The sequence below is a fragment of the Bradyrhizobium sp. genome, assembly GCF_030654605.1.
GTDB lineage: Bacteria > Pseudomonadota > Alphaproteobacteria > Rhizobiales > Xanthobacteraceae > Bradyrhizobium.
In genome coordinates this window covers 1-56,196 of sequence record NZ_JAURXB010000273.1, presented here as the reverse complement: position 1 = coordinate 56,196, position 56,196 = coordinate 1, and the positions used below count along the sequence as shown (strand labels likewise).

Here is a 56,196-nt window from a genome sequence, read left to right as displayed (position 1 = left end):
GTGCTGAATTTCATCGACGGCCTCTACAAGCTGGCAAGGCTGGACTGGCATTTGGCCTACCAGATCGCCATGACGCTTCTTTACGTTGCGCTGTCGGTCCGGCTGATCCAGTTGATCCTCGCGTTCCGCACCGAATAGCCTTGGAAATAGGCATGGGAATAGCCTTGGGAACAATCTTGGGAACAGTCTTGGGCCTGCTTGATCCGGCAGGCCGAAGGCCGCGTCATTTCGGTTTACTGCACCGCGAACTGGGCCAGCACGTCCTTGCACGCCGGCGAAATCGAACCCGCCCGCGTCGCCAGACATTGCATGATCCGGCCGCCGCCGGGCGCTACGCCGCCGCACAGCGTGCGAACGTCGCCGCTGCATGCCGACCTCAGGACGAACAATTCTTCGCGCGGCCGCATCGGCCGCAACACGATGACCGCGGGCGCGGCGGCGGGGGCTGCTGCAGCCGTGCCACCGGCGGCAGGCGCCGTACCGCCGGCTGCAGGTGCTGCACCGCTGGGGGCGTTGACGGCTTGCGCGCAGGGCGCCGAAACCTTCGCCTTGTTTTTTTCCAGGCATTGCAGTGCCGGAGCGCCTCCGGTCGGCACACCGGCGCAGACCTTCTGATAGTCGGAGCGGCAGGCACTGCGGATCGCGGTAACCTGTGCATCGGTCGGCTTGTTGGCGGTCGTGCTTGCCGCTGCTTTCGGGGCCGCCGGCGCCGCGGTTGCGGGCTTCGCAGTTGCCGCAGCGGGCGCGGCAGCCGGAGCAGATCCGGCCTTCGGTGCGGCTGATGGCGCCGTCTCCGCCTTGGGTGCCGCCGCGGGTTCAACCGCGCGCACCGCGCTCTGGCAGCCGGATGAGAGGCTCGACATGTTTTTCTGCAGGCACTGCAGCGAGGCCTCGCCGCCCGGCGGCACGCTGGCGCAATGGGCCTGATAGTCGGCACGGCATGCGGACCGGATGGCGTTGCGCTGGGCGTCGGTGGGCGCTTGCGAATGGGCCGGTGTCGCCACCATGAATATGGCGGTTACGAGCAGCGCCGCATGTTTTAACGTGTTGATCATTTTAGGAAATCCCTATGCGTTGTCGGGCCAGCCGCCGCTGCAATGAAAGTGAGATTCGGAATGGATCGAACGAAGAAATTCGGAGGCCCGCATCATTTTCGGTTTCGGGTTCCACTGCAAGAGGATTGTTGCTATTCATGAGTGACGAAATTTTTTCTTCCAACCGAATATTTCCAGAACCAAACACAATTGGGGCACAGCAATAATGCCGACGCATCCGCCAACATGCACCGGTCGGGCAGGCAATTTGCGGCGCGGAGTCACCAGCGCCTCTCGTATTGCTTTCGTCATGTCTGCGTTCGCCGTTTTAAGTGCCTGCGAACAGAATGCTTTTGTGCCGCCGCCGCCGCCGAAGGTGGAGGTCGCACCGCCGACACAGCGCGCCATCACGCGCTACCTCGAAGCCACCGGCAACACCGCGCCGATCAAGAGCGTCGATCTCGTCGCGCGGGTACAGGGCGTGTTGCAGTCGATCGATTACAAGGACGGCACCCTGGTGAAGGCGGGCACCACGCTGTTCACGATCGAGCCCGAGACCTACAAGCTGAAACTGGAGCAGGCGCAGGCCGCCGAGGCGGGTACGCAGGCGTCGGTGAAGCAGGCGGAAGCCGACTTCAAGCGTCAGTCGGATCTGGTGCAGAGGCAGGTGGTGTCGCAGGCGACGATGGATAATTCGACGTCCGCGCGCGACAACGCCCAGGCCAATCTGCAGCAGGCCCAGGTCAACACCAGGATCGCGGCGGTCAATTACGGCTATACCAATGTCGCGGCCCCGTTCGACGGCGTCGTCAGCGCGCATCTGGTCTCGGTCGGCCAATTGGTCGGCGCATCGTCGCCGACCCAGCTTGCGACCATCGTGGCGCTCGACCCGCTCTATGTGAACTTCAACGTCAATGAACAGGACGTGCTGAAGATCCGGGCCGAGGCCCGGCGCCGCGGCATGACGCCGAGCGATCTCGAGCAACTGCCGGTCGAGGTCGGGCTGCAGACCGAGAGCGGTTATCCGCACAAGGGCAAGCTCGACTATGCGGCGCCGACGGTCAACCAGTCGACTGGAACGCTGGCGGTGCGCGGCGTGCTGCCCAATCCTGATCGGGTCCTGCTGCCCGGATATTTCGTTCGCGTCCGCGTTCCCGTCGAGCAACAGGCAAGCGCCTTGCTGGTGCCCGACGTGGCGCTGGGCAGCGATCAGGCCGGCCGCTACGTGCTGGTGGTGAACAGCGACAGTATCGTCGAGCAGCGCAAGGTGGTGGCCGGTCCGCTGGACGGTGACCTGCGCGTGATCGAAAGCGGCCTGAAGCCGGACGACCGTGTCGTGACCGCCGGACTGCTGCGCGCGATCCCCGGCCAGAAGGTCGATCCGCAGCCGCAGAAGAACCAGGCACCGCCGGCATCGGCCAAATAGGACCGGTCCATGATTTCGAAATTCTTCATCGAGCGGCCGGTCCTCTCCAACGTCATCGCGATCCTGATGATCCTGATCGGCGGCGTCTGCCTGTTTCGCCTTGCGGTGGCGCAGTATCCCGACGTGGTGCCGCCGACGGTGCAGGTGACGACGCGCTATCCCGGCGCCAGCGCCAAAACCGTGATCGATACCGTGGCGCTGCCGATCGAGCAGCAGGTCAACGGCGTCGAGGACATGCTCTACATGCAGTCCTACAGCGGCGCCGACGGCACCTATTCGCTGACGGTGACGTTCAAGATCGGCACCGATCTCAATTTCGCGCAGGTGTTGGTACAGAACCGGGTGTCGAGCGCGCTGTCGCAACTGCCGCAGGCGGTGCAGAACCAGGGCGTCACGGTGGCGAAGCGGTCGACCGCGATCCTGCTGTTCGTGACGCTGACCTCGCCGAACGCGACCTATGACAGCCTGTTCCTCTCCAACTACGCCACCATCAACATCAGGGACGAGCTGTCACGGCTACCAGGGGTAGGCAACGTCACGGTGTTCGGCGCCGGCCAGTATTCGATGCGGGTCTGGCTCGACCCCAACAAGCTGCAGGTGCGCGGGCTGATGCCGCAGGACGTCATCCAGGCGATCCAGCAGCAGAGCCAGCAGGTCACCGCGGGCCAGGTCGGCGCGCCGCCGGTGCCATCAGGGCAGGCGTTCCAGTACACGCTGAATGTCAGCGGCCGGCTTGATGACGTCAGCGAATTCGAAAGCGTGATCGTCAAGACCGGTACCAGCGGCGACGTCACCCGCGTGCGCGACGTGGGCTGGGTCGAATTGGGCGCGCAGACCTACAGCCAGGTGTTCTCGCTCAACAACAAGCCTTCGGTCGGCATCGGCGTGTTCCAGTCGCCCGGCGCCAACGCGCTCGAGGTCGAGAAGGCGGTCGAGGCGAAGATGGCGGTGCTGGCGAAGGCATTCCCGCAGGACATCAAATACGACACGCCGTTCGACACCACCAAGTTCGTCGCGGAATCCATCAAGGAAGTCTACAAGACGCTGATCGAGGCGGGCTTGCTGGTGCTGGTCGTGATCCTCATCTTCCTGCAGGACTGGCGCGCGATGCTGGTGCCGGCCACGACCGTGCCGGTGACCATCATCGGCGCCTTCGCGGCGATGGCCGCACTCGGCTTTACCGTCAACATCTCGACGCTGTTTGCGATCGTGCTCGCGATCGGCATCGTGGTCGACGATGCCATCGTCGTGGTCGAAGGCGCTGCCCACAATATCGAGAAGGGCATGTCCGGCCATGACGCCGCGATCGCGGCGATGGATGCCTTGTTCGCGCCGATCGTCGGCATCACGCTGGTGCTGATCTCGGTGTTTCTGCCGGCGGCCTTCCTGCCGGGCCTGACCGGCAAGATGTATTCGCAATTCGCGCTGGTGATCGCCGCCACCGCGCTGCTCAGCGCCGTCAACGCCGCCACGCTGAAGCCGACGCAATGCGCGCTGTGGCTGCGCCGGCCGGTGCCGCCGGAACAACGCAACTGGTTCTATCGCGGCTTCAATGCGGTCTACGACCGTGTCGAGCGCGGCTATGCCGGGCTGATCGGCCGGCTGGTCGCGCACAGCGGCGTGTCGGTGATCGCAGCATTGATCCTGATCGGCATCGCCGGCTGGGGCCTGTCGCGGGTGCCGACCGGCTTCATTCCGATCGAGGATCAGGGCTATCTGCTGGTCGCGGTGCAGTTGCCCGATGGCGCCTCGCTCGGCCGGACCCAGAATGTGATGAAGCAGGTCAGCGACCTCGCCGGCAACACGCCCGGCGTCGATCAGGTGATCACCATCGCCGGCATCTCGGCGCTCGACAATTCGTCCAGCCTCGCCAATGCCGGCGTCGCCTATCTGATCCTGAAGGAGTGGAGCGCGCGCGGCCCGGGCCAGGACCTGCGGTCGCTGTTCGTCGGCTTGAACGAGAAGATGTCGGCGATCCCGGAAGCGCGGATTCTGGTGGTGCCGCCGCCGCCGATCCAGGGCATCGGCAATGCCGCCGGCTTTGCCATGCAGGTTCAGCTGCGCGACGGCAATGCCGATTTCGGCAAGCTGCAGGCGATCGCCGGCGCCATCGTCTCGAATGGCCAGTCGCAAAGCGCGCTGCAGCGCGTCAGTTCGTCGTTCCGTTCGATGGTGCCGCAGTTCGACGTCGAGGTGGACCGGGTCAAGACCCAGACCCTGCATGTCACCACGGATCAGATCTTCTCGACGCTGTCGTCCTATATGGGTTCGAGCTTCGTCAACCAGTTCAACAAGTTCGGCCGCACCTTCCAGGTCTACGCCCAGGCGGATTCGCAGTTTCGCCTGACCCCGCGCGACATCGAAAAGCTGATGGTGCGCAACTCGCAGGGCGACATGATCCCGCTCGGCACCGTGGCGAAGATCACCCCGGCGGTCGGCCCGTCGCTGATCAGCCTGTACAATCTCTATCCGTCCGCGACGGTGATCGGCCTGCCGGCCACCGGCTACAGCTCGGGCCAGTCGATGGCGCTGATGGAGGAGATCGCCGCCAAGACCCTGCCGCCGGGCACCGGCTATGAATGGACCGCGATGTCGTACCAGGAGAAGGTTGTCGGCGGCCAGATCTACTGGGCGTTCGGCCTGGCCTTGCTGCTGGTGTACCTGGTGCTGGCCGGACAGTATGAAAGCTGGTACGCGCCGATCTCGGTGATCCTGGCGGTGCCGCTCTCGCTGCTCGGTCCGATGGCGGTGCTGACGGGATTGCGGATCGAGAACAATCTCTACACCCAGATCGGCATCATCCTGTTGATCGCGCTGTCGGCCAAGAACGCCATCCTGATCGTCGAGGTGGCGCTGGAGCTGCATGTGCGCGACCGCAAACCCCTGATGCAATCCGCGATCGAGGCGGCGCGGGCGCGGTTCCGTCCGATCCTGATGACCTCGTTTGCCTTCATCCTCGGCGTGGTGCCGCTGGTGCTGGCGACCGGCGCCGGCGCCAGCGCCCGCAAGTCGATCGGCATCACGGTTTTTTCAGGCATGATCGCCTCGACCTGCCTCGCCGTGCTGTTCGTGCCGACGTTCTTCGTCGTGGTGCAGCGGTTCGAGAACTGGCTGGCGGGAAGAAAGAGCGAAGCGCCGGCGCCGCAAACGGTGCCAAGTGTGACGCATTAGCGATCAACTCTTCCGTCGTCCCGGACAAGCGAGCAAAGCGAGCGCTGATCCGGGACCCATACGCCGTGACGTCGCGTTGCGGCACTGCGTCAGATGGCTTTTTTCACGATAACCGGCGCGGAGTATGGGTCCCGGCTCGGAGGCCGGGACGACGGGTTGATAGAGTGCGGCTTTACACCTTCACCATCCGCTTGCCGCGATTCTCGCCGGCCAACAGTCCGATCAGCGCCTTCGGCGTGTTCTCCAGGCCATTGATGACGTCCTCCTGCACCTTCAGCTTGCCGGAGGCGACCCAGGATTGCAGGTCCTTCAGCGCCTGATCGCGCTGGTCCATATAATCCATCACGATGAAACCCTGCATGATGAGTCGCTTCACCACGATCAGCCCGGGCACGCCGCGCGGCCCGGTGGCCGAGGGCACGCCGTCATATTGCGAGATCGCGCCGCAGCAGGCGATGCGGCCGCGATTGTTCATCAACGCCAGGCAGGCTTCGAGGATGTCGCCGCCAACATTGTCGAAATAGACGTCGATGCCCTTGGGCGCGGCGGCGCGCAGCGCCTTGAACACCGCGCCGTCCTTGTAATCGACCGCGGCGTCGAAGCCGAGCTCGTTGACCAGCCAGTCGCACTTGTCCTTGCCGCCGGCGATGCCGACGACGCGGCATCCCTTTATTTTGGCGATCTGGCCGACGATCGAGCCGACCGATCCGGCTGCCGCCGACACCACCACGGTCTCGCCGGCCTTCGGCTTGCCGATGTCGAGCAGCCCGAAATAGGCGGTCAGCCCGGCGATGCCGTAGACGCTGAGCAGATGCGTCATTGGTTCCAGCTTCGGCATCTTGCCCAGGTGTTTCGCCGGCACCGCCGCGTAGTCCTGCCAACCGGTGTCGCCGAACACGATGTCGCCGGACTTGAGGCTGGGGTCCTTCGACGCCACCACTTCGGCGATGCCGCCGCCGGCCATCACCGTGTTGGCCTCGACCGCCGCGCGGTAGGTCGCGCCATGCATCCACGCCCGGTTGGCGGCGTCGAGGGAGATGTAGCGCACCTTGAGCAGCACCTCGCCATCTTTCGGCTCGGGAATGGCGCCCTGTGTCAGTTTGAAATGCTCGGGCCCGAGTTTTCCGGTGGGCTTTTCAACCAGAAGGATCTGGCGATTGACTGACTCGCTCATGGCGCGCTCTCCCTGACATGCGGCTTCCCGCATTATGCGTTGGGTTCGACGCTAGAGCAAACTCACCGTCAGAAGAACTTCAAATCCTCCGCGCGGCCGCCGTTGGCGACCGTCGCATATTCGATGGCGAGGAAAAGACCGCCGGCCACGTATATCTTCCGCTGTTGCGCGGCGGCGAGTTGCTGGCTCATTGCCACGGCTTCCGCGACCGTCGCGGCGATGCGAATATCGGCGTGCGGGTTGGCCCTGCGCACCGAGCTTGCGATGGCAGCAGCATCTGCGCCCTTGTGGTGCGCGCGGGTGCAGATGATGGTGCCGAAGGATGGCGCCAGTGCGCCCACGATCTCGTCGGCCTTCTTGTCGCTGGAAATGCCGGTGACGAGAATCCAGTCCTCCGCGCCATGGATTGCCTTGAGGCTGGCCAGCGACTGTCTGACCCCGTCGGGGGTGTGGCCGACATCGACAATGGTGAGCGGGTCAGGTTTGATCGTTTCGAGGCGGCCGGGCCAGCGCGTCCCGCGCAGGCCCGATCGCACGGCGGCCTCACATCCCGCGGCATCGGCCCCGGGCCGCATCCGCCGCAGCCACAGCAGGAACACGGCAACCGCGATCGCGGCGTTGTTGAACTGGAATGCGCCGAGCAGGTTCATTTCCAGCGCTCGAAAATCGTAGACCCCGAACCGGAAATCGAACTGCTGCCGTGATGCGGTAGCGGTCTCGCCGCCGATGGCGATATCGTCGCGGACAAAACGCGAGGTGACCTCGCGATGGCGGTTGTACTCGATCAGATGCGGCTTCAGGTTCGCACAATTCTCGCCGTAGACGATGGTGCCGCCGGCGGCGCAGGCATCGCTCTTGTCGGAGGCGATCAAGTCAAGGGAATGGCCCAGCAGTGCGACATGCTCGTAATCGACCGAGGTGACGCAGGCCGTGAGCGCACCGACCATGCGCGTCACATCGTAGCGTCCGCCGATACCGGCCTCGAACACCGCGAAATCGCATTCCGTCTCCTGAAAATGCAGGCAGGCCAGCGCGAACAGGGCTTCGAAGCCGCCGAATTGCTCGCCGCGCCGCGCGGCGATCCTGGCGATCGCGGCTTCGATCCGCGACGCCAATCGCGTCAGATCGGCATCGCCGATCTCGACGCCATCGACCTGAACCCGTTCGTTGAAACGGTAGATATGCGGCGAGGTGAACAATCCCGTGCGCAGGCCATAGGCGCGGCCGATGCCGGCGCAGAATGCCGCGGTGGAGCCCTTGCCGTTCGATCCGGTGACGACCACCGAGATGCGCTTGAGTTTCGAGCGATCGATGGCGAGCTCGTCGAGCAGCTCGGCCATTCGGCCCAGGCAGATGCCGTTGCCGAATTTCGGAAGGTCATACACTAAAGCAGCCCCATCGCGGAAAAACCATGATGCCAGATTTTCAGGATCAGGTCGCCGCGACCGGATTGCTCCAGCATGCGGATCGACGGGTTGGAATTGACCTCGATCACCTGCATCGCATTGGCGTCGCCGCCGATACCGGTAAACAGGTCGATGGCGGCGACGCGCAGCCCGAGCGCCCGCGCCGCCCGTCGCGCCAGCGTCAACGCGGCCGCGGAAGGTGGCGCTTCGAGCACCATCGTTCCCCCGGCGCTCAGGTTCATCCGCCCGGGAATCTCCCAGCGTTCCCCCGCGGGCAGCACGGCGTCGAATGCGGCGTCGGGATCGATGGAAGCCGGCGACAGGCCGCGCGATTGCAGGCCGTCATTATGCGCGGTGAGGAGGTCGCGAATGCGGCTGGCGCCATCGCCGACAATCGACGGCGGTTGCTTGCGCGCGGTAAAGAGAACCTCGTCGTCGAGCAGAAAAACCCGATACTCGTTGCCGGCAACGATTCCCTGCATCAGGATCGCGTCGTAATACTGTGCGACCTCAGCGAGGTATTTTATCAGCGCGGTCCCGTCATGCAGGGCCTGCGCGAAGTCGCCGCGCGATCCCGTCAGAGGTTTGACGAAAGCCGAGCCGCCCAGTTTCGCAAAATGCGCCAGCGCATCCTCGCGTTCGTGCCCCGCCGGGCGATGGGCGCGGTGCCGGTCGTGCAGAAAGAAGTACTCGCCGCCGAGTGCGGCGACGCCGGCCTGCGTCAGAATCCGGGCCGCGAAATACTTGTCGGACGCCAGCGTCGAGGCGGTGGCGTTGTTCTGCGGATACCATGAACATCGTCCGGCGCCGAAATGCAGGCTTCGGTTCGCCGAACTGACGCTGAAGACCAGCCCCGTCCCGGCGTCGATGTCCGTAAAATCAAGGCCAAATTCGGCGCAGGCGTAAGCCGCATAGACCGATTGGTCCGGATAATGGCTCGGCTTGCCCGATCGGAATTCCCATAGGTTTCGCATGCAATATCCGGCGATCTGGCATTCCATTCTTGCTGTTTTTATCTTTAACGATGTTTCCGGCCGCGTGGGGCAATTTACTGCTGGATCGACGTCTGTTTCAGCAAGTTAATTGCGCCTGCGTCGTCTGTACGATGCCAATTTCCTGAACCCGTTCTGCAGATGGATCGACCGTCATTGTGAGCGCGCAAATGCGCTTGAAGGCTGGTTGACTATCTCCCGTTTTGGCGTAGGTGAAACGCCAGATCACCCATCATTGCAGGGGTTTTTGGCCTCTTTCGGGGCCAAACAACTCGTTCGTTCCAAAGCAAGCCGTCAGGAAAAACGAAATCACATGAGCGCATTCCATAGAGAGAAAGTTCTTTCCGTCCGGCACTGGACCGATACGCTTTTCAGCTTCACCGCCACCCGCAATTCCGGCTTTCGATTCCAGAACGGCCAGTTCGCCATGATCGGGCTGGAGGTCGATGGCCGCCCGTTGCTGCGCGCCTATTCGATGGCGAGCGCCAATCACGAGGAAGCGCTGGAATTCTTCTCGATCAAGGTCGCCGACGGCCCGCTGACCTCGAAACTGCAGAAGATCAGGGAAGGCGATACCATCCTGGTCGGGCGCAAGGCGACCGGCACGCTGATTTCAGATAATCTGATCCCGGGCAAGCGCCTGTTGCTGCTGTCGACCGGAACGGGGCTGGCGCCGTTCGCGAGCCTGATCAAGGACCCCGACGTCTACGAGCGGTTCGAAAGCATCGTTCTGGTGCATGGCTGCCGGCAGGTCTCCGAACTCGCCTATGGTGAGGAGCTGGTCGCGAGATTGCGCGACGACGAATTGTTCGGGCCGCTGCTGACTGAGAAGCTCTCCTATTATCCGACCGTGACGCGCGAGCCGTTCCGCAACCGCGGCCGCATCACCGACCTGATCACCTCGGAGCAGCTGTTCAACGACATCCACCAGCCGCCGCTCGACATCGAGACCGACCGCATCATGATGTGCGGCAGCCCCGGCATGCTGGAAGAGCTGAAGGTGATGTTCGAGACCCGCGGCTTTCTCGAAGGCAGCCACAGCGAGCCTGGCCATTTCGTCATCGAGAAGGCGTTCGTGGAGCGCTAGCTCTCGTGTCCCGGACGCGATGCAGCGCCTCACTTTGGCGGTGCGCCACAGAGCCGGGGCCCAGCCACCGCTGTCAATGCCGCCACAGCTTTAGCCACGGCCCGGCGCAACAAACCACCATAGGTGGCTACCAATACAGCCCGTCATTCGCGAGCCATCGGCGCGCAATCACGTGACCCCCTGCCTTCGCATGATGAAGCTCCCGCCGCATTGCACTGCAGCAACATTTCAAGGCCGCCGCCTGCGCGGCTGACGCATTGATCTTGCGCCCGCTATTTCGGTAGCCTGCCGTGAAACGGTCCACCGTCATATCCGTAACCTGTAACGCCTGCTATCGTGTACAGCATTGTTCTGAAGTTCGTTCAGGCTCAAGGCCGACAATAGTAATTTGGCGCATTCGCCGGAGGGGTCCCATGGAAACGCTGATGCTTCCGTTCTCGCCGCGCTACATCGTGCTGACGATCTGCGCCGTCGTCACGGCACTGCTGGTCGGCATCGGGATTTTCGACGCCAAGCTCAAGGTGTGGGAACTGGTCGCAATTCCGATTCTGATCTTCGGCGGCCTCACGCTGCTCGGCATCCGCGACCTCGTGCAGGAGAACCACGCGGTTCTGCGCAATTATCCGGTCTCGGGGCATCTGCGCTTCCTGCTCGAGGAGATCCGGCCGGAGATGCGCCAGTACTTCTTCGAGAGCGAGAAGGACGGCATGCCGTTTTCCCGCGACACCCGCGCCGTGATCTATCAGCGCGCCAAGATGGTCCTCGACAAGCGGCCGTTCGGAACGCAGGAGGACGTCTACAGGGAAGGCTACGAATGGATGCACCATTCGATGGCGCCGAAGACCCATGCCAGCGAAAAATTCCGCATCACCATCGGCGGCCCGGATTGCGCCAAACCGTATTCGGCCTCGGTGTTCAACATTTCGGCGATGAGCTTTGGCGCGCTCAGCCCCAACGCGGTGCGCGCGCTCAATGCCGGCGCCAAAAAGGGCGAGTTCGCGCATGACACCGGCGAGGGCGGCGTCAGTCCCTATCATCGCGAGAACGGCGGCGACATCATCTGGGAGATCGGCTCCGGCTATTTCGGCTGCCGCAACCGCGACGGCACCTTCAATCCGGAATTGTTTGCGAAAGTCGCCAGCGACGACCAGATCAAGATGGTCGAACTCAAGGTCAGCCAGGGCGCGAAGCCCGGCCACGGCGGCGTGCTGCCGGCGGCCAAGGTCTCCGAGGAGATCTCCAGGATCAGGGGCGTCGCGATGGACGAGGACTGTATCTCGCCGGCCTATCACAAGGCATTCTCGACGCCGCTGGAAATGATGGCGTTCATCGGCGAGATGCGTCGGCTGTCCGGCGGCAAGCCCGCCGGATTCAAGCTGTGCATCGGTCATCCCTGGGAGTTCCTGGCGATCTGCAAGGCGATGCTGCAGACCGGGATCTATCCGGATTTCATCGTGGTTGACGGTAATGAAGGCGGCACCGGGGCGGCGCCGCTGGAATTCATGGACCATCTGGGCATGCCGATGCGCGAGGGCGTCAACTTCGTTCACAATGCGCTAATCGGCATCAATGCGCGCGACCGCATCAAGATCGGCGCCGCCGGCAAGATCGCGACCGCGTTCGACATGGCGCGCGCGATGGCGATCGGCGCCGACTGGTGCAATTCAGCGCGCGGTTTCATGTTTGCGCTGGGCTGCATCCAGTCGCTGAGCTGCCATACCGACCGCTGCCCGACCGGGGTGACGACGCAGGATCCCTCGCGCAACCGCGCGCTGGTGGTGCCGCACAAGATCGACCGGGTGTATAATTATCATCACGCGACCCTGCATGCGCTGGCGGAACTGCTCGCCGCCGCGGGCCTCGAACATCCGCAGCAGATCCGGGCGATCCACTTCTCGCAGCGGACCTCGACCACCGAGGTCTTGTCATTCGCGAAACTCTATCCATCGCTTCGCCCGGGCGAGCTGATCGACGGCACCAGCGATCCGCGCTTTCGCGAGGCCTGGGCGATGGCGCGGGCGGAGTCGTTCGCCGCAGCCTCATGATCGTCATTCCGGAGTGACGCGAAGCGGCCTCCAATCTAGTACTGCATCACCGACCGCACCCCGATCACCACCGCGTTCTTGATCGGTTCGGTCGGCGATCTCGGGTCGGGCGCGTTCCCGCCGGGATGGAAAATGAGCTGGGCGGTGGGATAGACGGTCCAGCCCGGAATGATGGCGGCGCCATAGGTGAATTCGAAAGACAGCTCATAATCGCGCAACGGCACCTGCAGGCCGGTCAACAAGCGGGTATCGCGATCGAGCCCGCGCGCCCGGTCGGACATGTGCGCATAGATAAACGAAGCGCCGAAGATGTCTGCCGGCCGGGCCGGGATCATGCCGGCAAAGATGATGCCGGCGTCGAGATAGAAATCGTTCAGGCTTCGATCGGGCGGGCTGTAGGCGACGCGACCAAACACCGCCACGCCGGAATTCACGTCGCCGCCGGGCGGCCGGTACAATTGCTGGTCGATGACGGCATAGATCCCGTCATTGCCGCGCAGCCGGCGCGCGATGCCGGTGCTGAGCGGGCTTGCCAGCGAATGGCCGGCAGTGTCGAAACGCAGATCGTCGAATGTGCCGAAGTGATGCCATCCGCCAAAGCGGATGCCGCCGGCAAGGCCAGTCGAGTTGGCATCCTGGTTGTAGCGGTACTGAAACTCGCTGATCACGAAGGGCGGATCGTTGACGCGAAAGTTGAGGCCGTAGCGGTTGCGCAGTTCGGGATCGTTCAGGCCGGGGCCGGCCGGATCGCCGTTGAACACCGCGAGCAGGAATGCCGTTTGCGGCGTGGGTTCGACCTTGAGCCGAATGCCGGGCGTCGACAGCGGATAGGCAGGGCCGCCACTTGGAATGTTGGCCGCCGGATTGGTCGGCCAGTCGCTGGAGAGGAAGAAGCTGAAATACTGGCTGAACAGGAATTCGGTATCGACCACGAGCTGGCCGGCGCGAATGCTGGCCATGCCGCCGAGAAAGGTCTGTTGCAGCCACAATTCGGAAAGCCGCGTGGTCGGCAGCGCTTCGATATTGCTGATGGTATTCAGGTTGCCGACCAGGTTACGTCCCGGTCCGCCGTTGCCCTGGATATGGAAGATGTTGGCGAACAGCGTCAGGCCATCCCAACCGGCAAGCTTGCCGAAATCTATTCCGAACAGCGCCTCGAGCTTGCCGCCGCCGACGGCGGCGCGGTTGAGGCCGCCCCTTACGTTGGCGAGGCCTTCGGTCGTGTACACAAATCCGAAGGTGACGCCATGTCGGGCCAGCCAGGCCCGGGTGCCGAAAGGATCGCCGTTGTACGGCAGGCTGCTGGCAATCGACAGCGGGGGCGCAACGCCTTTCCGGACATCGAGATCGGCGAGGGGAGCCTCGGTGTCCTGCTGCGCAAAGGAATGACTCGCAACCAAAATCGCCGCGCCCGCAGCCAAAAGTCCCCACCCCAAGCCGCGCGCCATCAGCCTCACAAGGCAAATTCCATCTTCTGCAGTCTGCAAGGACTCTTATCCGTCGCGCTTGCCTGGGAGGCCAGTGTTTCCGGCCAAAAACCGGATCAAACAAAGCCGCTGTCGCGGATTACCACCGTTCCGTGACAAGGGGGCAACACGGCGAAGCCGACCCGGCCTTCAAAAAAGTTGACCCGCCCGGGGGGACAACCGGACGGGTCGGGTGCGGCACGGGGTGGATGAGGCGCCCGTGCCGGACGCAGTATCCACGGTCAGAGCGGCTGAAAGCGCCGCTCCAATTCAGTCGATCAGTAATTGCAGGTGCGGATGCGGCCCATGTAGTTGCCGTAGGCGTCGAACTGGCGAACGAAACCGCAGCGGCGATAGTCGTCGTAGTAATAGCCGGGGCTCGAAGCCGCGATCGCGGTGCCGATGACGGCGGCGCCGAAGATGGCGGGTCCAACCCATTTCGGGCCGGCCTGAGCCTCCGTGGTGGAAGAAGCGATGCCGCCGGTAATGGCAAGGGTGGCGAGAGCGAGGGCAGCAATTTTGGTCTTGATCGACATGAAAAACTCCATCCGGTTGAGCGCGGTACCGTTGTGGTCCGCATGCCCAGTTGGACGGAGGGTCCTCGAATCCGGTTCGAGTCAGCCCCCATTAATTCGGCGTAATGAATATTCACAAGTTATTACAATTAGTTAGATGGGCTATTGCTCTGAGGGGTGTTGGAAAGCGTCGCCGGATCGAACTCGTCGACGTCGGCGAGCAGCTCGCAGAAGGCGCGCGCGCCGTGATCGAGCAGGCGTTCGCCCTTTTCCGCCGAGCCCAGGGTGGCATCGCCGGCAGCACCGCTGGAATGCAGGTCCTGGGCCTGCCACGCGAACGGCACCGGCCGGTGCGCCGAAAGCCAGCGGTATTGCTTTTCCATCGCGATGCTGCGGGGCCGGAAATCGGCGACCGCGTCCTTGCGCACATGCTGCGGATAGCGCGCCAGCATGATCGAGGTCTCGACCGCGCCGCCATGGATGCCGTGGCGCAGCTCCTCCGCCGGGAACAGTCCCTCGGGCGTGCCGAAGCGCGACCAACTCGTCGTCACCGCGAGAAGTCCGTGATGCGCACGCAGATCCTGCGCGACAAGGCTCATCGCGGCACTGTTGCCGCCATGGCTGGTGACCATCACCAGTTTCCGGATGCCTGTGCGCGCCACGCTCTCGCCGAGCCCCATCCAGGCCTTCAGCGCCACTTCGGTCGGCAGCGTCAACGTGCCGGGATAGTGGATATGTTCGGTTGAAATCCCGACCGGTTGCACCGGCAGGAAGGTCGCGGGAATGCCTGGTGGCAGCAGTTCACGCACCCGGGCCAGATAGGCCTCACCGATCATGACGTCGGTCCCGACCGGCAAATGCGGGCCATGCTGCTCGGTCGCCGCCAGCGGCAGCACCGCGATCCACCGCGCCGCATCGGCGCTGGAAATCAAGGGCCAGTCGATCTCGGTCCAGTCGCGCGGCGGAAGCGGAGAAGTCATCGAGGGAGACGTTTCTTTAGATCGATTTGCAGGGTAGTTTGCCGAGGTCCATTGCCTCCCATCATGGGCCAGAACGATCGACGGAGTCCAACCATGAAGCCGGCCTTTTTGCCGCGAGCGTTAACCGCAATCCTGCTGGCCCTCACGGCGGCGATCGCGCCGGCAACGGCCGAGACGCTGGACAAGGTCTCGTTCGGCACCAACTGGGTGGCGGAGGCCGAGCACGGCGGATTCTTCCAGGCCGCGGCCGACGGCACCTACAAACGATACGGGCTCGACGTCACCATCGTGCCCGGCGGCCCCAACGACAACAACCGCATGCTGCTGATCTCCGGCAAGCTCGACTTCTTCATGGCCGCGAACACGCTGATGTCGTTCGATGCGGTCGCCAACAATGTGCCTGTCGTCGCGGTCGCCGCCATCTTCCAGAAGGACCCCCAGGTCTTCCTCACCCATGCCGATTCGAAGGTGGCAAAACTCGAAGACCTCAAGCCTCTGACGCTGTTCGTCTCCAAGGAGGGGATCACGAGCTATTTTCAATGGCTGAAGTCCGAACATGGTTTCAGCGAAAGCAAGGTCAGGCCCTACACTTTCAATTCGCAGCCGTTCATCGCCAACAGGCTGAGCGCGATGCAGGGCTACGTTACCTCCGAACCCTACGCGGTCGAAATGGCTGCCAAATTCAAGCCCGGCGTTATCCTGCTGGCGGATTACGGTTACGGCGCCTATTCGACGCTGATCGAGACGCGCCGCGACCTCGTCGACAAGAAGCCGGATCTGGTGCAGCGCTTCGTCGATGCCTCGATCATCGGCTGGTACACCTATTTGTACGGCGACAACGCCCCCGGCAATGCCATGATCAAGAAGCTCAATCCGGAGATGACTGACGAGTTGATCGCCTATTCCGTTGCCAAGATGAAGGAATACGGCATTGTCGATTCCGGCGATACGCTGAAGGACGGCATCGGGGCGATGAGCGATGCGCGGGTCGGCAGCTTCTTCGACAAGATGGCGCGGGCCGGCGTGGTGAAGCGCGACATCGATTTCCGCAAGGCCTATACGCTCCGCTTCATCAACAAGGGCGTCGGCCTAGATCTCAGGCCCAAGAGCCAGTGAACCAGTGAGCCCGTACGCGATGGCCGAGCCCGCAGCCTTGTCCGACGCAGGCGCGCCCGGCGCGGGCCTCGCGGTAAGCCTGCGCGGCGTCACCAAGGTCTATGACAACGGCGTGGCGGCGCTCGGGCCGCTCGACCTCGACGTGCGCAAGGGCGAGTTCGTGTCGCTGCTCGGGCCCTCCGGCTGCGGCAAGTCGACGGCCTTGCGGCTGATCGCCGGCCTCAGCGCGCCGACCGCAGGCAGCGTCGGCGTGTCGCGGCCTGCAGGCGCGCAAGGTGCGGGGCATTCGATCGGTTTCGTTTTTCAGGAGCCGACGCTGATGCCGTGGGCCAGCGTGCGCGAGAATGTGCGGCTGCCGCTCAAATTGTCCGATGCTCCGGCAGCGCAAGCGGCGGTGCGCGTCAGCGCGGCGCTGACGCAAGTGGGGCTTGCCGATTTCGCCGACGCCTATCCGCGCGAATTGTCCGGCGGCATGAAGATGCGGGTGTCGCTGGCGCGCGCGCTGGTGACCGATCCCGATATTCTCTTGATGGATGAGCCGTTCGCGGCGCTCGACGAGATCACCCGTTTCAGACTCAACAACGACCTGCTGGCGCTGTGGCGCAGCCTGCGCAAGACCATCATCTTCGTCACGCATTCGGTATTCGAGTCGGTGTATCTGTCGCAGCGGGTGATCGTGATGAGCGCGCGCCCCGGCCGGATCGGCGCCGAGTTTCACATCGACGCGCCGGAGCCGCGGGCCGAGGAGTTTCGCACTTCCGCCGCTTATGCCGGCTATTGCCGCCAGGTTTCCGGCGCGCTGGCGCCATCCTATCAGGGGCAGTCCGCTTGATGAATGCCCTGCCATCACCGCCGGTCGCCGCGGGGCAGGCCAATGTGGGCAGCCGCCCGCTTTTGCTCCTGCGCATTCTGCTTCCCGTCATGGTGCTGGCGGCCGGCATTGCGGCCTGGGAGCTCGTGGTGCGGCTCAACGATATCAAGCCCTATGTGCTGCCGGCGCCGTCTGTCGTGTTCCAGACCCTGGTCAGCGACTGGCCGGTGCTGTCGCGATCGCTGCTGACCACGCTATTGACCACGCTGGAAGGTTTTCTGGCCGCTGCCTTCGGCGGTATCGCGCTGGCGTTGTTGTTCAACCAGTCGAAATGGCTGGAATATTCGCTATTTCCCTATGCCGTGATCCTGCAGGTCACGCCTGTCATCGCGATCGCGCCGCTGCTCTTGATCTATCTGCCGCAGCAAGTCGCCGTGGTGGCCTGCGCCTGGATCGTCGCGTTCTTTCCGGTGCTGTCCAACACCACGCTCGGGCTGAATTCGGTGGATCGCAATCTGGCCGGGTTGTTTCAATTGTACGGCGCATCGAGGATGCAGACGCTGCGTTACCTCAAATTGCCGGCCGCATTGCCGTACATTCTCGGCGGAGTGCGGATCGCGGGCGGCCTGTCGCTGATCGGTGCCGTGGTCGCCGAGATCGCGGCCGGCTCCGCCGGCGCCGGGTCCGGCCTCGCCTACCGAATCGCCGAATCCGGCTACCGTCTCAACATTCCCCGGATGTTCGCGGCATTGCTGCTGCTCTCCGCCGCGGGGATTGTCATTTATGCAGCTCTGGCGCTAACCTCGCATCTGGTGCTGCGGCGCTGGCACGAGAGTGCGCTTGGAAAGGACAACTGATGGCTACCGGTAGTATTTCTTCGGAGAAAATCGATCTGCTGATCTATGGGCCGGGCAGGCCCATCCTCCAGAACGGTTTTTCCGACCAGTTCGTCCTGCATGCGGCCGAAACCAAGCACGACCTCGAGCGACTGGCGGCGGTGGCGGAAAAAATCCGCGGCATCGCCGTGACCTATCATACCGTGCACGCCGACAAGTCCGCGCTGGCGCTGTTTCCGAAGCTCGAGATCGTGTCGAGTTTCGGCGTCGGCTACGATCATGTCGATTCCACCTATGCGCGCGAACACAATATCGTCGTCACCAACACGCCCGACGTGCTGACGGAGGAGGTCGCCGACGTCGCGATGGGGTTGCTGATCGCCACCTTGCGCGAATTCGTCAAGGCCGACCGCTATCTGCGCTCCGGGCTCTGGACCACGCAGAACTATCCCCTGAGCGTCGGTTCGCTGCGCGACCGCAAGGTCGGCATCGTCGGCATGGGCCGGATCGGCCAGGCGATCGGCCGCCGGCTCGACGCCTCGCGCGTTCCCGTGATGTATCATTCGCGCAAGCCCGCGGCCGACGTGTCGTACAAGAACTATCCCGACCTGATCGAAATGGCGAAAGCGGTCGATACGCTGATCGTGATCGTCCCCGGGGGAGCCGCGACCGCCAATATGATCAACGCCGAGGTGTTGAAGGCGCTGGGGCCGCGCGGCGTCGTCATCAACGTCGCGCGCGGCTCGGTGGTCGACGAGCAGGCTTTGATCGCGGCGCTGAAGTCGGGCACCATTCTGGCCGCGGGGCTCGACGTGTTCGCCAAGGAGCCGGCGGTGCCGGAGGAATTGCGCGCCATGCAGAATGTCGTGCTGTTGCCACATATCGGTTCGGCGTCGGTGGTAACGCGCAACGCGATGGATCAACTGGTGGTCGATAATCTGAAAGCCTGGTTCGCCGGCAAGCCGCCGTTGACGCCGGTCGCGGAAACGCCGGTGAAAGGCCGCTGACGATGGGACGCTGCTCTGGCATCGTGCTGCCGGCGCTGTTGGCATTGGTCGCCGCCGTTGGGCCGGCGCGATCGCAGGATGCCTCGACCCTGAAGAAGGACATGATCGGCCAGTGGGAACTGTCGACCACCGAGCGTGGCAAGACCTGCGTCGTGACGCTGAAAGGTGATGCCTCGCCGCAGGGCCTCAAGCTCGAACTGGAGCCGGGTTGCGGGGCATCGCTGCCCTTCACCCGGGACATCGCCGCCTGGACCATCAAGGGACTGGATATCGTGCGGCTGCAGGATGCCGCGGGCCAACCGGTGATCGACTTCACCGAAGTCGAGAGCGGTATTTTCGAGGGCCTGAGACAGGGTGAGGGCATCTACATCCTGCAGAACCTCGCCGCCGCGCGCTCGCTGGCCAAATCGATGGATCAGATGATCGGCGACTGGTCGATGGTGCGCGGCAAGGGTGTGGTGATCTGCGGCCTGACGCTGACCAACACCGAGGCCGACCAGGACAATTTCCAGGTGTTTCTCAAGCCGAAATGCGATCCTGCCATCGCGGCGTTCGCGCCGACCCAGTGGCGGCTCGAGCGCGGCCAGATGATCCTGATGTCGGCAAAGGGCGACATCTGGCAGTTCGAGGCCGATGACAACGCGCAGTGGCGCCGGGTGCCCGACAGCGCCGATCCCCTGATCATGCTGCGGCAGTAATCTCCGCGAGGTGGTCCTTGACGGTCCGGGCGTCGGTCCAGGTGATCGGCCGGCCGCCTTTTTGCTGATTTATTTTGTGCATTCCATGTCGATCCGCCGCCGGCTGGTTCGTCTTATCCCAATAGCGAGACAGTTTTGCCGGGCTTGAGGCCCGCTTCTCGCCTCAGAGGAGTTTTTGCATGCGCTACATGTCTATTATCACCTCCGCCCACACCGGAATGCCGACGCCGGAACTGATGGAGGCGATGGGCAAGCTTGCCGATCGCGAGATCAAGTCCGGCCGTATGATCGACATGGGCGGGCTGATGCCGCTCGCCGACGGCGTGCAGGTGCGCATCAGGGACGGCGAGCTCAGCGTGATCGACGGTCCCTTCGTCGAGGCCAAGGAAGTGATCGGCGGCTACGCCATCATGGAATTCCGCAACAAGGAGGAGGCGCTGGCCTCGGCGGTCGAGTTCATGCAACTGCACCGGCAGCACATGCCGGGCTGGGAAGGCACCTGCGAGGTCCGCGCGATGGCCGGGCCGGAAGACACCGGGTGTCAGGCGGGCCAGGTCGACGCGCTCGCTCACGCCTGATGCTTGCATCCGGGTCGGAAAGTCCTGGTGAGTGAAGGTGTAGCAGCTTGCGCCGTTGCGCCCCCTCTCCCGCTTGCGGGGGAGGGCTGGGGTGGGGGTGCTTCAACAACAGCGGTGCGGATGCATTCCCCCACCCGCGCGCTGTGCGCGCGACCTCCCCCGCAAGCGGGAGAGGTGCAGAAGTGGCACCCCCGCGAATTCGTCGTCCCGCGGCCATGACGGCCGCCGGCAACGATCGCGCCCATCGCACCATCCTCGCGGTCTGGCGGAACGAGCAGCCGCGGCTGATCACCAGCCTGGCGCGGATGCTGCGCGACGTGCCGCTGGCGGAGGACCTGACGCAGGAAGCCCTGCTGGCGGCGTTGGAGCATTGGCCCGCGACAGGGGTGCCGGAAAAGCCCGGCGCCTGGCTGATGGCAACCGCCAAGCGTCGGGCGCTGGATCACCTGCGCCGCGGCCGGATGGTGGCGCGCAAGCACGGCATGGTTGCTCTCGATTTCGCGCAGGAACAGCAGGCGATGCCCGATTTCGATGCCGCGCTCGACGACGACATCGGCGACGAACTGCTGCGGCTGATCTTCACCGCCTGCCATCCGCGTCTGTCGCGCGAGGCCCGCGCGGCGCTGGCGCTGCGGATGATCTGCGGCCTGACCACCCCGGAGATCGCGCGGGCGTTCCTCACGCCGGAAGCGACCATCGCCCAGCGCATCGTGCGCGCCAAGCGCACGCTGTCGGAATCCGGGCTGGCGTATGAGACCCCGCGCGGCGAAGAACTCTCGGAGCGGCTCGCTTCGGTGTTCGAGGTTGTCTATCTCATTTTCAACGAGGGTTATACCGCCGCGCGCGGCGACGACTGGCTGCGCCCGCAGCTCTGCAACGAGGCGCTGCGCATGGCCCGCGTGCTCACTTCGATCGCGTCGCAGGAGCCGGAGGCGCACGGCATGCTGGCGCTGATGGAGCTGAACGCCTCGCGCATGGCGGCGCGTACCGACGCCGCCGGCGAACCGATTCTTCTGCTGGAACAGAACCGGGCATTGTGGGACCAGCTCCAGATCCGGCGCGGCCTGCAGGCGCTCGGGCGCGCGCGCGAACTCGGCGGCGCCGGCGGCTTTTACGCGCTGCAGGCCGCGATCATCGCCTGCCATACGCAGGCTGATACGGCGGATGCGACCGACTGGCCGCGCATCGCGGCATTATATGCAGAGCTGGCTTCGCTGGTACGTTCGCCGATCGTCGAACTCAACCGCGCGGTCGCCGTCGGCATGGCCGAGGGCCCTGCGGCGGGACTGGCGCTGGTGGATCGCCTTGCGCACGAGCCGGCGCTGAAAAACTACCACCTGCTGGGCAGCGTGCGCGGCGACCTCCTGCACAAGCTCGGCCGCTTCGAGGAAGCCCGCGCCGCATTCGCTGCAGCGGCGGAACTTGCAGGCAACCGGCGGGAGCAGGATTTTCTCAGGCGCCGCGCGGCGGAAGCAGGGATTGCAGCGAGGTCGGCATAACAGGCGCGATTAATTGCAGCGGTCATGGCGGCCTCGTTCGTGCTAGTGACGAGCCGAATCTGCAGGAGAACGCGTATGACCAGTTTCGAGGACAAGCCGCTGCCCGCCGTTGGCGCGTACTGGATCAAGGAGGAAGACTATCCGGCGCTCGTAGGAATCTTCGACGACGGCGACAAGCTGCCGCCGAGCTGGAAAGAGTGGCTGAGGATTGCCGAGGAAATGGAGCAGGGGCTCAAGGCCTATGGACACGTCGTGCTGCGTGTTCCGATCGACCCCGCCACGTTCCCGGACTGGTGCGCCGCCCATGGCGTGCGCCCGGGCAGCGCCGGACGCAGAAAATTCGTCGCGGCGGCCGTGACTGAAAGATTCGGCAATCAAACCTGACGGAACGCGCGCGGCCCTAAAACCCGGACGAGACCTGGTTGCGATCGACATTGGCGCCGGTGCGGGCGCGCCGGACGTTGCTCGCGAGCATGCCGGGTCGGTCTTCGTTGGCGGGTTTGGCGGTCGCCAGCCGCAGCACGGCGGCATAGTTCGGTTGCACTTCCATCCGCGCCGCATGCGGGCCGCGCGAGAGAATTTCGTGCACGCGCGGCAGGTTGTAGCAGGGCACGTAGAACAGCAGATGGTGTTCGAGATGATAGTTGACGTAGTAGGGCGCGATGAACAGCCGCTCGAAGAAGCCCGCATGCGTGGTGCGGGTGTTGCGCAGCGGATCGTTGCTGTCGGGCACCACGGCATGTTCCGCGATGTTGCGGATGCGGGTGATCACCATCATCCAGCTCATCAGCGGAAAGAGCCACAGCAGCGGATAGGCCCACCAGATTCCGGCCGCCGCGAGGCCGGCCAGCAGAACCAGATTGAACAGGATCTGCGGACCGAGTTTCTGCCAAAAATGTACGGCGCGCTGCGCCAGCGGCCATGATGCGTCGCCGAGCGCATTGAAAAACTGCGCCTTGCGTTGCGCATAGCCGGTCTGGCCTGAGATATCGCGCCAGAATTTCCGGCGATAGCTCGGCCTCGTGATCGGAAACGGCGCCGACAGGATCAGGTCGGGATCGTCATCCTGCTGGGTTCGGGCGTGGTGCTGCAGGTGATAGCGGCGATAGGCCTTGGTCTCGGCAAAAACCGGCCAGGCGCAGAGCCACTGGCTGAGCAAAAGGTTCAGTTTCTCGTTCCTGGCCAGGCAACCGTGGGCGCCGTCATGCATCAGGATCGCCAGCCCGAGCTGGCGCGAGCCGATGATCGCCACCGCTAGGATAAAGGTAAGCGGATTGGGCCATGCCGCGACCATCGCGATCGAACCCAGGATCAGCGTCCACGCATGCGCGATCAGGGCCACGCTCTTCCAGGTGGAGCGCGTTCGGACCTCGATCAGCTCCTGCTCGCTCATGATGTCACGGGCACGCATGCGAAGCGCGGTCATGGCTGTTTCTCCTTGCCCGATTCGCGGGGAGCGGAATTTCCTGCTGTGACGAGCCTGAGCCGCGTGGCATCGGCAGGCGCATTGGCCTGCGGGCCGAGCAGGCGCAGCATCACGGCGGCCAGATCGTCTGGCGAGCGGCCCATCGCCTGACCTTCCAGGGTGACGCCGATCGCGATGGTCCAGAAGCGCCGCGCGCTAATTTCGGGATCGAGCCGCGACTGCCAGCCACGCGCCGCCATCTCGGCCGCATAGGCGCGCAAGCCTTCCGCGTGCAGCCGCTCGACCGTCCGCTCCACCAGCGGCGCCAGATCCTGGCGGCGCCGGGTCAGCGTCATCGCCTCGACGAAGAAGCCGACCGCATCCGCGCCCATCACGCTGTCGACCAGCGCTCGGGTATAATCCGACGGGGAGAGTTGCTTGCCCGCATGCTGCTCGGCGGCGCGCGCCACATAGAGCACGTCGCGGCAGGCCGCTTCGACGAACAGCGCTTCCTTGGTGCGAAAGTAGTAGGTGATCTGGCTCGGAAAGGCGTCGGCCGCGGCGGCGATCGCGGCAATCGATACGGCCGCCAGCCCTTGCTCCTTGAACAGACGGCTCGCGGTATCGAGAAGACGCGAGCGCATTTGCCGGCCCGCGGTGCGCGTGGCGCGTACGGTGTGCTTGGGAGCACGATCTCGCGTGGAAGCGCGCTTCATCCGTCCTCGTCGTTGCGCCAGTGCTGGTATCAAGGTGTTTGTATGTCATGCAAACAAATCTGTCAATTTTCCCGTAACCTGTTCTGGCGGATCAACTTCGGTGTGATGGCGATCTCGCCGTCGGGGCGGCTGGCGCTGCGACCGCATGTCTCGCAGGAAACATCCGGCCGCATGCTAATCCCAAGTGCCCCGTCACCCGAAACTGCGGTGACAAGCCTTCGAACTGGAGCCCGCTTGCTGTTTCCCTCCGACCTCACTTCGTTCTTCGAACTCATCCGCCAGCACGGCAACACGGTCTACAGCCTGATGTTCGCGTACGCGTCGTCGCACAGCCTGCTGCTGACGCTGTTCGCGGGCTACGCCTCGCATTCGGGCGCGCTGAGTTTCGGCACCGTCATCGCGGTGTGCTGGATCGGCAGCTTTACCGGCGACGTCATCCGGTTCTGGATCGGGCGGCGTTACGGCACCCGCTGGCTTGGATCGTCCTCCTCCAGGATTACGCGCGCGGTGCAGACCGCGGCCCGGCTGGCCGACCGCCACTACATCTGGATGATCCTGCTGCATCGCTATCCGCACGGCATTCGCGGTGTCGCCGGCTTTGCCTATGGGATGTCGCAGCTGCCCTGGTCCACCTTCCTCGCGCTCAATTTCGTCGCGGCGGGCCTGTGGTCCTGCGTAACGGTCTCGGCCGGCTATGCCTTCGGCCAGGTTTCGGAGAAGATGATGAACGACGCCTCGTCCGGCCTCGGCCTGGTGATGCTGGTCCTGTTCCTCGGCGTCTCCTGGATCGTGAGCAAGAAACTCGAGCGCGTGGCGGAGCGGGCCATCTGAGACGCCGAACGCAACTCGGAAACAGCGTCAGGAAGTTTGCGTCATCGTGCCGTGAAACCTGGAGAATGTCGGATCGGGCCCGGGGGCGGTGATGCAGGTGATGATGGTATTGTCCCTGTAGTCCTCCAGATGAACGACGGTCATGCCGCCCTGCTCCTTCCATGTCACCAGGAAGAGCAGGTCCCTGATCGGCTCGACGGTGATGTTAACGGTCTCGGAGTTGCCACTCAGCGAACCGTCAGGCCTCACCCCGGTATAGGTCATCGAGCTCTCGGAATGAAAGTCGAGCTGTACCCTGAAGCCGCCGCTGCCGTCGTCGGCCGTGAAAGCGACCAGGTATTTGTGGCCTACCGCGGGAAATTGATCAGCCATGTATCCCACCCTGAACGCCGTGGCCGGCGCTACAATGCCGCTGATCCGTTATCGCGCACCGACCTTGAATGACGGCGATCGGCCGGAGGCGGCCATCATCGACGTGGCTGCCAGCGTTCGCAGTCCGCCGTCGAGGAGCCCGTCTCGCGTCCGGACCACAACCTCGATCTTGTCGCGAGCGGTCGCCATGGCGGGCGTCGCACTCAAGGCGCAATAGCGGAAAGCATAGCTCCGACAAAAAACAATCTCAAGTTGTTTATTGGTCAGATCAACCTCATCCCCTTCACGTTCATGGTTCTTGCCCATTCCGAAACGGTTGCGCGCCTCCAATCGTCTATTGTGAAGAACAGAGAGCGAATTGTCGTACTCGCTCCTCCCGTTCGGCGATGCCTTGGCAAAATGGACGACAGACGGCGACATGTCTTCCCAGCTCGGATTCGCTGAGGATTCTTCGACGACGCCGAGCGGGAGAACGTGAGGCCCAACTACGAGTGTCTGTTCGTCGATCCCCTGTCGGGGCCTTGAGAAAATCAAGGGCAGCCTGAAGCCGTAACATTGCTGTGAAGCGGCGGCGGTCTTCACAACATTCCGCGCAGACAACGGTCATTGGAGCGTCAACGGCTATCAGACCGAAAGGCGACATTACGCTTGGATCTAAGTTGTATTGACAATGTGGATACAGTCACCAATATATAGCGTATGGCAAAAGATCGCGCCGCATCATTAAGCAGGCCGGGCGCCGGAACCGTCGCGGTTGCGGAGCGTCCTTCGGCTGCGGAGACAAAGGGCAGCATCAATTTGCGCATTGAGGCCCATACGCGCCAGCTCATCGACGACGCGGCGGCCGTGCTGGGCAAGACGCGTACCGAGTTCATGATCGACAGTGCCCGGAAGGTCGCGATCGATGTACTTCTCGATCAGCGCCTGTTCATGCTTGGTCCCGAGCGATATGACGCTTTTGTCCATGCGCTCGATAATCCCCCGGCGCCGGGGCCAAAGCTGCGTTCCCTGTTGCGTCGAGCCCCGGCATGGGAAAAATAACCCGCACCTCGCAGGGCCGGCAAACGAAGCTTTTGGCGCCCGTTCCGTTGACGGCGGAACATGATCTTTCTGATTTCGACTGCGGCGAGCCAGCTTTGAATGATTGGCTAAGGCAGCGCGCTCTCAAAAATGAGAGCCGGTTCTCTCGTACCTATGTCGTTTGTGATGGCAATCGGGGCGTCGCCTATTTCTGCATTTCCGCCGGGGCCGTTGAGCGAGCGTCTGCTCCGGGCAAGGTGCGGCGCAATGCGCCTGATACGATTCCGATTTCGGTAATTGGCCGTCTGGCGGTTAGCCGCGATTACGCCGGCCGCGGGCTGGGAGCCGATTTGCTGTCGGATGCGCTTCGTCGCATCGCGGTCGCCTCCCAGAGTATCGGCATCGGCGCCGTACTTGTGCATGCCAAGGACGATGCGGCAAAGGACTTCTATATGGCTTGCGCAGAGTTCATCGAGTATCCAGCGGACAGCCGTACGTTGTTTCTTCCAATAGAAACAGTGATCGCCGCCTTTGGTTGACCTGCCATCAACAAACGAATGCGCAGAAGATTTGGGCGCGCAGGAGATAGGAGATGCTCCATGGGAGACGCAAAGCGAAGAAAACGATCGAAGGATCGGTCGGCTTGGCCGCAGTCCGAGAGCTATCACGGCCCCATTGATCTTCATATGCTTCACCCAGTCGCGGCGATCAACGGTGCGCGTATCCGTGCTCTCACCGGCGATGACCGCATACCCGACTCGGCGCAAATCTCACTTCGCGCATTTAGGGCCGCGGTCGGTGAGCGAACGTTCCATGTTGGCTTCTCAATCGGTGACGGCGAGCGCTTCAGCGCGATTGGCATCGCCGTGATCGAGCGTTTGAGAATGGAGACGCCGGGCGCGCCCCTTCATGTTGTTCCTATCGCCCACGAAGACGTCGCCTGGGATATGGTGCTTCGACATCTGCGCAGTTTCACGGGGCGAGTCTTGCTGTTCGCCTTTCCGGACTCTGATGTGTATGATGCCGGCACCGCGGAAACCTTTTACTCTGACCAGATTCGCCAGTTCGATGAGGACGGCGTTGCCCTCGCAAGGCTAACGGCTGCACAACGCCGCCAGATCAAAGCGCAGAAAGCGGCGATGCTAGATCGCCCGCCACCGCCAGCACTCTATTCGGCGGCTGGCGTCGAACAGGAAGAAGTGCCGTGGATATTTCGCTTCGCGACGCCCGTGGGCAAGGTGGTGCGCACAACCGTCTGGAATTGTCGCCGCGATTACGCACATGAATTTCCGCCGGACATCGTGCGACGGGTGGGCGGTGACAAGATTGCCATTGTTCAGGTTGATAGCCCAGTGGGTGTCAACCGCCGGTCCTCGCTCGACCTTACGCACCTTCTCGCTAAGGATTTCGATGCCGTCATCCACTGGGCACGGGACACTGAGACGTACCAATCGATCATCTAGTCGTTCGTCCGGCTCGATTTGGAGTCCGTAGGCCCACCGAGTCTACCGGACGGGTGGGACCCAGAGATCACGATGATCGCCGCAAACGGTCCGTGAGCAAGCCGCTTCGCTGTCTCGATGTCACCTCTCAAATCAACCGCATCCCCTTCAGGCTCGCGTGCCCGTTCTTGCCGACGATGATGTGATCGTGCACGGAAATGCCGAGCGGGCTGGCGATGTCGACGATCGCCTTTGTCATCTGGATATCCGCACTCGACGGCGTCGGGTCGCCGGAGGGGTGGTTGTGAACCAGGATCAGCGCGGTGGCCGACAGTTCCAGCGCGCGTTTGATCACTTCGCGCGGATAGACCGGGGTGTGGTCGACCGTGCCGGTCTGCTGTACTTCGTCAGCGATCAACTGGTTGCGCTTGTCGAGGAACAGGATGCGAAACTGCTCCTTGTCGGCGAACGCCATGCCGGTGCGGCAATAGCCGATCACGTCGTTCCAGGACGACAGCGCGATGCTGCGCTTGATCTCGCCTTTTGCAATACGTTGGGCGGCGGCGGCGAGCAGCTTGAGCTGGGTGACCGACGCATCCTTGACCCCGTCCACTTCGCGCAGCCGTGCTTCCGGAGCATGCACCACTTCTGCGAACGAACCGAATTTCTTCAAGAGCGCCTTGGCCAGCGGCTTGGTATCGCGCCGCGGCAATGCCGGAAACAGCGCCATCTCCAGCAGTTCGTAGTCGCTCAACGCATCCGGTCCGGCGCTGTAAAAACGCTCGCGCAGCCGCTCCCGATGGCCATGGTAATGCGGCGTCTCGGCGGGCTGGTCCTTGTCCATGTCCTGGGTCTTGCTGGTCTTGCCTGGCATCGGACCAAGCATGCCGTGTGGGCCGGGTTTTGCAACTCTGAAGTGCCGGGCAGCCGCCGATTCTGACCAGCAAAAAGGCGCCGTGCGGGCACGGCGCCTTTGATGCTTTCAAATCGGCCGGGCAGCGTCACGCCTTGACGGCGGCGAACGCATAGCCGTTGCCGTCTTTCGACAGCGTGCCGACATTGGGGAAGCCGAAATGATAGCCGGCGATCATGCCCTTTTCGGCGATCACGCGATCGAAGAAGGCGCGGCGGGTGGCCTCCGCCTTCGGACCGTCGGCATCGAACATCGAGAACCAGCCGGGGTTTTTCACAAACAGCTGGTGGATGCCGGTGACATCGCCCTGGATGAACAGCTGCTGCCCGCCCGATGCCACCAGGAACGACATGTGCCCGACGGTATGGCCCGGAGTCGCAATGGCGCGCACGCCGGGAGCGACCTCGGCGCCATCGGCGTATTGTTTGATGTTCTTCCAGGTCGGGAAGGTCGACTGAATACGCCGCACATTGCCGCGCGCCGCCTCCGGAAGTTTCTCCACCAGCGCCGGGTCGGTCCAGAACCTGTATTCGACCTCCGGCATCAGGATTTCCGCGTTCGGGAACACCTGGGCGTTGGTCTCCTTCACCCACAGGCCCGAGATGTGATCGGGATGGAAATGCGAGATCACGACCGTGGAGACGGTGGCGGGATCGAGGCCGGCCGCCTTCATGTTGCCGGCGAGTTTGCCCACGGTGGGCGGGCCGTTGCCGCCGAAGCCGGTGTCGAACAGCACGACCTTGCCGCCGGTCCTGATCGCGGTCATCGTGAACGGGTTGTCGAACTTGTCCGGTCCGATCCCGCCGGCGGTCAGGGCCTTCTTGACTTCGTCGAGCGAGGCGTTCTTGACGAAGCCGTCATTGAGAACGCGCTCGATGGTCCCGTCATGCAGGCTGAAGACCTCGATATCGCCGACCTTGTATTTGAGGCTGTCGGCGGCGCGCTGTGCCTGCGCCGCGCCGATAAACGATACCGGTCCCTTGAGTCCGAAAACCAGTGCTGCCCCGGCGCTTCCGAGAACCAGATCGCGACGCGAAATTTCGAACATGCCACCTCCCTTGATTGTTGTCCCTTGCGCATCGGAGCCTCTGTGATGGAGGGACGATGTCCTGATAGTCTACCCCGGGCTGTGCGGGCTATTCCCGTTGCGATTCAATCTCAATCAGAGGCATGTTGCCGCAGCCTGCCGAAGAAGCTGCGGTCCATTCGGCCGGCGCTTCGCCTCGGCGCGAACCAGGGAAGTCCAGATGGATAAATCCGCCGCGACATCTATCGTCGCCGAAGAAATCATGATCGCCAGCGATACGCTCGGGATCGAGTTGTTCGTCCGCAACAAGCGCCGGGCTGATCTCGCGACTTTCACTTCCGAAAAGACCGTCCTGTTCGTTGCCGGATCGACCTATCCCGCGTCGACATCGTTCGATCTTGCGCTGGCGGGGGTGTCGTGGATGGATCATCTCGCCGGCGGCGGGTATGACGTCTACCTCGTCGACATCAGGGGCTACGGCAACTCGACGCGGCCGCCGGAGATGGCGATGCCGGCGGCGGACAACGCGCCGATCGTCCGCACCGAGGTAGCGGTCCGCGACATCGCGACCACGGTCGCCTTCATCCGGTCGCGGCGCGGCGTGGGCAAGCTCAATTTGATCGGCTGGTCGTGGGGCACCACCCAGATGGCGAGCTACACCGCCGACCACAACGCCGCCGTCAACAAGCTCGTACTGCTGGCGCCGCAATGGACCCGGGAAACGCCGAGCCTCGCCGACCCCGGCGGCGCCATCGGCGCCTATCGGATCGTCGAGCGGGCGGCCACCAAAACGCGCTGGCTCAATGGCGTTCCCGAAGGCAAGAAAGCCGAAGTGCTGCCGGAGGCGTGGTTCGAAGCCTGGGCCGATGCCACGTTTGCGAGCGGTCAATCGGGTCCGGGTCCGGCGCAGTTGATGGCGCCCAACGGAACGATCCAGGACGCGCGCGAATACTGGGCCGCCGGCAAGCCGCTGTATGATCCGAACCGCCTTACCGTTCCGGTGCTGATCGTCCACGCGGAATGGGATCGCGACTGCCCGCTCGAGATGTCGCGTGCCGTGTTTGAGAGGCTGACATCCGCGCCTTACCGGCGCTGGGTGGAGATCGGCGAAGGCACCCATTCGGTCTTCCTGGAGAAAAACCGCTGGCAGGTCTTCGACGCGGTGGATGGCTTCCTCGGCGAGCAACCGGGGACCTGACACGAACAGGCCCGGCCTCTTGTGCGGTTGCACTTACACCGCCGCCTGTTGCGGATAGAAGATCGGCGTCTGGGGATTCCGATGCCAGTCATATTCGGCGGCGCTCACCGCGTTTTCCGCAACCGCCCGGCCGGCCATTCTCGAGACGAGATGGAAGCCGAGATCGGTCCCGGCCGAGACGCCCGCAGAAGTCACGTATTTTCCCGCATCGACCCAGCGCGATACGTTGTCCCACAGCGCCTGCGGCCCGTGGCTCGCCACCCAGCCGAACGCGCCATGATTGGTGGTGGCTGGAAGCCCGTCGAGAAATCCGCATTTCGCGAGAACCGCAGCACCGGTGCAGACCGACGCCATGATGCGCACCTTGCCGTCCATCGCGCGCATCCATTCGAGCAGGGCCGCGACCCCGGTCGGATCCGCCCTGTCGTCGAGCAGCGGCCAGGTGCCGCCGCCGCCGGGCACCATCAGCAGATCGAGCGGCTCCCGCCGCGCCCGGTCGAAATCCCAGTCCGGCGCCACCGAGGGGCCGTTGATGCTTTTGACATTTGCCATGGTCCTGCCGATCAACGCGATTTCGAACGGATAGGGCGGCGGCGACGCGTAGCCGGTGCCGAGAAAGCGTGCGATCGAAAAGGCCTCGAGGAAGCCCCAGACGTCGATCGGCTCGAATCGATCGTAGACCAAGATGCCGATCCGCTGGGTCCGGGGGAATGTGGACGGGCCTGCCATCGGATGCGTCCTGTCTGGATCAGTGATGGGAGGCGGCGACGCCGCCGCGTCCGTCGGGAATGGCAATCCGGATGTTTTGCATCATGCCCTGGTCTTCGTGATCGAGAATGTGGCAGTGGAGCACGAAGTCGCCGATGTAACGCTCGTACCGCGTGCGGATGACGACGGTGTATTGGCCCCTTGGCCCCGCCGCAAAATTCTTCACGAGCAGGGTGTCCTTCCACACGCCCTTCAGTCCGGGATATTGCGGATCGATCACCGGGTTGCCGCTGCTGTCCCTGGCGAAATTATCCACCGCGCCGGGGGCGCTGACATCGGTCGTGCCGTCAGGGGCAATGATCTTGACGACCTGGAACGGGTTGACGTGGATGTGGAAGGGGTGACTGGCGAGATTCGATCTCAGCGTCCACTCATCGACGCCGCCCAGCTTCAGGGTGCGATCGATCCGGTTGCCGTCGTAGGGCTGGCCGTCGATCTCGAAGAACACCTCGTTGATCTGCGAGACGTCGATGTTGAAGGTGAGGGTCTGCGTTCCCGTGAACTCATTGATGTCGGGGTGCGGGATGAAGCTCGTAAGCTTCAGGCCGTCGGAAATTTCCGCCGTCACCCTGGTGCGGACGTCCTGCGGCATGTTCGCCGCGGCGGCGGCCAGAAGCTGGGTCTTGAGATAATCCGTGAGATCGCCGGTTACCGCGGAGCCACCGACGCGAACGGTGCCGAGCAGCTGCGTCGGCCGCAGGTTCTGGTTGATGTTGCCGCCGGACGTCGAGGCATTGTCGAGGACGCAGTAGTCGCCAGGCTCCGGAAACACGACCAGCGCATCCCAGCGATAGCCGGGCTGGAGCACCGCGACCTGTGTCCGCGTGGCCGCCGCCATGGTCAGGCCGTCGGCGGCAACCAGATGATATGGCACCGGCGCTCCCGTGCAATTCGTATCGACAAAGGCTTGCGCTGCGGCGGTGCGCAGGCCGGCGGGCTCGGCTGCGCCCGGCGCGCGCTTGCGGAACTGCAGCGCAATGCTGTCGCGCACGCCGCCGTGGACCATGCGCCAGCGCTCGACCTTGCCGGCCTCGGCTCCCTGCAGGCGTCCGAGCACCGCGCCATTGATACTGGTGAAACGGCCCGAATTGGGCCAGGTGCCCGGGCCGAACTGGTCATAGTCCTCGACGCCGCCGACATCGCCCGGATCGCACTTGTAGGTGTTGTCCGGGTTGCGCTTGATGCTGCCATCCGCGTTGCGGCAGGCATATTGAATTTGCTGGAACACCAGCACGCGTTCCGTAAAGGGCTGGCCGCTGATCGGCTTCAGCAAGGTGTCGATGTCGCCATTCGCCGACGGCGTCGGCGGACGCGTGCCGCGCACGACCAGCGCGCCCGCCATGCCGCTCGATACCTGCAGCGCGGTCGAGCCGTGCCGGTGCGAGTGATACCAGAAGGTTCCCGCAGGATGATCCGGCGGGATGTTGTACTCATACTGGAACTGGATGCCCGGATTGACCGATATCAGCACGTTGTCGCTGTTGCCGCTCGGATTGATCCAGAGCCCGTGGGTGTGCAGGTTGGTGCCGTTGAAGCAATGCGGAACGTTGGCGCTGCCGCCGCGGACCGGGCAGGTCGAATCGGCCGGCAGTTCGTTGTGCTGGGTCATGCGTACAGTCTGCCCCGGATAGACCTCGATCTGGGGCCCGACGAAGGGCGCGCCCGGATTGACCCCTCTGCCCTGATAGCTGCGCAGCTTGACCTTGTCCTGGCGGTTCGTGGTCGGATTCCACAGCTGCGATTCCGTGTATTTGACGATCAGGTCGTAGACGATGTCGCGCAGCTCGGGTGCGGGCGCAGCGGCTCTGGGCGCCACGTTCATCATCGTCTGCAATCGCCCGGCCGGCGCACGCGGCTGCAGCACGGAGGGGTTGACGATTTCGGGAGGGCCTTGAGCCAGGGCGGGCGCTGGAATGGCTCCGGTCGCGGCCAGCAAGACAGCACCAAGAAGCAGGTTCGGGCGCATCGCTACCTCCTCGTCAAGGCCAGTCATCCTGACCAGGATAGCGGCTCGTTGCAAGGGTGGTGTGACAAAATGCTCGTTTAAATTGTTTCGCGGTTCGATCGATCGAGCAGCCGAAATCTGCAACCAGATGGCTCGGGAGCGCCAGCACTGACGATCGGAGATCAGGGGATCGCTTGCTTTTCGTCATGGCCGGGCTTGTCCCGGGCATGACGAGTCTCAGTGTGGATCAGGTCAGGACGCGACCGGCGGCTTCTCGCCATGGCGCTGCGACAGCGTGAAGATCTCGACGCCGGTTGAGGTGACGCCGACCGAATGCTCGAACTGCGCCGACAGCGAACGGTCGCGCGTCACGGCGGTCCAGCCGTCGGACAGGATCTTCACATGCGGCTTGCCGAGATTGATCATCGGCTCGATGGTGAAGAACATGCCGGGCTTCAGCGTCACGCCCTCGCCGGGCCGGCCGACATGGATGATGTTGGGCTCGTCGTGGAACATGCGCCCCAAACCATGGCCGCAGAAGTCGCGCACCACGCTCATGCCCTGCGGCTCGACAAAGCTCTGGATGGCATGGCCGATGTCGCCGGTGGTGGCGCCCGGCTTCACCGCGGCGATGCCGCGCATCATCGCTTCATAGGTCACTTCGATCAGCCGCTCGGCCTTGCGGGCGATCGCGCCGATCGCATACATCCGGCTGGAATCGCCGTACCAGCCGTCGACGATGAAGGTGACGTCGACATTGACGATGTCGGCTTCCTTCAGCGGCCGGTCGCCCGGCATGCCGTGGCAGACCACATGGTTGATCGAGGTGCAGGTCGAATAGCGGTAGCCGCGGTACATCAGCGTGGCGGGATAGGCGCCATGGCTGAAGGCGAAGGCGCGGACGAATTCGTCGATCTCGGAGGTCGGCACTCCCGCCTTGACGATGTCAGTGAGCTCATCGAGGCATTTCGCCACCAGCGCGCCGGCCTTGCGCATGCCTGCGAATCCGCTCTGCCCATGCAGCTTGATCTGTCCGGTTTTGCGCAAGGAGGTATCTGTTGCTTCGATATAGCTCATGGGCGGATCGCGTCTTGGCGGGGGGTGATTTGAAGGCCTAATTTAGTGATCGGGGCGCGCAGTAGCAAGCCAGGGTTGGTGCGATACGGGCGGAACTACCGTCCTATACGGGAATGCGCTGCCGGCCGCAAATTCATCCGTTCGGCACCTCTACCGTGGTCTCGACCGGCAGCGCACCGCCGCGGATGCGGATTTCGCGCACCGGATAGGGCACCTTGATACCCTCGCGCTTGAAGGCGTCCCACAGCGACAGCATCACCTCGCTCTTCACATTGTCCATGCCGTCGGGGTCGGCGATCCAGAAGGTCAGGGAGAACTTCATCCCGGCTTCGGCGAATTCGGTCAGGATGCAGTTCGGCGGCTTGCTCTTGATGGCGCGCGGGGCGGCGGAGGCGATCTCGATCGCCAGTTTGCAGACCAGCCGCGGATCGGCGTCGTAATTGGTGCCGAAACCGATCTTCACCAGCGTATTCTTGTCGGTGTAGGTCCAGTTGGTGACCATCTTGGTCACCAGATCCTCGTTGGGGATCAGGTATTCGCGGCCGTCGCCGGCGGCGACCGAGATATAGCGGGTCTTCATCGCGCTGATCCGTCCCGAGCTGTCGCCGATGGTGACGAGATCGCCCGGCTTCACCGATTTGTCGGCCAGCAGGATGATGCCCGAGATGAAGTTGGCGACGATCTTCTGCAGGCCGATACCGATACCGACGCCGACCGCGCCGGAGAACACCGCCAGCGCCGAGAGGTTGATGCCGACCGCGCTGAGGGCGATCGCGACCGCGACCACCATCAGCCCCATCCGGATCATCTTGACCAGCAGCACCTGGATCGACGGCGTCAGGTCGGCGGAGCGGTTGATGCGGCCTTCGACGAAGTTGCTGGCGATGCTGGTCAGCCACAGCGCCAGCATCAGCAGCGCGCCGAGCTTGATCAGCAACAGCGGTGTCAGCCTGAGGTCGCCGAGCACGATCGAAACGGAGTCCAGCACCTCGATGGCCGGCTGCAACTGGCCGAGGATGCTCAGGGCCGCCACCAGCCACGCCGACAGCGACACCAGCCGGACGATGAAGGCGTTGCGGATCACCGAGGTGACGAGCGAAATGATCAGCCACGCAAAGGCCAGATTGGCGGCGACGGCCAGCAGATAGGAGCGGCTCGGCCAGGTCGAGGTCAGCATGATCACGCGCGCCAGCGTCATCAGCACCGCGAACACGGCGGTCGACGCGCTGCCGACCAGCACGCGCAGGAACAGCCGGAATGGCGCCGGCCAGCCCATCGCAAGCGAGCTGACATCGACCTTGGAACGGACCGCCGCACCGGCGGCGAAGGCAATGCCGGCGGCGGCCAGGATCAGCCCCAGCTGCAGATAGAACCAGGGCGAGGTCACCTCCGCGCCGACCGAACGCGCCGCGGCGAGCAGGAATTCGGTGATGTCATTCAGGTCCATCGTCAGGATCTCATCGCAGGCAAGGTCATCGGGGGGCCATCGGGCAAACTTGATTCGAATAGCCGGCAGATTCACACAATGGCGGCATTGGCGCCATCGATACGACACCCGGGCTGCCGTGAGTTAGGCCGTTAAATCGGGCACTTTGCCGTTGGGCCGAGAAATGGGTTGGCGTCGAAGTGTGGCGGCGATAAGGATGCAAGTGCAAGTATTCTCGAAATCATTCTCAAAACTATTCTCGAAAGTATTTGCAATGATTTCCGGAGGTTCATGGCTTCTCTCGACGCGGTCAGCATAGCAATTCTTCTCGGCGCTGTTCTTGTCATGGCCGGCATTCTGTCGAGCCTGCTCGCGCTGCGCTTCGGCGCCCCGTTATTGCTGGTATTCCTGTTCATCGGCATGCTGGCCGGCGACTCCGGCCCCGGTCAGCTGCGGTTCGACGACGTCCGCACCACCTATCTGGTGGGGTCGGTGGCGCTGGCCCTGATCCTGTTCGATGGCGGCTTGAGGACCCGGTTTCAGAGTATTCGGGCGGTACTGGCGCCGTCGATGGTGCTGGCGACGGTCGGTGTGCTGGTGACCGCGCTGATCACAGCGCCGGTCGCCAGATATGCGCTCGACCTGAACTGGACCGAGGCGCTGCTGGTGGGCGCCGTGGTGGCATCGACCGATGCCGCCGCGGTGTTTCTGCTGGTGCATGCGCAGGGCTTGCGCCTGCGTCCCCGCGTCGGCGCGACGCTGGAGGTCGAATCCGGCACCAACGATCCGATCGCGGTGTTTCTGACGCTGGTGCTGGTCGAATTCATCACGATCGGCGAAGGCTCGGCCTGGCAGATCGCGCTGCAATTTACCCGTGAGGCGGTGCTCGGCGGCATCGTCGGCGTGGTCGGCGGCCGTCTCGTGGTGCTGGCGCTGAACCGGGTGGCGCTGCCGCAGGGCCTGCACGCGCCCTTTGTCGCCACCGCCGCACTGGTGATCTTCGGCACCGCGCAAGTCTCGCACGCGTCGGGGTTTCTCGCGGTCTATCTCGCCGGCATCATCATCGGCAACCGGCCGACCCGTGCCCACAACTCGGTCGTAACCTTCCTCGATGCCGCAACCTGGCTGGCGCAGATCGTGATGTTTGTGCTGCTCGGCCTGCTGGTCTCGCCGCAACGGCTGGTGAGCAGCATCGCTCCGGCCGTGGTCGTGGCGGTGGTGCTGATGCTGGTGGCCCGCCCGGTCGCGGTGTTTCTCTGCCTGGCGCCGTTCCGCTTCAACTGGCGGGAAAAGCTCTTCATTGCCTGGACCGGCCTGCGCGGCGCGGTCGCGATCTTCCTGGCCTCGATCCCGATGCTGGTCGGGCTGTCCAAGGCCTATCTCTATTTCGATGTCGCCTTCGTCGTCGTCATCATCTCGCTGCTGCTGCAGGGCTGGACGCTGGGACCCGCGGCACGAAAGCTCCACGTCGCGCTGCCACGTGCCGATCGCGGCCCGCGCCGCGTCGAACTCGATCTGCCCGGCCAGCTCGAGCAGCAGCTGGTCGGCTATTCCGTCCGTCCGAAGAGTCTGTATTTCCGGCGCGGCCTCATTCCATCCTGGTCGAAGCCGACGCTGGTGATCCGCGACCAGAAAATCCTGTCGCCCGCCGAGGCCGATCCGGTCGCGCCCGGAGATTACATCTATCTGCTGGCGCCGCCGGAAAAGGCCGAGGCGCTGGACCGGTTCTTCGTCGACATGGCGCCGAGCTCGGCGCCCGATCCGCATCTGCTCGGCGACTTCATGGTGTCGGGGGAGCACACGTTGGGCGAGCTTGCCGAAATCTATGGCGTGTCGGTGGATGAGGAGCAGGGGAAACTGACGCTGGCGGATTATTTCGACATCCACCTCGATCACGCGCCGAAGGAAGGCGCGGAGCTCGTTCTCGACCCCATCGTTCTGGTGGCGCGCAGCATCGGCGGCGGCCGGGTCAATGTCGTCGGCCTGCGGCTGCCGGAAGAGGAGGAGGAAGATGCCGCGCCGTCGACGGGACTGGCGCGCTTCAAGCGCAAGCTGTCGGAGGTATGGTCGCAGGCGGCGGGGGTTTGAGCCGCTTTACTTCTCCCCTCCCCGCCACGCGCAAGGGCGCGTGGAGGGAGGGGAGAAGAGGTGACGCGCGCCCAAAGGGGCGGGATCCTCGGCAAGCCGGTTCACGCGCCGCCCGTCGTCGAGATTCTGCCCGATATTATTTGCGTCAAGCGGTCATGCCGCGGGCAGCACCGCCTTGCTCATCAGGATACTGCCGCCATTGTGCGGCAGCCTCGGGTGCGGCGGAATCTCGGCGACGCTGACCTGGACGAAGCGCCGGGCCTTGTAGAAATTCACGGCGGAGACATTGTCCGCCCATACGTGCAGGCTCAAGCGGTCGTAACCGGCTTCCCTCGTCCGGGCTTCGGCCCAATCGAGCAGTCTTGCACCGATGCCGGAACCACGGTGCGCATCGCCAACGGCGAGGCTGTTCAGGAACATGCTGCCCCAGTCCTGAAGCTCCAGCATCGGCCGGACGTGATTATGGCGCTCGGAGCCAAGCAGCACGTAATTGTCTTCCTTCAGCATATCGGCGGGAAAGGCGTTCGCGACGGCGACGATCTCGCTGCCGAGGGCGGCAACGCAACAATTGCGGTAGGAAACCGGATAGCGTTCGCCGCCGATGCCGGCCGACAACAGATCGACGGCGGTCACGAACGGGATCAAGTCGTCGAACAGGAATTCGTAGACGCCGCCACCGGCGATGCACATGTAGCGTGCCAGCTCGCCGCTCTCGTCGGAACGAGCCATGCGGTAGGTGATCTGGTCCGACATTCCCGTGAATCCTTCAGCCCATGTCTTGCGTGGAAGTTCTTGCGAGGAAGTTCTTGCGTGGAAGTCGGATCAATCGTCGCAGGAGTTCTTGTGCTCCGGGGAGCCGCTCCGTCTTGACGCAGATCAATGGCCGGGCGGCGATCCCCGGCGCAGTTCTGATGCAACAGGGCATCTGCAATGATATAAGAGGGGAAAATCGTCAACACCCGGTGCCGAAACAGGGAGTGCGCATGGCCGAGAATTTTCACGACAACGAGGAACGCCAGCGCTTCGAACTCGATGTCGAGGGCCACATCGCCTTCCTCACCTGGCGCAAATCACCGGGCGCGATCACGCTGGTCCATACCGAGGTGCCGCCGGAGCTGGGCGGACGGGGAATTGGCTCGAAGCTCGGGCGCGCCACGCTCGACGCGGTGCGGGCGCAGGGGCGGCTTCTCTCCGTCGAATGCGACTTCATCCGGTCGTACATCGGCAAGCATCCAGAATACCGCGACCTGCTGGCGCCCGGGGAGGAAGGCCAACAGGAAGCCGCCGTCCACAAGGCTGGCTGCTTTTGCGGTGCCGTGGAGGTCGAGGTGACGGGCAAGCCCACCTTCGAAGGCTATTGTCACTGCAGTGACTGCCAGGCCTGGTCCGCCGCGCCGATCAACGCCTTCAGCCTGTGGCCTTCGGGCAGCGTGCGGATCACCAGGGGCGAAGCCGATATCGGCACCTTCCACAAGACCGAAAATTCCTACCGCAAGTTCTGCAAGATCTGCGGCGGGCATCTCATGACCGAGCATCCGCGCATGCGGCTGATCGACGTCTATGCCAATCTGCTGCGGGATTTCACGCATCAGCCGACGCTGCACGCCAATTACGGAAGCAAGATGGTTTCGGTGAAGGACGGGTTGCCGAAGTTTCGCGATCTTCCCGCCGAACTCGGCGGCTCCGGCGAGACGTTGCCGGATTAGAGCGATTTCCACCTCCGACCCCTCCTCACCGCTTCGCGGGAGGAGGGGAGAAGAAGCGCAGCTGGCTCGGGCGATTAAAGCGTTCTCTACGTCCCCGGCAGCACCTCGGTGCCCCCGAACGCAACCACGCGCCCGCGCCGGAGCATCACCACCTGCGTCGCCAGCTGGCGCATTTCGCCGGCGTCGTGGCTGACATAGACCATCGGCACATTGGCCTCGTCGCGCAGCCGCACCAGATAGGGCAGGATCTCCACCTTGCGCTCCTCGTCCAGCGATCCCATGGGCTCGTCGAGCAGCAGCAGCCGCGGCTGCGCCAGTAGCGCGCGCCCCAGCGCCACGCGCTGACGCTCGCCGCCGGACAGCCGGCCGGGGCGGCGGTCGAGCAGGCCGCCGATATCCAGCAGATCGGTGACGCGGGCCTCGAGGGCGGGATCCTCGGCCAGCCGGTTCATGCGCCGCCCGTAGTCGAGATTCTGCCGGATATCGAGATGCGGAAACAGCCGCGCGTCCTGGAACACATAGCCGATGCGGCGGCGATGCGGCGGAATGTGAAGTCCCGCCGCGGTATCGTCGAGCACCTCGCCATCGATGGCGATGATGCCGCGGTCCGGCCGCAGCAAGCCGGCGATCATGTTGATCAGCGAGGTCTTGCCGGCGCCGGAGGCGCCGAACAACCCGGTCACGCGTCCCTCGTTGGCGAAGCAAGCCTCGATGGAAAATTCGCCGAGTTGTCTCGAAACCTCAACGCGCAGCATGATCAATTCCCGTGCAGGCGTTTGGTGGCGCGCCGGGCGAACCATTCGGAGCCGACCAATGCGGCAAGCGCGATGACGATCGATACCACCACCAGTCGCAGCGCCGCGGTGTCGCCGTCGGGCGTCTGGATCAGCGAATAGATCGCCGAGGAAATGGTCTGGGTTTCGCCCGGGATGTTGGACACGAAGGTGATGGTGGCGCCGAATTCGCCGATCGCCTTGGCAAAGCCGAGCACCATGCCGGCCAGCACGCCCGGCAGCGCCAGCGGCAGCGTGATGGTGAGGAACACCCGCCATGGCGGGGCGCCCAGGGTGCCCGCCGCCTGCTCCAGCCTGCGATCGACCGCTTCGATCGACAGCCGGATCGGCCGCACCAGCAGCGGAAACGCCATGATGCCGCAGGCCAGCGCCGCCCCGGTCCAGCGAAACGCGAACACGATGCCGAAATGATCCGCGAGCCAGCCGCCGACCAGTCCGCGCCGGCCGAACGTCAGCAGCAGCAGATAACCGGTCACGACCGGCGGCAGCACCAGCGGCAGATGCACCAGCGCGTCGAGCACCGATTTGCCCCAGAACTCACGTCGCGCCAGCAGCCATGCCAGCGCGATGCCGAGCGGCGTCGCCACCAGCGTCGCCACCGCGGCGACCCGCAGCGAAAGCAGGATCGCCGTCCATTCCGTTGGCGAGATCTCGAACACGCTCAGGTCGTCGGGCTGACGAGAAAGACAAAACCATATTTCTCGAAGATGGTCTTGGCCGCCGACGAGCGCAGAAAAGTCAGATAGGCCGCGGCTTCCGGCTTGGCGGTCGCGGTCGCTGCCACGGGATAGATGATGGCGGGGTGGGAGTCGGCCGGGAAGGTGCCGACGATCCTGACGCCGGGTTCAATCTTCGCGTCGGTCGAATAGACGATCCCGAGCGGCGCCTCGCCGCGTGCCACCAGCGCCAGTGCCGCGCGCACACTCTCCGCCATGGCGAATTTGGGCTCCGCCGCGTGCCAGGCGCCGAGCTTTTCCAGCGCCGCCCTGGCGTATTTGCCTGATGGCACCGCTTTCACGTCGCCGGTGGCGATCCTGCCGTCGCCGGCGAGTTTGGCGAGATCGAAGCCCGGTCCGATGGCTACCTTGTCGAGTTTGGAATCCTTTGGTGCGATCAGCACGAGGCTGTTGCCGAGCAGATTGACCCGCGTCGGCTCGCTGATGGTCTTTTTCGCGATCGCATGGTCCATCCAGTCGGTGTCGGCGGAGGCAAATAAGTCGGCGGGCGCGCCCTGTTCGATCTGCTTCGCCAGTGCCGAACTGGCGGCGTAGCTGGCGACGATCCTGACGCCTGACTTTGCGGTATAGGCGGCGCCGATGTCGTCGAGCGCGTTTTTCATCGAGGCTGCGGCAAACACCGTCAGGCTCTTGTCTTGCGCAATGGCGGGGGTGTGGTTCGATCCGAGCAGAATCGAGAGGGCGACGAAATAGCCGGCAAGACGATGCATCAGGGCGCTCCATGCGTGGCGCGTTTTTGTGCGCGCAACTCAGGCGTAGGTTTCGGTGAAATGCGACAGGCGGAAGCGCCGTTCCGGCAATCCGGCGGACTTACGATCCGTCCGGACATCGCTGGCGAAGCTTACAGCATTGCCGGGGCGGCGCAAAGGGCCCGCGATATCAACCTCTATTGCCTGGCGTCCGGCGCGGCCAGCACCGCCTTGCAGGCGGCCGGCAATTGCGCCAGCGTCATCGGCGGCCGCGGCTTCGGCGGCTCTTTCGGCGGCTTCGGATGAAGCACGGAATCCTTGAACCAGAAGGCGAGGTCGCCGGCGCTGCAGCCCTCGCTCTCGGTCGGCTCCGGCTGGCTCTCGCATTCGCCGCTGCCCGGCGGGCATTTGATGCGGATGTGAAAGTGATAGTCGTGGCCATACATCGGCCGCACCTTGTGCAGCCAGCTGCGGTCGCCCTTGGCTTCGCGGCACAACGCCTTCTTGATCGCAGCGTTGACGAAGATGCGCTGCACGCTCGGCTCCTGGGCCGCGGCGCGGATCACGCCGAGATGGGTCGGCTTCCAGTTGTGTGGATCGATGTCGAGCCGGTCGGAGCGTACCATCATGACCGCGGAGGTTTCCTCGCGCTCTTCGCGCGACAATCGCCGGTTCGGCATCGGCGTCAGCCAGATGTCGGCATCGAGGCCGGCTTGATGGCTGGCGTGTCCGGTCAACATCGGGCCGCCGCGCGGCTGCGACATGTCGCCGACCAGGATTCCCGGCCAGCCGGCGTCCTTGCGCGCCCTGGCCGCCAGCCGCGTCACCAGCGCCACCAGGTCGGGATGTCCCCAGTAGCGATTGCGCGACAGCCGCATCACCTGCCAGCTCTCGCCATTGATCGGCAGCGCTACCGCGCCCGCGATGCAGCCCCTGGCGTAGAAGCCGACCACGCGCGTCGGCATCGCCGCCGGCAGCAGCTTGCGGCCGAACAGCTCCTTGGCGCCGAGCCTGGGATCGTTGGGATTGGCCAGCGGCGGCAACGGCTTTGGATTGACGCTGCCCTTGTCCTGCGCCAGCGCCATGGTGGCGCCGGCCAAGGTTGCGGATATCAGCAGGAGGGTGAGGATCAGGCGAGGGTTCATCGGTTCACTCTGGTAGGCAAGCCTAGCACGAAACCGGCAACCGGCGAAAAGCCGCGCCGGACGCCAGGACACAGTTTTCGTCACCGTTTTCGCATCGCCTTTCGCAGCGGTTTGAGCGAAAGCGCGGGCGGCGGGTTAAGATTAACCCGCGATGGATTGCATCAGGATGTCGCCCCGGTCTTTACAACCCGCATTCGCGAGCGACATCATGGCCGCCATAAAAAAGTGGTGGCAGGGCGCGATGATGAAACGGCTGTCGAAGCGACGGCTCGCACGGCTGGCATTTGCCGTCGCGGCGGTTATGACAGGATTGACGCTGACGCCGGCGCGCGCCGGGGTCGTGGTCCAGATCGACAAGTCGTCGCAACGCATGGCCGTGAGCGTCGACGGTGCGATGCGATACTCCTGGCCGGTGTCGACCGGCCGCAACGGTTATGGCACGCCGAGCGGCGTGTTCCAGCCGACCATGATGGCGCGGCGCTGGTTCTCACGGAAGTATTACAATTCGCCGATGCCGCACGCGATCTTCTTTTATCACGGTTTTGCCATTCACGGGACGTATGACCTGGCGCGGCTCGGTGGCCCCGCCTCACATGGTTGCGTTCGGCTGCATCCGTCGAATGCGGCAACTCTGTTTGCCCTGGTCGCGCGCCAACGGGGCAATACCCGGATCGTGATCTCGAACTGACGCGTTCTTAACCGCTCGCTTAACCGCTCGATAACCCTTTTACGCATTGGCGAAATTTCGTGCGCGCGCGGGGAAATTCGCGCATTCGTTGGGCAGCGTTGATCTTTATCCGGCATCTGACGTCGTTGTGGCGCCTGAGATGCCTTTCATCGCGCGGATGCGCCCGCGTATGCTACTTAAACGTGTATCCGGAGTCTTGTTCCATGGCCTTCCAGGCTCGCCGGCGCCAGCGCAAGCCGCCAAGTGTTACCAATTTTTCAGACACTTATCGGAGAACATGGGACGCAGAATGCGAGTGGGCGTACGCGAATGCAGAGTATCCGGCCGAAGCCAGCCAAAAAACGCAAACATGCGGCGATGACCCGCATTCCCGGCCGACCGGCGAAGCCCAGTCCGAAGCTTTCAGGCAAGCGCCGCCGCGTTTCACCCGAGATCGGCGAAATCGTGCGCAAGCGCGCCGAGGCGGAAGCCGCGATCGCGGATGCGCGAAAATCGCAAGAGCGGTTGCGCGAGGCGATCGACATCCTGCCGCAGGGCATCGTGTTTCTCGACGCCGACGGGCGCTACATTCTCTGGAACAAGAAGTATTCCGAGATCTACAACCGCAGTTCCGACCTGTTCAAGCCGGGCGCCCGGCTGCAGGACACCCTCCGTGTCGGCGTCGCGCGCGGCGAATATCCGGAAGCGGTCGGCCGCGAGGAAGAATGGATCACCGAGCGGCTCGCCAGGATGTATCAGCCCGGCGCGCGCCACGAGCAGACGCTGGCCGATGGCCGCTGCATCCTGATCGAGGAGCGGTTGACCGAGGACGGCGGCGTCGTCGGCCTGCGCGTCGACATCACCGAGCTGAAGCAGCGCGAGGCCTCGTTCCGGCTGCTGTTCGACAGCAATCCCGTTCCCATGATCGTATGCGCGCTGGACGACGAGCGCATCCTCGGCGTCAATGACGCCGCGATCGAGCATTACGGCTACAGCCGCGCCGAATTCGAGAAGCTGACCATCCGCAGCGTTCAGGCCTTCGAGACCGAACTGCCATGGGGCGGCGACCGCTCCAGCGACGAACAGACCGCGCGGACCTGGAAGCATGTCAGGGCCGACGGCGCGCTGATCGACCTTGCGATCTATTCGCGTCAGCTGGTCTGCCACGACCAGCCCGCGGTGCTGCTGGCGCTGATGGACATCACCGAGCGCAAGCGCGCCGAGGCGCGACTCGCCTTCATGGCCCAGCATGACGGTTTGACCGGGCTGCCGAACCGCAACCTGCTGCGCCAGCAGATGGACGACATCCTGCTGCACACCAGGCGCAGCGCGGAAAAGGTCGCGGTGCTGGTGCTCGGCCTCGACAATTTCAAGGCGGTCAACGATACGCTCGGCCACGGCATCGGCGACAAGCTCTTGCGCGGCGTCGCCAAGCGGCTGCGATCCACCCTGCGCGAGGAGGATACGCTCGCCCGCCTCAACTCCGACGAATTCGCGATCATCCAGAGCGGGCTGACGCGCCCCGAGGATGCGGTGCTGCTGTCCAGGAGGCTGCTGGAGGCGATCGGCGATCCCTACCTGCTCGACGGCCATTCCGTCGTGATCGGCGCCAGCATCGGCATCGCCATGGCGCCCGGCGACGGCGACGAGTCCGAGAAGCTGCTCAAGAACGCCGACATGGCGCTGTCGCGCGCCAAGAACGAGCAGCGCGGCACGTTCTCCTTCTTCGAAGCCGGCATGGATGCCCGCGCCCAGAGTCGCCGCAAGATCGAGATCGACCTGCGCGACGCGATCCAGAACGACGTGCTGCTGCCATACTACCAGCCGCTGGTCGATCTCGCGACCGGGCGCATCACCGGCTTCGAGGCGCTGGTGCGCTGGCCGCATCCCGACCGCGGCATGGTATCGCCGGCTGAATTCATTCCCGTCGCCGAGGAGACCGGCCTGATCAATCCGCTCGGCGCGCTGATGCTGCGCCGCGCCTGCGCCGACGCCGCACTCTGGCCCGACGACGTCCGGATCGCGGTCAACCTGTCGCCGCTGCAATTCCGGGTCGGCAATCTGCTGTCGATGGTGATGGACGTGCTGAAGCAGACCGGGCTGCCGGCGAGAAGGCTGGAGCTCGAAATCACCGAAACGCTGCTGCTGGAAAAGAGCAGCCAGGTGCTGGCCACGCTGCACGCGCTGCGCGCGCTCGGCGTGCGCATTTCGATGGACGATTTCGGCACCGGCTATTCCAGCCTGAGCTATCTGCGAAGCTTTCCGTTCGACAAGATCAAGATCGACCAGTCGTTCGTTCGCGACCTCGGCTCCAATCGCGACGCGCAGGCCATCGTGCGCTCGATCATCAGCCTCGGCATGGGCCTCGGCGTGACGATCACCGCCGAGGGCGTCGAGACCGAAGCCGAACTGAGCTGCCTGCGCGCCGAGGGCTGCCACGAGGGGCAGGGCTTCCTGTTCAGCCGCGCGCGGCCCAACGCCGAGATCGTCGCGCTGCTGCAGGCGCAGCGCGGCCCGGAATTCGTCGCGCCGCAAGATCCGTCCGAGGACGCCGCGCTGGTGGCGTGAGGCTCACAACCGTCATTGCGAGCGCAGCGAAGCAATCCATTCTTTCTTTTCGCGGTGACGATGGATTGCTTCGCTGCGCTCGCAATGACGGCTTTGGCGCCTCGCTCCAACGGCGGCGTTATGCGCGCTTGTTAGACGTTTTCCGCTTCCGCAGATGATAGGTCAGCGCCAGAACGTGAGGCCCCCGTGTCCCGCGGCGTCCTCTGATTGGAGGATGCCTTTCCAGCCGTTCGGCGCTAACTTCAGGTGGGACGGAAGCGGATTGCTCGATCAGGGCAGATGGGGAAGGCCGCCGAAGCAAGCGGCGTTGTCAAATCACAGGAAGTGCAAATGCGCAAACCGCAGTTCATCGCCAGGCAAGGACGCAAGCCGTCCGGCCTGCTGGGCCGGATCGTGGCGCGGGTGATGGCAAGGGAAACCGCCAACGAGAATGATTTCGCTCTGGAGCTGTTGCAGCTTCAGCCCGCCGACGCGGTGCTGGAGATTGGCTGCGGTCACGGCGAAACTCTCGCCAAGGCCGCGAATGCAGCCTCTTCCGGTTCGCTTTGCGGAATCGACTTCTCACCGACGATGCTGCGCCACGCCGCACGCCGACATAGGCAGTTGGTTGCGGAGAAACGGATCGAGTTTCGCCTGGAAAGCAGCGACCGGTTGCCGTTCCCTGACGCGTCGTTCGACAAGGTCTTCGCCGTCCACACCATCTATTTCTGGAACAGGCCGCTCGACCATCTCACCGAGGCTCGCCGCGTGCTGAAACCGGGGGGACGCTTCGTTCTTGGCTTCCGTCCGGCGGAGGATGCGGGATTCCGGGCGACTTTTCCCAGCGAAATCTATCATATCAGACCGGAAGCCGAAGTTGCCCAACTGGCCAGAGATGCAGGCTTCGAAGCTATCCAGCTTCGCGATCTCGCACTCCGCAACAAGCGGCTCAGCTTCGTGATTGCAACGCGCCTCCGTGGTGCTGAATAAAATCGTCAGCGCCTTTTGCGCCCAGCCACCTGATCCGGACGGTGTTCAACGGCCGATCATCCAGGTCCGAGATCCGCGATCGCGTTCGACTCGACCGCAAGGCCTGCAGCTTTCCACTCGGGAAAGCCGTCCACAAGACGGCGCACGGTGTAGCCTCTTGCGCGCAGGGCGGCGACGGCTTCAAACGACAGCACGCAATAAGCGCCCCGGCAGTAAGCGACGATCTCGCGCTCGCCCGGCAGCGTTGAGAGGCGCCGCTCAAGTTCTGGCAGGGGGATGTTCACTGCGCCCGGCAGATGTCCAGATGCGAACTCGTCCTCCGGGCGTACGTCCAAAAGCGTAACGCTACCCTCCGCAAGTCGCCGTAAGACTTCCTCCCGCGAGACCGGCTCAAAGGCATCGAGGCGATCAAAGTAAAGTGAAGTGATCGCGCGCATCTCAGCGCAATTGTGCTCGGCGACCTTTCGCAGAGCCGACAGCAGCTCGATAATCGGCCCGTCGCCCAATTGGTAGAGCACGCGTTTGCCCTCGCGGCGAGGCTTGACGAAGCCGCTGCGCCTCAACTGTTGCAGGTGTTGTGAGGTATTGGCGACGGACTGACTGGTGAGTTGCGCGAGGCGTTCGACGGGGCGTTCACCCTGCGCCACGTGTTCGAGAAGTTCCACACGCGTCGCATGGGCCAGCGTGCGGGCCACTTCTGCAAACTTTTCAAAAATCTGAATCTTTGGGCTGGTCATTGACAGGGTGTCTTTTTCATTCAATCATTATATTGAATGATAGGATGAGACGCAAGCTCATGCAATTCCAACAAATGCACCGGCAGGTCCTGCTGCTCGCCACCGCCCAGGCCATGTTTCAGACGGTTTCTGTCCTGGTCATGACCGTGGGAGGTCTGGCGGGCGGTCTGGTCGCCGCGTCGCCCAGCCTAGCCACGGCACCTATTGCAGCAATGTTCCTAGGCACGGCTACCGCTACGGTGCCCGCCTCAATGTGGATGGCCCGCACTGGCCGTCGTCCGGGTTTCGTCCTGGGCGCGCTGCTCGGTACAACCGGCGGCCTGACGGCTGCGCTCGGTGTCTGGCTCGGTTCATTGGCTGTTTTGTCGTTGGGCACTTTTCTCGTCGGGACATATCAGGCCTTCGCGCAATTTTATCGTTTCGCAGCGGGCGAAGTGGCCGACGAAACGTTTCGGCCGCGCGCTATCTCGCTGGTCCTCGGCGGCGGCGTCGTCGCTGCATTGGCAGGGCCTGTACTGGCCCATTTGGGGCAGTCACTTTTTTCTACCCAATATGTCGGGTCGTTTTTATTGCTCTCCGTCGTGTCGGTCATCGCGGCGAGTTTGCTTCTTGGTCTTCGCGTGTCTCCACCGCCCAGGGCTGAGGAGGGCGTGGGAGCGGGCCGTCCGTGGGGTGCAATCGTTTCGCAGCCGACCTATCTGGTTGCTCTGTTCGGTGCCGCTACCGGCTACGGCATCATGATTCTGGCCATGACGGCGACACCGATTGCCATGGTGCATCATCATCACGAGCTGGGTGCCGCTTCGACCGTCATTCAGCTGCACGTCCTCGGCATGTTCCTGCCCTCCTTCTTCACGGGTTCGCTCATTGCCCGATTTGGCGTGTTGCGCGTCATGCTTGCGGGCGTTGCCCTGTTCGCGGGCCATGTCCTGATGACGCTGACAGGCACCGGCTTTTCCTCTTTCGCCGGTGCGCTCGTGATGCTCGGAGTCGGCTGGAACTTCCTCTACATCGGCGGAACGACGCTGCTCACGACGACATACAACGTCGCGGAAAAGGGCCGCGCGCAGGCTACAAACGATTTGATTATTTTCGCGGTCGGCCTCGCTTGCTCCCTGAGCGCGGCTGCGCTGTTGCAAGTGTTTGGCTGGCAGATGCTCAACACGCTCCTGCTGCCCTGGCTTGGCCTGGCAGCACTCGCTCTGCTCTGGCTCGCTTATACACAACGAGCGCGCGTCATGACAGCTCCGGCAGAATGATGGAGTTACAAGACGGAATACGGACGCATATCCTCTCGCGGCTTGAAGTTTGAATACGAACGGACAGCGATCTACGCTTACCCTCCCTCAAGGGGAGGGCGATGAACACCTACCCGCCGCGCCCGGCCTTCCGCTTGTTCAGGTGATACGTCAGCGCCAGTCCCACGCAGTGGCGCAACTCGGCTTCGGGAAGCTTGTCCTTGGCGTCGAGCAGGATGCTGCGGTTGCCGCCGTAAGTCAGCTCGGGATACAGCTCGCGAAACGTTGCGACCAGGTCGGTCTGGCAATGGAAAAACACCGCGTAGCGGTCGGCGGGGGATTTGATCCGATCGATTCGAACCGTGCTGCCGCTTTTCGTGGCTGTCGTGAGATAGCTCGGCTGCCCCCATTTCAGGGTTTCTTCGAGGGCGCCGACGCCGTTTGTCGTCATGGCGGTGTCGAGGATCAGCCGGCGCAACGCCAGCAGTCTTGTCTGCAGCGGCTCTGGATAGGCGCTGAAGACCGCGGCCACAGCGGGATCGGCAAATCCCGCGCGCGGCTTGCCGGCCGGGAGTTTCTTCCCGCCGGCTTTTTGCGGTGGCTGCGGCATCGTGCCTTCAGGAGGTTGCGGCGGGTCTACTTGGTCTGATCGTCGGTGCTGGCGCCCGGGGCATTCTTCTTGATCGATTCGATTGCGCTCATGGCGGAGGCCTTTTGCGCATAACCTTCCGACGAAAACATGCTCTCGCCGTTCGGCGCCTTGAACCGGAAACGAAATTCGCCGGCCTTGTCCTTATAGACTTCGAATTTGTAAGCCATGACTTGCTCCCCCTGGGTGAATCAAGATCGCAAAGTAGATCGTCGGTCGCAAATGGCGCCGAGTCAATCGGGCAACGGCGCCCACTCCATCATGGAGGGGACGTCGTGTGAGCCCGATCTTGATCCAGACAGGCCGGAAGGTTACTAGGCCGCGTTGCGCAGGCCGGCTAGGAAGCTGTCGACGCTTTCGAACAAAGCGGTGGCGTGCTGGTTGAGTTCGCCGGAGGCGACCAGCACGTTGTTGGCGAGGACGCGCGACTGGTCGGCGGCCTGGCTGGCGCCGGCGACGTTATGCGAGACCTCGCTGGTGCCGGCGGCGGCCTGTTGCACGCTGCGGGCGATTTCGCGGGTCGCCGAGTCCTGCTCCTCGACGGCGGCGGCGATGGTGGTTGCAATGCCGCTGATTTCCCGGATGGTGTCGCTGATGCCGCCGATCGCGGTGACGCAATTGCCGGTGGCTGACTGGATCGCGGTCACCTGGCCGGCGATCTCCTCGGTGGCCTTCGCGGTCTGGCTGGCCAGTTCCTTGACTTCGGATGCGACCACGGCAAAGCCGCGGCCGGCGTCGCCCGCGCGCGCCGCCTCGATCGTCGCATTCAGCGCCAGCAGGTTGGTCTGGCTGGCGATGGCGCCGATCAGGCGAAGCACGTCGCCGATCTTTTCGCCGGCCGCCGTGAGGCTGCCGACCATTTCGGTGGTTTGACCGGCCTTCACCACGGCGTCTTCGGCGACGCTGCTGGAATGCGTGACCTGGCGGCCGATCTCGGCCACGGAGGAGGCCAGTTCCTCGGTGGCGGCGGCGACCGTGTTGACGCTGGCGGAGGCTTCCTCGGATGCGGCAGCCGCGGCGGTGGCCCGTTCCGACGTGCCACTGACGCTGGCCGTGATCTCGCCGGCGACGCGCTGCATGTCCTTGGTCGCGCGTGCGACCGCGCCCACGACGCTCTTGACGTCGGCCTCGAAACGGTCGGCCATCTGCCGCTGCAATGCCTTCTTTTCCTCTTCCGCCTGTTGCTTGGCGGCTTCCTGTGCGGCGCGCATGGCGCCTGCTTCCAGCATGCTGCGGCGGAACACGTCGACGGCCACCGCCATGGTGCCGAGTTCGTCCTTGCGCTCGCCGCCGGGGATGGTCACCTCGGTGTCGCCGCCGGAAAGGCGGTTCATGACCGCGGTGATCGCCGTCAGCGGACGCGACAGGCCGCGGCCGAGCAGGAAGGCCAGCAGCACGGCGCCGGCCAGGATGGCGATGGTGCCGAGGATCAGGTTGCGTTGCGAACTCGCCGCCGCGGCCTCATATTCGGTGGTATCCTTGACGACTTCCAGCACTGCGATCGGCTGGCCGGCGTAATTCTTGATTTGCCCGAGATAGAGAGCCGAGGGTTTGCCGCCGAGCGTCGCATCGCGACGCAACGATGCGCCGCTGAACACGCTCTTCAGTTCTTCCGGCGTGGCGACAACGGCATCCCCGAAGGTCGAGGAGAGCCGCTTGAGTTCCTTGCCATCGAAGGAATGCACGGCGAGATCGACGCCGAAGCGCTGCTTGGCGCGGTCGACGAACGCCTTGCCGAACGGGACGCCGTTTTCGGCGATGCCGATGCTCTTGCCGTCGCGCATGATCGGCGTCATGGCGAAGATGCTGAGCTCATTGCGGCCCATTTCGACCCCGACGATCGGCTTGCCTGATCTGTTCGACTCCACCACAGTGATGCGCCGCGCCGAGATGTCGTCGCCAAACGACTTGGGATCGTGCAGGCGCAGGAAGATCGTCGCCGGCGGCAAAGTGAGGTTCAACAGCGACATGCCCTGCGCCTTCAGGGCCGCCTGGGCGCCGCCGAGCAGCGCGGTCATGGAATCGCGGTCGCCCTTGGTGATGGCAGCGGCGACCGGGGGCAGTGCGGCGACCACGGAGCTGACCGCCATGGCGGCGCGTCCCTCATAGTCGATCGCGGCGATCACGCTGTCATATTGCAGCTTGAGTTGCTGGTCGAGCGCCAGTTGCGTCAGCGACCGCTGTTGAATGATCGAAAAGGTGCCGAGGATGGCGCAGGCCGCAGCCACCGTCAGCGAAATGGCGAGGATCAGACGGACTGCGATCGATCGAAGTTTGAACATGGGGGTTGCCGAAGCTCCGCAAGAGGAAGATTCGCAAGTTCCCAGAAACTGCTTAATAAAATGAGGTGGCCCGTAATACTACGGGCGCGCCGTCGGCGCGGTATCGAGCTTGCCCGACAGGATCACCTTGCCGACGTCTTCATAATGGCTGTCGCGGCCCTGCAGCTGCTGCGCAATGGTGTGCATGTCGCGGAAGCGGCGCTCGAACGGATTGGCGCTGAACACGGCGGTGGCCCCCGTCATGTGATAGGCGGTGTCGACCACCGCGGTGGACTGATGGATGGTCCAGGTCGAGGCCAGCCGGAGTGAAGTGCGATGGGCTTCGGTGAAGGCATCGCCCCGCGCCAGGTCGCGCCACACTTCCGCGGCGGTGGCATAGAGATAGGCGCGCGTGGAGCGCAACTGGGCTTCGGTGCGCCCGATCAGCCCCTGCACCGCGCTGTTCTCGCGCATCGCCGAAAGCCCCTGCGGCTGCTTGGCCCGTGCAAGCTCGATGGCGGCATCCAGCATGGCGCGGGCGACGCCGAGCGAGGTGGCGCCAAAGCCCATGCTGTAGACCATTTGAGTGGGGATCCGGTAGAGCGGGCCGTGCTCGCGCAATGCGGTGGGCTCGTCGCGCAGCGCGGTGAATCGCTCGGGAATGAAGAGATCCTCGACCGAATAGGAATCGGTGCCGGTGCCGTTGAGGCCGATCACGTCCCAGACGTCGTACATCGTGGCGCTGGTCATCGGGAACAGGATGGTGCGGATCTCCGGCGAGCCATCGGGCCTGCGGCGCGGTGAGCCGTCCGCCTCGACGATCCGGACATGGGCGCCGAGCCAGCTCGCCTGCCGCGAGCCGCTGGCGAAATCCCAGCGCGCGCTGGCCTTGTAGCCGCCGGGAACGGCCTGCACCGTATGATTGATCGCGCCCCAGGCCAGGATGCCGGGCGCGACGTTGAAAATCTCGTTGGCGGCATCGGGATCGATATAGGCCGAGACCATGGCGCAGACGCCGCACTGGCCGAGGCACCACGCGGTCGAGGCGTCGGCCTTGGCGATCTCTTCCTGCATCTGCATGAAGATCTCGAGCGGCGCCTCGGTACCCCCCAGGCTTTTCGGCAGCAGCGCGCGATAAAGCCCGTTTTCGATCAACGCCGAAACCACTGGCTGGGTGAGGCGCCGGGTCCGTTCGATCTCGTTGGCTTCGCCCGCGATCAGCGGCTGCAGCGCCCGCGCCCGCTCGACGAGGTCGAAACCGGAAAGCTTGTTCATGTATTTCCTCGCCCCTTGTTCCGCCGCTTGTCGGGCGTCTCGTTGAGTGGCGGCGCAATGGTGGTCCATCCGCCGCCGCCGATCAAGAGAGGCGATCTACGCCGTCGCAGGCCCGAGGCGGAGCGCGGGCTGTCTCGGCCGCCGCGGTGACGGAAAACTCAGCGCCACCGCGACCGCCGCGATGCCGATGCCGAACGAGCCGACATAGAGCCAGAAATAGCCGTGGAAGGTGTCGAACACCCAGCCGCCGGCCCATGGTCCGAGCGCCATGCCGAGGCTCGCAAACGCTGAAACCGCGCCGAACACGGAGCCCATGATGCGGGCGCCGAAAAATTCCCGCACCAGCACGGCGTAGAGCGGCATCACCCCGCCATAGGCCAGGCCGAACACGACGGAAAGCGCGTAGAATTCGCCGAGCTGGCCGATCGCGAGATAGGTCGCCACGCACAGCGCCTGCACCGAGAGCCCGCCGACCAGCACCGGCTTGGCCCCGATGCGGTCCGCCATCACGCCGAGCGCAAGCCGGCCGCCCAATCCGGAGAAGCCCGCCAGGCTATAGACGGTGACCGCGGTCAGCGGCGCGATGCCGCACACCATCGCGTAGCTCACCATGTGGAAGATCGGGCCCGAATGCGCCGCGCAGCAGCAAAAATGCGCCAGCGCCAGCGTGATGAACTGCGGCGTGCGCAAGGCCTGCGCCACGGTCCACTCGACCGCGGGCGTATCCGCACCGCCTGTGGCCGCAGGCGCGGTCGCCTGCGGCGCCGGACGCACCAGGAACGCGGCCGGAATCAACAATGCCGAAGCGACGATCCCGATCACCAGCATCGCGGTGCGCCAGTCATAGGTCGTGATCAACCAGCTCGCGAACGGCGCCACCGTCAGCGGCGCCACGCCCATTCCGGCCGACACCAGCGAGACCGCGAGGCTGCGCTGGTGTTCGATCCAGGCGCTGGCGATCGCCATCATCGGCGCATAGAAGGCGCCGACGGCGGTGCCGATCAGGATGCCCCACAGCAACTGAAACTGCCACAGGGAGGTCGCCATGCTCGCCGTCACCAGACCGAGGCCGAGCAGCACGGAGCCTGCGAGCACCACGATGCGGGTGCCGTAGCGGTCCGACAGCGCGCCCCAGAAGAACGCCGCGACCCCCATGCCGAGAAAATTCAGCGTCGACGCGGCGGAGACGCCGGCGAGCGACCAGCCCGTCGCATCCGACATCGGCTTCAGGAACACCGCCAGCGACATCATCGCGCCGAAGCCGACACAGGTCATCAGCGCGCCCGCGCCGACGACGACCCAGCCATAATTGAAACCGGCTGACTTGCTCATGCGTTTCCTCGCATTTTTGGTGGTTATGATCGAGCGGAAGGGATGGTGGCGCATTCGGTGGCGGAGAGCAAGGCGGGCGGGCGGGGAGATGTCCTTGCGAGTGTCGCCTGGTCGCGCGCGAGCCGCGAGTGAGGCGTTGTGAGAACTGGTGAAGCCAGAACGGCGTTCGGGACCCGCTCAGGGATAGCCATCGCAGGAGCCACGACGTGCCGAGCCGCGCTGGATCTCCGTTCCGGCTGGGTGGGGAAGGCCGCTCACGCAGTCACGACCGGGCCCTCGCGTTCATATCGCGTGGTGTAGGCCGACAGCTGTTTCGCATAGGCCGTTGAGGCCGTATCGCCGCGCCGGATCTCTGCGTCCGCCGCGTCCTTCGCAATTGGGGCGACGATGCCTGCGAGCTCCCTGCTCAATTCCTCGGCTGCCTTGAGCAGGCTTTGCAGCGCCTGGTCGCCGGTCTCGCCATCGCCGGGGGTATGGCGCAGCTCGAATTTCACACCGTTCGGAAGTTCGACGTGAATGAAATCGATGGCGACACTCCTGCCTGCCGTGCTGCTGTCGTTCGCTGAGCTGTCCGTAGTCTCGGTATCCGTCAGAGGTCGCTGCTTCGGGGGAGGCGCGACGGCGTCCTGGGGACCTGCCTTTGACAAGGCGTCAATTGTTTGCGGGTCCATCCGTTGGGTTGAGCCGCCGCCATGTCCGGCGGGTCTGTTGCCGCGCTGCCAAATCCTGTTGCCCTCGCCCGCAGCTGACCCGACATCAACGTTGCCGAGATCGTTTGCCTGCACGGCCGCGCCGAAATCTCCTGTTCCGCCACGCGAGGTGCGGCTCGAACCGTCGAGGAAGGGGATGATCTGTGGGGTAACCGTGCCGATTTTCATGATGTGCTCCTACGCTGTCACAATGGCATTCCGAACTCGTAGTGGGAGCGTCATGCAAATCGTGGACCATCCTATGATGACTGTCATTTCAAAGGGATGCTGCGTCCGTAGGACATTGACTGACCGAAGGCCATGAACTCATTTTGCCGGAGGCGGCAAATCCTGCCGCCTCATTCAGGTGTGGGAGAAGGCGCGCCGTCAGACTCCCTCGTGGACCAGCTCTGTGAAGAAAGCCAGCGAGGGTCGCCAGAGACACACCGACGGGTCGCCCGCCCGGCTAGGGGATCTCGACCACGATCTTGCCGTTCGCACCACCTCCAGTGATCGCGGCGTGCGACTGTTCGACCTCGTCCAGCGAGAAGCGCCGCCGGTCCAGCGCCGGCATGAGCTTGCCCGCTTCGATCAACTTCGTGGCCTCGCGCATGATCTCGCCGTGATGTTCACGGCCCTCCCCGGACAACAACGGATAAAGCGTAAACACC

The 56,196-nt window shown here is 64.0% G+C and carries 54 protein-coding genes and 1 pseudogene (1 of these 55 only partly in view); 25 read left to right on the top strand and 30 right to left on the bottom strand.

The window, feature by feature from the left end; translation table 11 throughout:
* On the top strand, positions 1–138 hold the 3' portion of the coding sequence (locus Q7U29_RS25230) for a hypothetical protein (protein ID WP_304745928.1). The gene continues 219 nt to the left of window position 1, outside the view; the window shows 138 of its 357 coding nt (coding positions 220–357); its start codon lies off the left edge, out of view; it ends in the stop codon at positions 136–138.
* Between the two features lie 95 nt (positions 139–233).
* Here the strand turns inward: Q7U29_RS25230 and Q7U29_RS25225 are convergent, their stop codons facing one another.
* The gene (locus Q7U29_RS25225) at positions 234–1,055 is read right to left on the bottom strand and encodes a cysteine rich repeat-containing protein (protein WP_304745926.1); all 822 of its coding nucleotides are present in this window, start codon (positions 1,053–1,055) and stop codon (positions 234–236) included.
* A 289-nt stretch (positions 1,056–1,344) separates the two neighbouring features.
* Here Q7U29_RS25225 and Q7U29_RS25220 point away from each other — a divergent pair, with 289 nt between their 5' ends.
* Complete coding sequence (locus Q7U29_RS25220) at positions 1,345–2,460, top strand: efflux RND transporter periplasmic adaptor subunit (protein WP_304745924.1); 1,116 nt, start codon at positions 1,345–1,347, stop codon at positions 2,458–2,460.
* Positions 2,461–2,469: 9 nt separating this feature from the next.
* The gene (locus tag Q7U29_RS25215) at positions 2,470–5,631 is read left to right on the top strand and encodes an efflux RND transporter permease subunit (protein ID WP_304745922.1); all 3,162 of its coding nucleotides are present in this window, start codon (positions 2,470–2,472) and stop codon (positions 5,629–5,631) included.
* A gap of 172 nt (positions 5,632–5,803) precedes the next feature.
* Here the strand turns inward: Q7U29_RS25215 and Q7U29_RS25210 are convergent, their stop codons facing one another.
* The 3 genes from Q7U29_RS25210 to Q7U29_RS25200 form a co-directional block, all read right to left on the bottom strand.
* Positions 5,804–6,805 carry an NADP-dependent oxidoreductase gene (locus tag Q7U29_RS25210; RefSeq protein WP_304745920.1) on the bottom strand — a complete coding sequence of 334 codons (1,002 nt, stop codon included), beginning with the start codon at positions 6,803–6,805 and terminating at the stop codon, positions 5,804–5,806.
* 68 nt (positions 6,806–6,873) lie between these two features.
* Complete coding sequence (locus Q7U29_RS25205) at positions 6,874–8,190, bottom strand: folylpolyglutamate synthase/dihydrofolate synthase family protein (RefSeq protein WP_304745918.1); 1,317 nt, start codon at positions 8,188–8,190, stop codon at positions 6,874–6,876.
* The gene (locus Q7U29_RS25200; protein WP_304745917.1) at positions 8,190–9,185 is read right to left on the bottom strand and encodes a RimK family alpha-L-glutamate ligase; all 996 of its coding nucleotides are present in this window, start codon (positions 9,183–9,185) and stop codon (positions 8,190–8,192) included. The genes Q7U29_RS25205 and Q7U29_RS25200 overlap by 1 nt, the downstream gene beginning before the upstream one ends.
* Positions 9,186–9,516: 331 nt before the next feature.
* Here Q7U29_RS25200 and Q7U29_RS25195 point away from each other — a divergent pair, with 331 nt between their 5' ends.
* Positions 9,517–10,290, top strand: coding sequence for a ferredoxin--NADP reductase (locus Q7U29_RS25195; protein WP_304745915.1), 774 nt, complete (start codon positions 9,517–9,519; stop codon positions 10,288–10,290).
* A 413-nt stretch (positions 10,291–10,703) separates the two neighbouring features.
* Positions 10,704–12,335, top strand: coding sequence for an FMN-binding glutamate synthase family protein (locus Q7U29_RS25190; RefSeq protein WP_304745913.1), 1,632 nt, complete (start codon positions 10,704–10,706; stop codon positions 12,333–12,335).
* 35 nt (positions 12,336–12,370) lie between these two features.
* On the opposite strand, the gene Q7U29_RS25185 is transcribed toward Q7U29_RS25190, so the two are convergent.
* The 3 genes from Q7U29_RS25185 to Q7U29_RS25175 all read right to left on the bottom strand — a co-directional run bounded on the left by Q7U29_RS25185 (position 12,371) and on the right by Q7U29_RS25175 (position 15,296).
* Positions 12,371–13,822, bottom strand: coding sequence for a carbohydrate porin (locus Q7U29_RS25185; protein WP_304745911.1), 1,452 nt, complete (start codon positions 13,820–13,822; stop codon positions 12,371–12,373).
* Between the two features lie 257 nt (positions 13,823–14,079).
* The gene (locus tag Q7U29_RS25180) at positions 14,080–14,337 is read right to left on the bottom strand and encodes a hypothetical protein (RefSeq protein ID WP_304745910.1); all 258 of its coding nucleotides are present in this window, start codon (positions 14,335–14,337) and stop codon (positions 14,080–14,082) included.
* Positions 14,338–14,465: 128 nt separating this feature from the next.
* On the bottom strand, positions 14,466–15,296 hold the full coding sequence (locus tag Q7U29_RS25175; protein ID WP_304745908.1) for a creatininase family protein: 831 nt from the start codon (positions 15,294–15,296) through the stop codon (positions 14,466–14,468).
* Between the two features lie 93 nt (positions 15,297–15,389).
* Between Q7U29_RS25175 and Q7U29_RS25170 the strand changes: the two genes are divergently transcribed.
* The 8 genes from Q7U29_RS25170 (at position 15,390) to Q7U29_RS25135 (ending at position 22,225) form a co-directional block, all read left to right on the top strand.
* Positions 15,390–16,412: an ABC transporter substrate-binding protein gene (locus Q7U29_RS25170; protein WP_304745906.1), complete on the top strand. Its 1,023-nt coding sequence runs from the start codon at positions 15,390–15,392 to the stop codon at positions 16,410–16,412.
* A gap of 19 nt (positions 16,413–16,431) precedes the next feature.
* Positions 16,432–17,244, top strand: a complete 813-nt coding sequence (locus Q7U29_RS25165; RefSeq protein WP_304745904.1) for an ABC transporter ATP-binding protein — start codon at positions 16,432–16,434, stop codon at positions 17,242–17,244.
* An 89-nt stretch (positions 17,245–17,333) separates the two neighbouring features.
* Positions 17,334–18,080: an ABC transporter permease gene (locus Q7U29_RS25160; RefSeq protein ID WP_304745957.1), complete on the top strand. Its 747-nt coding sequence runs from the start codon at positions 17,334–17,336 to the stop codon at positions 18,078–18,080.
* Positions 18,080–19,066, top strand: a complete 987-nt coding sequence (locus Q7U29_RS25155; RefSeq protein ID WP_304745902.1) for a 2-hydroxyacid dehydrogenase — start codon at positions 18,080–18,082, stop codon at positions 19,064–19,066. The genes Q7U29_RS25160 and Q7U29_RS25155 overlap by 1 nt, the downstream gene beginning before the upstream one ends.
* A gap of 2 nt (positions 19,067–19,068) precedes the next feature.
* Positions 19,069–19,764: an AprI/Inh family metalloprotease inhibitor gene (locus Q7U29_RS25150; RefSeq protein ID WP_304745900.1), complete on the top strand. Its 696-nt coding sequence runs from the start codon at positions 19,069–19,071 to the stop codon at positions 19,762–19,764.
* A 179-nt stretch (positions 19,765–19,943) separates the two neighbouring features.
* The gene (locus Q7U29_RS25145) at positions 19,944–20,342 is read left to right on the top strand and encodes a YciI family protein (protein ID WP_304745898.1); all 399 of its coding nucleotides are present in this window, start codon (positions 19,944–19,946) and stop codon (positions 20,340–20,342) included.
* Positions 20,343–20,557: 215 nt separating this feature from the next.
* The gene (locus tag Q7U29_RS25140) at positions 20,558–21,841 is read left to right on the top strand and encodes an RNA polymerase sigma factor (protein WP_304745955.1); all 1,284 of its coding nucleotides are present in this window, start codon (positions 20,558–20,560) and stop codon (positions 21,839–21,841) included.
* Positions 21,842–21,916: 75 nt separating this feature from the next.
* Complete coding sequence (locus Q7U29_RS25135) at positions 21,917–22,225, top strand: hypothetical protein (protein ID WP_304745896.1); 309 nt, start codon at positions 21,917–21,919, stop codon at positions 22,223–22,225.
* 16 nt (positions 22,226–22,241) lie between these two features.
* Here the strand turns inward: Q7U29_RS25135 and Q7U29_RS25130 are convergent, their stop codons facing one another.
* Both Q7U29_RS25130 and Q7U29_RS25125 read right to left on the bottom strand, forming a co-directional pair.
* Positions 22,242–23,267, bottom strand: a complete 1,026-nt coding sequence (locus Q7U29_RS25130) for a fatty acid desaturase family protein (protein ID WP_304745894.1) — start codon at positions 23,265–23,267, stop codon at positions 22,242–22,244.
* Positions 23,264–23,890, bottom strand: a complete 627-nt coding sequence (locus Q7U29_RS25125) for a TetR/AcrR family transcriptional regulator C-terminal domain-containing protein (RefSeq protein WP_304745892.1) — start codon at positions 23,888–23,890, stop codon at positions 23,264–23,266. The genes Q7U29_RS25130 and Q7U29_RS25125 overlap by 4 nt, the downstream gene beginning before the upstream one ends.
* A 306-nt stretch (positions 23,891–24,196) precedes the next feature.
* Here Q7U29_RS25125 and Q7U29_RS25120 point away from each other — a divergent pair, with 306 nt between their 5' ends.
* Positions 24,197–24,793, top strand: a complete 597-nt coding sequence (locus Q7U29_RS25120; RefSeq protein WP_304745890.1) for a DedA family protein — start codon at positions 24,197–24,199, stop codon at positions 24,791–24,793.
* Positions 24,794–24,820: 27 nt separating this feature from the next.
* On the opposite strand, the gene Q7U29_RS25115 is transcribed toward Q7U29_RS25120, so the two are convergent.
* Together Q7U29_RS25115 and Q7U29_RS25110 are read right to left on the bottom strand one after the other, a co-directional pair.
* Positions 24,821–25,165 (bottom strand): hypothetical protein, encoded by a 345-nt coding sequence (locus tag Q7U29_RS25115; RefSeq protein WP_304745888.1) that lies wholly within the window; start codon positions 25,163–25,165, stop codon positions 24,821–24,823.
* 48 nt (positions 25,166–25,213) lie between these two features.
* On the bottom strand, positions 25,214–25,747 hold the full coding sequence (locus Q7U29_RS25110) for a hypothetical protein (RefSeq protein ID WP_304745886.1): 534 nt from the start codon (positions 25,745–25,747) through the stop codon (positions 25,214–25,216).
* 117 nt (positions 25,748–25,864) lie between these two features.
* Between Q7U29_RS25110 and Q7U29_RS25105 the strand changes: the two genes are divergently transcribed.
* Genes Q7U29_RS25105 through Q7U29_RS25095 form a run of 3 tightly spaced genes read left to right on the top strand, consistent with a single transcriptional unit; the run spans position 25,865 to position 27,648 of the window.
* Entirely contained in the window at positions 25,865–26,206 is a 342-nt protein-coding gene (locus Q7U29_RS25105) for a DUF1778 domain-containing protein (RefSeq protein WP_304745884.1), read from the top strand.
* Positions 26,194–26,724, top strand: coding sequence for a GNAT family N-acetyltransferase (locus tag Q7U29_RS25100; RefSeq protein WP_304745882.1), 531 nt, complete (start codon positions 26,194–26,196; stop codon positions 26,722–26,724). Before Q7U29_RS25105 ends, Q7U29_RS25100 begins: the two co-directional genes overlap by 13 nt.
* A gap of 60 nt (positions 26,725–26,784) precedes the next feature.
* The gene (locus Q7U29_RS25095) at positions 26,785–27,648 is read left to right on the top strand and encodes a hypothetical protein (RefSeq protein WP_304745879.1); all 864 of its coding nucleotides are present in this window, start codon (positions 26,785–26,787) and stop codon (positions 27,646–27,648) included.
* A 127-nt stretch (positions 27,649–27,775) separates the two neighbouring features.
* On the opposite strand, the gene radC is transcribed toward Q7U29_RS25095, so the two are convergent.
* Both radC and Q7U29_RS25085 read right to left on the bottom strand, forming a co-directional pair.
* The gene (gene radC / locus Q7U29_RS25090; protein ID WP_304745877.1) at positions 27,776–28,501 is read right to left on the bottom strand and encodes a DNA repair protein RadC; all 726 of its coding nucleotides are present in this window, start codon (positions 28,499–28,501) and stop codon (positions 27,776–27,778) included.
* Positions 28,502–28,628: 127 nt separating this feature from the next.
* The gene (locus tag Q7U29_RS25085; protein ID WP_304745875.1) at positions 28,629–29,588 is read right to left on the bottom strand and encodes an MBL fold metallo-hydrolase; all 960 of its coding nucleotides are present in this window, start codon (positions 29,586–29,588) and stop codon (positions 28,629–28,631) included.
* 199 nt (positions 29,589–29,787) lie between these two features.
* Between Q7U29_RS25085 and Q7U29_RS25080 the strand changes: the two genes are divergently transcribed.
* Positions 29,788–30,765 carry an alpha/beta hydrolase gene (locus Q7U29_RS25080; RefSeq protein WP_304745873.1) on the top strand — a complete coding sequence of 326 codons (978 nt, stop codon included), beginning with the start codon at positions 29,788–29,790 and terminating at the stop codon, positions 30,763–30,765.
* A 33-nt stretch (positions 30,766–30,798) separates the two neighbouring features.
* Here the strand turns inward: Q7U29_RS25080 and Q7U29_RS25075 are convergent, their stop codons facing one another.
* From Q7U29_RS25075 to Q7U29_RS25060, 4 genes are all read right to left on the bottom strand, one after another.
* Positions 30,799–31,449: a DJ-1/PfpI family protein gene (locus Q7U29_RS25075; protein ID WP_304745871.1), complete on the bottom strand. Its 651-nt coding sequence runs from the start codon at positions 31,447–31,449 to the stop codon at positions 30,799–30,801.
* Positions 31,450–31,513: 64 nt separating this feature from the next.
* Complete coding sequence (locus Q7U29_RS25070) at positions 31,514–33,358, bottom strand: multicopper oxidase family protein (protein ID WP_304745953.1); 1,845 nt, start codon at positions 33,356–33,358, stop codon at positions 31,514–31,516.
* Between the two features lie 372 nt (positions 33,359–33,730).
* A complete protein-coding gene (map, locus tag Q7U29_RS25065; RefSeq protein WP_304745869.1) occupies positions 33,731–34,555 on the bottom strand; it encodes a type I methionyl aminopeptidase in 825 nt (274 codons plus the stop codon).
* A 133-nt stretch (positions 34,556–34,688) separates the two neighbouring features.
* Positions 34,689–36,008 carry a mechanosensitive ion channel family protein gene (locus Q7U29_RS25060; RefSeq protein WP_370691825.1) on the bottom strand — a complete coding sequence of 440 codons (1,320 nt, stop codon included), beginning with the start codon at positions 36,006–36,008 and terminating at the stop codon, positions 34,689–34,691.
* A gap of 264 nt (positions 36,009–36,272) precedes the next feature.
* On the opposite strand from Q7U29_RS25060, the gene Q7U29_RS25055 reads away from it, so the two are divergent.
* Entirely contained in the window at positions 36,273–38,069 is a 1,797-nt protein-coding gene (locus tag Q7U29_RS25055; RefSeq protein ID WP_304745865.1) for a potassium/proton antiporter, read from the top strand.
* Positions 38,070–38,222: 153 nt separating this feature from the next.
* Here Q7U29_RS25055 and Q7U29_RS25050 read toward each other — a convergent pair whose 3' ends face one another.
* A complete protein-coding gene (locus Q7U29_RS25050; RefSeq protein WP_304745863.1) occupies positions 38,223–38,822 on the bottom strand; it encodes an N-acetyltransferase in 600 nt (199 codons plus the stop codon).
* Between the two features lie 20 nt (positions 38,823–38,842).
* Here Q7U29_RS25050 and Q7U29_RS27740 point away from each other — a divergent pair.
* Both Q7U29_RS27740 and Q7U29_RS25040 read left to right on the top strand, forming a co-directional pair.
* Positions 38,843–39,307, top strand: a pseudogene (locus tag Q7U29_RS27740) (GNAT family N-acetyltransferase); the annotation flags it as partial.
* A 12-nt stretch (positions 39,308–39,319) separates the two neighbouring features.
* Entirely contained in the window at positions 39,320–39,775 is a 456-nt protein-coding gene (locus Q7U29_RS25040; RefSeq protein ID WP_304745952.1) for a GFA family protein, read from the top strand.
* Between the two features lie 86 nt (positions 39,776–39,861).
* Here Q7U29_RS25040 and modC read toward each other — a convergent pair whose 3' ends face one another.
* The 4 genes from modC to mepA form a co-directional block, all read right to left on the bottom strand.
* Positions 39,862–40,530, bottom strand: a complete 669-nt coding sequence (modC, locus tag Q7U29_RS25035; RefSeq protein ID WP_304745861.1) for a molybdenum ABC transporter ATP-binding protein — start codon at positions 40,528–40,530, stop codon at positions 39,862–39,864.
* 2 nt (positions 40,531–40,532) lie between these two features.
* On the bottom strand, positions 40,533–41,228 hold the full coding sequence (gene modB / locus Q7U29_RS25030) for a molybdate ABC transporter permease subunit (protein ID WP_304745860.1): 696 nt from the start codon (positions 41,226–41,228) through the stop codon (positions 40,533–40,535).
* Between the two features lie 2 nt (positions 41,229–41,230).
* Positions 41,231–42,016 carry a molybdate ABC transporter substrate-binding protein gene (gene modA, locus Q7U29_RS25025; protein ID WP_304745858.1) on the bottom strand — a complete coding sequence of 262 codons (786 nt, stop codon included), beginning with the start codon at positions 42,014–42,016 and terminating at the stop codon, positions 41,231–41,233.
* A 176-nt stretch (positions 42,017–42,192) separates the two neighbouring features.
* Positions 42,193–43,140: a penicillin-insensitive murein endopeptidase gene (mepA, locus tag Q7U29_RS25020; protein WP_304745856.1), complete on the bottom strand. Its 948-nt coding sequence runs from the start codon at positions 43,138–43,140 to the stop codon at positions 42,193–42,195.
* Positions 43,141–43,381: 241 nt separating this feature from the next.
* Here mepA and Q7U29_RS25015 point away from each other — a divergent pair, with 241 nt between their 5' ends.
* The 3 genes from Q7U29_RS25015 (at position 43,382) to Q7U29_RS25005 (ending at position 47,344) form a co-directional block, all read left to right on the top strand.
* On the top strand, positions 43,382–43,828 hold the full coding sequence (locus Q7U29_RS25015) for a L,D-transpeptidase (protein ID WP_370691824.1): 447 nt from the start codon (positions 43,382–43,384) through the stop codon (positions 43,826–43,828).
* Between the two features lie 309 nt (positions 43,829–44,137).
* A complete protein-coding gene (locus Q7U29_RS25010) occupies positions 44,138–46,375 on the top strand; it encodes an EAL domain-containing protein (protein WP_304745852.1) in 2,238 nt (745 codons plus the stop codon).
* 330 nt (positions 46,376–46,705) lie between these two features.
* Complete coding sequence (locus Q7U29_RS25005; protein ID WP_304745850.1) at positions 46,706–47,344, top strand: class I SAM-dependent methyltransferase; 639 nt, start codon at positions 46,706–46,708, stop codon at positions 47,342–47,344.
* 56 nt (positions 47,345–47,400) lie between these two features.
* Here the strand turns inward: Q7U29_RS25005 and Q7U29_RS25000 are convergent, their stop codons facing one another.
* Entirely contained in the window at positions 47,401–48,081 is a 681-nt protein-coding gene (locus tag Q7U29_RS25000; RefSeq protein WP_304745950.1) for a metalloregulator ArsR/SmtB family transcription factor, read from the bottom strand.
* A 44-nt stretch (positions 48,082–48,125) separates the two neighbouring features.
* On the opposite strand from Q7U29_RS25000, the gene Q7U29_RS24995 reads away from it, so the two are divergent.
* Positions 48,126–49,340, top strand: a complete 1,215-nt coding sequence (locus tag Q7U29_RS24995; RefSeq protein ID WP_304745848.1) for an MFS transporter — start codon at positions 48,126–48,128, stop codon at positions 49,338–49,340.
* A gap of 109 nt (positions 49,341–49,449) precedes the next feature.
* Here the strand turns inward: Q7U29_RS24995 and Q7U29_RS24990 are convergent, their stop codons facing one another.
* The 7 genes from Q7U29_RS24990 to Q7U29_RS24960 all read right to left on the bottom strand — a co-directional run.
* The gene (locus Q7U29_RS24990; protein ID WP_304745846.1) at positions 49,450–49,929 is read right to left on the bottom strand and encodes a DUF1801 domain-containing protein; all 480 of its coding nucleotides are present in this window, start codon (positions 49,927–49,929) and stop codon (positions 49,450–49,452) included.
* Positions 49,930–49,955: 26 nt separating this feature from the next.
* Positions 49,956–50,138: a YegP family protein gene (locus tag Q7U29_RS24985; RefSeq protein WP_304745844.1), complete on the bottom strand. Its 183-nt coding sequence runs from the start codon at positions 50,136–50,138 to the stop codon at positions 49,956–49,958.
* Positions 50,139–50,282: 144 nt separating this feature from the next.
* Entirely contained in the window at positions 50,283–52,250 is a 1,968-nt protein-coding gene (locus tag Q7U29_RS24980; RefSeq protein ID WP_304745842.1) for a methyl-accepting chemotaxis protein, read from the bottom strand.
* 78 nt (positions 52,251–52,328) lie between these two features.
* Positions 52,329–53,504, bottom strand: a complete 1,176-nt coding sequence (locus Q7U29_RS24975; protein WP_304745840.1) for an acyl-CoA dehydrogenase family protein — start codon at positions 53,502–53,504, stop codon at positions 52,329–52,331.
* A 96-nt stretch (positions 53,505–53,600) separates the two neighbouring features.
* Positions 53,601–54,836 (bottom strand): MFS transporter, encoded by a 1,236-nt coding sequence (locus Q7U29_RS24970; protein ID WP_304745838.1) that lies wholly within the window; start codon positions 54,834–54,836, stop codon positions 53,601–53,603.
* Between the two features lie 254 nt (positions 54,837–55,090).
* Positions 55,091–55,714, bottom strand: coding sequence for a hypothetical protein (locus tag Q7U29_RS24965; protein WP_304745836.1), 624 nt, complete (start codon positions 55,712–55,714; stop codon positions 55,091–55,093).
* Between the two features lie 277 nt (positions 55,715–55,991).
* The coding region (locus tag Q7U29_RS24960) for a zinc-binding dehydrogenase (protein WP_304745834.1) at positions 55,992–56,196 on the bottom strand (205 nt) is incomplete at its 5' end.

Coding starts and splice junctions, on each gene's coding strand:
- Q7U29_RS25170 (WP_304745906.1), top strand. CDS start 15,390: ATGAAGCCGGCCTTTTTGCCGCGAGCGTTAACCGCAATCCTGCTGGCC.
- Q7U29_RS25210 (WP_304745920.1), bottom strand. CDS start 6,805: ATGAGCGAGTCAGTCAATCGCCAGATCCTTCTGGTTGAAAAGCCCACC.
- Q7U29_RS25105 (WP_304745884.1), top strand. CDS start 25,865: ATGGCAAAAGATCGCGCCGCATCATTAAGCAGGCCGGGCGCCGGAACC.
- Q7U29_RS25155 (WP_304745902.1), top strand. CDS start 18,080: ATGGCTACCGGTAGTATTTCTTCGGAGAAAATCGATCTGCTGATCTAT.
- modA (WP_304745858.1), bottom strand. CDS start 42,016: ATGCATCGTCTTGCCGGCTATTTCGTCGCCCTCTCGATTCTGCTCGGA.
- Q7U29_RS25225 (WP_304745926.1), bottom strand. CDS start 1,055: ATGATCAACACGTTAAAACATGCGGCGCTGCTCGTAACCGCCATATTC.
- Q7U29_RS24975 (WP_304745840.1), bottom strand. CDS start 53,504: ATGAACAAGCTTTCCGGTTTCGACCTCGTCGAGCGGGCGCGGGCGCTG.
- Q7U29_RS24990 (WP_304745846.1), bottom strand. CDS start 49,929: ATGCCGCAGCCACCGCAAAAAGCCGGCGGGAAGAAACTCCCGGCCGGC.
- map (WP_304745869.1), bottom strand. CDS start 34,555: ATGAGCTATATCGAAGCAACAGATACCTCCTTGCGCAAAACCGGACAG.
- Q7U29_RS24965 (WP_304745836.1), bottom strand. CDS start 55,714: ATGAAAATCGGCACGGTTACCCCACAGATCATCCCCTTCCTCGACGGT.
- Q7U29_RS25145 (WP_304745898.1), top strand. CDS start 19,944: ATGCGCTACATGTCTATTATCACCTCCGCCCACACCGGAATGCCGACG.
- Q7U29_RS25135 (WP_304745896.1), top strand. CDS start 21,917: ATGACCAGTTTCGAGGACAAGCCGCTGCCCGCCGTTGGCGCGTACTGG.
- Q7U29_RS25200 (WP_304745917.1), bottom strand. CDS start 9,185: ATGCGAAACCTATGGGAATTCCGATCGGGCAAGCCGAGCCATTATCCG.
- modC (WP_304745861.1), bottom strand. CDS start 40,530: ATGCTGCGCGTTGAGGTTTCGAGACAACTCGGCGAATTTTCCATCGAG.
- Q7U29_RS25085 (WP_304745875.1), bottom strand. CDS start 29,588: ATGTTCGAAATTTCGCGTCGCGATCTGGTTCTCGGAAGCGCCGGGGCA.
- Q7U29_RS24985 (WP_304745844.1), bottom strand. CDS start 50,138: ATGGCTTACAAATTCGAAGTCTATAAGGACAAGGCCGGCGAATTTCGT.
- Q7U29_RS25190 (WP_304745913.1), top strand. CDS start 10,704: ATGGAAACGCTGATGCTTCCGTTCTCGCCGCGCTACATCGTGCTGACG.
- Q7U29_RS25055 (WP_304745865.1), top strand. CDS start 36,273: ATGGCTTCTCTCGACGCGGTCAGCATAGCAATTCTTCTCGGCGCTGTT.
- Q7U29_RS25070 (WP_304745953.1), bottom strand. CDS start 33,358: ATGATGAACGTGGCGCCCAGAGCCGCTGCGCCCGCACCCGAGCTGCGC.
- Q7U29_RS25130 (WP_304745894.1), bottom strand. CDS start 23,267: ATGACCGCGCTTCGCATGCGTGCCCGTGACATCATGAGCGAGCAGGAG.
- Q7U29_RS25175 (WP_304745908.1), bottom strand. CDS start 15,296: ATGACTTCTCCGCTTCCGCCGCGCGACTGGACCGAGATCGACTGGCCC.
- Q7U29_RS25115 (WP_304745888.1), bottom strand. CDS start 25,165: ATGGCTGATCAATTTCCCGCGGTAGGCCACAAATACCTGGTCGCTTTC.
- Q7U29_RS25215 (WP_304745922.1), top strand. CDS start 2,470: ATGATTTCGAAATTCTTCATCGAGCGGCCGGTCCTCTCCAACGTCATC.
- Q7U29_RS25150 (WP_304745900.1), top strand. CDS start 19,069: ATGGGACGCTGCTCTGGCATCGTGCTGCCGGCGCTGTTGGCATTGGTC.
- Q7U29_RS25180 (WP_304745910.1), bottom strand. CDS start 14,337: ATGTCGATCAAGACCAAAATTGCTGCCCTCGCTCTCGCCACCCTTGCC.
- Q7U29_RS25220 (WP_304745924.1), top strand. CDS start 1,345: ATGTCTGCGTTCGCCGTTTTAAGTGCCTGCGAACAGAATGCTTTTGTG.
- Q7U29_RS25125 (WP_304745892.1), bottom strand. CDS start 23,890: ATGCGCTCGCGTCTTCTCGATACCGCGAGCCGTCTGTTCAAGGAGCAA.
- Q7U29_RS25140 (WP_304745955.1), top strand. CDS start 20,558: ATGACGGCCGCCGGCAACGATCGCGCCCATCGCACCATCCTCGCGGTC.
- Q7U29_RS25005 (WP_304745850.1), top strand. CDS start 46,706: ATGCGCAAACCGCAGTTCATCGCCAGGCAAGGACGCAAGCCGTCCGGC.
- Q7U29_RS25095 (WP_304745879.1), top strand. CDS start 26,785: ATGGGAGACGCAAAGCGAAGAAAACGATCGAAGGATCGGTCGGCTTGG.
- Q7U29_RS25195 (WP_304745915.1), top strand. CDS start 9,517: ATGAGCGCATTCCATAGAGAGAAAGTTCTTTCCGTCCGGCACTGGACC.
- Q7U29_RS25000 (WP_304745950.1), bottom strand. CDS start 48,081: ATGACCAGCCCAAAGATTCAGATTTTTGAAAAGTTTGCAGAAGTGGCC.
- Q7U29_RS25160 (WP_304745957.1), top strand. CDS start 17,334: ATGGTGCTGGCGGCCGGCATTGCGGCCTGGGAGCTCGTGGTGCGGCTC.
- Q7U29_RS24970 (WP_304745838.1), bottom strand. CDS start 54,836: ATGAGCAAGTCAGCCGGTTTCAATTATGGCTGGGTCGTCGTCGGCGCG.
- mepA (WP_304745856.1), bottom strand. CDS start 43,140: ATGAACCCTCGCCTGATCCTCACCCTCCTGCTGATATCCGCAACCTTG.
- Q7U29_RS25015 (WP_370691824.1), top strand. CDS start 43,382: ATGATGAAACGGCTGTCGAAGCGACGGCTCGCACGGCTGGCATTTGCC.
- Q7U29_RS24995 (WP_304745848.1), top strand. CDS start 48,126: ATGAGACGCAAGCTCATGCAATTCCAACAAATGCACCGGCAGGTCCTG.
- Q7U29_RS24980 (WP_304745842.1), bottom strand. CDS start 52,250: ATGTTCAAACTTCGATCGATCGCAGTCCGTCTGATCCTCGCCATTTCG.
- Q7U29_RS25010 (WP_304745852.1), top strand. CDS start 44,138: ATGCAGAGTATCCGGCCGAAGCCAGCCAAAAAACGCAAACATGCGGCG.
- Q7U29_RS25080 (WP_304745873.1), top strand. CDS start 29,788: ATGGATAAATCCGCCGCGACATCTATCGTCGCCGAAGAAATCATGATC.
- Q7U29_RS25050 (WP_304745863.1), bottom strand. CDS start 38,822: ATGTCGGACCAGATCACCTACCGCATGGCTCGTTCCGACGAGAGCGGC.
- Q7U29_RS25165 (WP_304745904.1), top strand. CDS start 16,432: ATGGCCGAGCCCGCAGCCTTGTCCGACGCAGGCGCGCCCGGCGCGGGC.
- Q7U29_RS25100 (WP_304745882.1), top strand. CDS start 26,194: ATGGGAAAAATAACCCGCACCTCGCAGGGCCGGCAAACGAAGCTTTTG.
- radC (WP_304745877.1), bottom strand. CDS start 28,501: ATGCCAGGCAAGACCAGCAAGACCCAGGACATGGACAAGGACCAGCCC.